41 protein-coding genes and 1 pseudogene (1 of these 42 running past the window's edge) are annotated in these 57,671 nt (G+C 71.7%); 15 read left to right on the top strand and 27 right to left on the bottom strand.

Translation table 11 applies throughout. The features are described from left to right. The 8 genes from ACZ68P_RS28705 to ACZ68P_RS28670 form a co-directional block, all read right to left on the bottom strand. Window positions 1-705, bottom strand: the 5' portion of a protein-coding gene (locus ACZ68P_RS28705) for an aldo/keto reductase (RefSeq protein WP_471011242.1). The gene continues 330 nt to the left of window position 1, outside the view; the window shows 705 of its 1,035 coding nt (coding positions 1-705); it begins with the start codon at window positions 703-705; its stop codon lies beyond the left edge, outside the window. After that, on the bottom strand, window positions 702-4,604 hold the full coding sequence (locus tag ACZ68P_RS28700) for an ABC transporter ATP-binding protein (protein ID WP_471011239.1): 3,903 nt from the start codon (window positions 4,602-4,604) through the stop codon (window positions 702-704). Before ACZ68P_RS28700 ends, ACZ68P_RS28705 begins: the two co-directional genes overlap by 4 nt. Beyond that, entirely contained in the window at window positions 4,601-5,986 is a 1,386-nt protein-coding gene (locus tag ACZ68P_RS28695; protein ID WP_471011237.1) for an LLM class flavin-dependent oxidoreductase, read from the bottom strand. The genes ACZ68P_RS28700 and ACZ68P_RS28695 overlap by 4 nt, the downstream gene beginning before the upstream one ends. Beyond that, complete coding sequence (locus tag ACZ68P_RS28690) at window positions 5,970-6,755, bottom strand: ABC transporter ATP-binding protein (RefSeq protein WP_471011235.1); 786 nt, start codon at window positions 6,753-6,755, stop codon at window positions 5,970-5,972. Before ACZ68P_RS28690 ends, ACZ68P_RS28695 begins: the two co-directional genes overlap by 17 nt. Continuing rightward, window positions 6,731-7,723: an ABC transporter permease gene (locus ACZ68P_RS28685; protein WP_471011234.1), complete on the bottom strand. Its 993-nt coding sequence runs from the start codon at window positions 7,721-7,723 to the stop codon at window positions 6,731-6,733. Before ACZ68P_RS28685 ends, ACZ68P_RS28690 begins: the two co-directional genes overlap by 25 nt. After that, a complete protein-coding gene (locus ACZ68P_RS28680; protein ID WP_471011232.1) occupies window positions 7,720-8,784 on the bottom strand; it encodes an ABC transporter substrate-binding protein in 1,065 nt (354 codons plus the stop codon). The genes ACZ68P_RS28685 and ACZ68P_RS28680 overlap by 4 nt, the downstream gene beginning before the upstream one ends. A gap of 47 nt (window positions 8,785-8,831) precedes the next feature. Continuing rightward, entirely contained in the window at window positions 8,832-9,335 is a 504-nt protein-coding gene (locus ACZ68P_RS28675) for a flavin reductase family protein (protein WP_471011229.1), read from the bottom strand. Window positions 9,336-9,714: 379 nt separating this feature from the next. Then, complete coding sequence (locus ACZ68P_RS28670; RefSeq protein WP_471011226.1) at window positions 9,715-10,980, bottom strand: ROK family protein; 1,266 nt, start codon at window positions 10,978-10,980, stop codon at window positions 9,715-9,717. Window positions 10,981-11,405: 425 nt separating this feature from the next. Here ACZ68P_RS28670 and ACZ68P_RS28665 point away from each other — a divergent pair, with 425 nt between their 5' ends. Further along, on the top strand, window positions 11,406-11,999 hold the full coding sequence (locus ACZ68P_RS28665; RefSeq protein WP_471011223.1) for a QsdR family transcriptional regulator: 594 nt from the start codon (window positions 11,406-11,408) through the stop codon (window positions 11,997-11,999). Window positions 12,000-12,293: 294 nt separating this feature from the next. Continuing rightward, window positions 12,294-13,178 carry an alpha/beta fold hydrolase gene (locus tag ACZ68P_RS28660; RefSeq protein WP_471011220.1) on the top strand — a complete coding sequence of 295 codons (885 nt, stop codon included), beginning with the start codon at window positions 12,294-12,296 and terminating at the stop codon, window positions 13,176-13,178. Between the two features lie 98 nt (window positions 13,179-13,276). Here ACZ68P_RS28660 and ACZ68P_RS28655 read toward each other — a convergent pair whose 3' ends face one another. Beyond that, entirely contained in the window at window positions 13,277-14,389 is a 1,113-nt protein-coding gene (locus ACZ68P_RS28655; protein ID WP_471011218.1) for a lytic polysaccharide monooxygenase, read from the bottom strand. A gap of 174 nt (window positions 14,390-14,563) precedes the next feature. Beyond that, on the bottom strand, window positions 14,564-15,691 hold the full coding sequence (locus ACZ68P_RS28650) for a glycoside hydrolase family 12 protein (RefSeq protein ID WP_471011216.1): 1,128 nt from the start codon (window positions 15,689-15,691) through the stop codon (window positions 14,564-14,566). 334 nt (window positions 15,692-16,025) lie between these two features. Between ACZ68P_RS28650 and ACZ68P_RS28645 the strand changes: the two genes are divergently transcribed. Next, window positions 16,026-18,266, top strand: a complete 2,241-nt coding sequence (locus tag ACZ68P_RS28645) for a glycoside hydrolase family 9 protein (protein WP_471011215.1) — start codon at window positions 16,026-16,028, stop codon at window positions 18,264-18,266. Between the two features lie 105 nt (window positions 18,267-18,371). Here the strand turns inward: ACZ68P_RS28645 and ACZ68P_RS28640 are convergent, their stop codons facing one another. After that, a complete protein-coding gene (locus ACZ68P_RS28640; RefSeq protein ID WP_471011383.1) occupies window positions 18,372-21,671 on the bottom strand; it encodes a S8 family serine peptidase in 3,300 nt (1,099 codons plus the stop codon). A 568-nt stretch (window positions 21,672-22,239) separates the two neighbouring features. On the opposite strand from ACZ68P_RS28640, the gene ACZ68P_RS28635 reads away from it, so the two are divergent. Next, entirely contained in the window at window positions 22,240-25,737 is a 3,498-nt protein-coding gene (locus ACZ68P_RS28635; RefSeq protein WP_471011212.1) for a hypothetical protein, read from the top strand. 105 nt (window positions 25,738-25,842) lie between these two features. Here the strand turns inward: ACZ68P_RS28635 and ACZ68P_RS28630 are convergent, their stop codons facing one another. Then, window positions 25,843-26,205 carry a hypothetical protein gene (locus ACZ68P_RS28630; RefSeq protein ID WP_471011211.1) on the bottom strand — a complete coding sequence of 121 codons (363 nt, stop codon included), beginning with the start codon at window positions 26,203-26,205 and terminating at the stop codon, window positions 25,843-25,845. A gap of 101 nt (window positions 26,206-26,306) precedes the next feature. Here ACZ68P_RS28630 and sigJ point away from each other — a divergent pair, with 101 nt between their 5' ends. Further along, entirely contained in the window at window positions 26,307-27,209 is a 903-nt protein-coding gene (gene sigJ / locus ACZ68P_RS28625) for an RNA polymerase sigma factor SigJ (protein WP_471011209.1), read from the top strand. Window positions 27,210-27,292: 83 nt separating this feature from the next. Here sigJ and ACZ68P_RS28620 read toward each other — a convergent pair whose 3' ends face one another. After that, the gene (locus ACZ68P_RS28620; RefSeq protein WP_471011207.1) at window positions 27,293-30,055 is read right to left on the bottom strand and encodes a S8 family serine peptidase; all 2,763 of its coding nucleotides are present in this window, start codon (window positions 30,053-30,055) and stop codon (window positions 27,293-27,295) included. A gap of 391 nt (window positions 30,056-30,446) precedes the next feature. On the opposite strand from ACZ68P_RS28620, the gene ACZ68P_RS28615 reads away from it, so the two are divergent. Beyond that, window positions 30,447-31,454, top strand: a complete 1,008-nt coding sequence (locus ACZ68P_RS28615; protein ID WP_471011206.1) for a zinc-dependent alcohol dehydrogenase — start codon at window positions 30,447-30,449, stop codon at window positions 31,452-31,454. Window positions 31,455-31,545: 91 nt separating this feature from the next. Then, window positions 31,546-32,019 (top strand): hypothetical protein, encoded by a 474-nt coding sequence (locus ACZ68P_RS28610; RefSeq protein WP_471011204.1) that lies wholly within the window; start codon window positions 31,546-31,548, stop codon window positions 32,017-32,019. A gap of 65 nt (window positions 32,020-32,084) precedes the next feature. Here ACZ68P_RS28610 and ACZ68P_RS28605 read toward each other — a convergent pair whose 3' ends face one another. Further along, complete coding sequence (locus ACZ68P_RS28605) at window positions 32,085-32,753, bottom strand: class I SAM-dependent methyltransferase (RefSeq protein WP_471011201.1); 669 nt, start codon at window positions 32,751-32,753, stop codon at window positions 32,085-32,087. Between ACZ68P_RS28605 and ACZ68P_RS28600 the strand changes: the two genes are divergently transcribed. Further along, the gene (locus tag ACZ68P_RS28600) at window positions 32,742-33,197 is read left to right on the top strand and encodes a hypothetical protein (RefSeq protein WP_471011199.1); all 456 of its coding nucleotides are present in this window, start codon (window positions 32,742-32,744) and stop codon (window positions 33,195-33,197) included. The genes ACZ68P_RS28605 and ACZ68P_RS28600 overlap by 12 nt on opposite strands. 494 nt (window positions 33,198-33,691) lie before the next feature. Here the strand turns inward: ACZ68P_RS28600 and xdhC are convergent, their stop codons facing one another. From xdhC to ACZ68P_RS28585, 3 genes are read right to left on the bottom strand one after another with little or no spacing between them, the layout of a single operon-like run. Further along, window positions 33,692-34,501 (bottom strand): xanthine dehydrogenase accessory protein XdhC, encoded by an 810-nt coding sequence (gene xdhC, locus ACZ68P_RS28595; RefSeq protein ID WP_471011381.1) that lies wholly within the window; start codon window positions 34,499-34,501, stop codon window positions 33,692-33,694. 1 nt (window position 34,502) lies between these two features. Beyond that, entirely contained in the window at window positions 34,503-36,902 is a 2,400-nt protein-coding gene (gene xdhB, locus ACZ68P_RS28590; RefSeq protein WP_471011197.1) for a xanthine dehydrogenase molybdopterin binding subunit, read from the bottom strand. Further along, window positions 36,899-38,386 carry a xanthine dehydrogenase small subunit gene (locus tag ACZ68P_RS28585; protein ID WP_471011194.1) on the bottom strand — a complete coding sequence of 496 codons (1,488 nt, stop codon included), beginning with the start codon at window positions 38,384-38,386 and terminating at the stop codon, window positions 36,899-36,901. Before ACZ68P_RS28585 ends, xdhB begins: the two co-directional genes overlap by 4 nt. 446 nt (window positions 38,387-38,832) lie before the next feature. Between ACZ68P_RS28585 and ACZ68P_RS28580 the strand changes: the two genes are divergently transcribed. After that, on the top strand, window positions 38,833-41,292 hold the full coding sequence (locus ACZ68P_RS28580; RefSeq protein ID WP_471011192.1) for a bifunctional serine/threonine-protein kinase/ABC transporter substrate-binding protein: 2,460 nt from the start codon (window positions 38,833-38,835) through the stop codon (window positions 41,290-41,292). Window positions 41,293-41,582: 290 nt separating this feature from the next. Here ACZ68P_RS28580 and ACZ68P_RS28575 read toward each other — a convergent pair whose 3' ends face one another. Beyond that, on the bottom strand, window positions 41,583-41,822 hold the full coding sequence (locus ACZ68P_RS28575) for a chaplin (RefSeq protein WP_471011189.1): 240 nt from the start codon (window positions 41,820-41,822) through the stop codon (window positions 41,583-41,585). Window positions 41,823-42,136: 314 nt separating this feature from the next. Further along, window positions 42,137-42,907 (bottom strand): isocitrate lyase/PEP mutase family protein, encoded by a 771-nt coding sequence (locus ACZ68P_RS28570; RefSeq protein ID WP_471011187.1) that lies wholly within the window; start codon window positions 42,905-42,907, stop codon window positions 42,137-42,139. A 215-nt stretch (window positions 42,908-43,122) separates the two neighbouring features. Between ACZ68P_RS28570 and ACZ68P_RS28565 the strand changes: the two genes are divergently transcribed. Next, a complete protein-coding gene (locus ACZ68P_RS28565; protein ID WP_471011186.1) occupies window positions 43,123-44,112 on the top strand; it encodes a Gfo/Idh/MocA family protein in 990 nt (329 codons plus the stop codon). A gap of 112 nt (window positions 44,113-44,224) precedes the next feature. Here the strand turns inward: ACZ68P_RS28565 and ACZ68P_RS28560 are convergent, their stop codons facing one another. From ACZ68P_RS28560 to ACZ68P_RS28545, 4 genes are all read right to left on the bottom strand, one after another. Beyond that, window positions 44,225-45,667: a GH1 family beta-glucosidase gene (locus ACZ68P_RS28560; RefSeq protein ID WP_471011185.1), complete on the bottom strand. Its 1,443-nt coding sequence runs from the start codon at window positions 45,665-45,667 to the stop codon at window positions 44,225-44,227. An 81-nt stretch (window positions 45,668-45,748) separates the two neighbouring features. After that, window positions 45,749-46,672, bottom strand: coding sequence for a carbohydrate ABC transporter permease (locus tag ACZ68P_RS28555; RefSeq protein ID WP_471011184.1), 924 nt, complete (start codon window positions 46,670-46,672; stop codon window positions 45,749-45,751). A 12-nt stretch (window positions 46,673-46,684) separates the two neighbouring features. Further along, the gene (locus ACZ68P_RS28550) at window positions 46,685-47,677 is read right to left on the bottom strand and encodes a carbohydrate ABC transporter permease (RefSeq protein WP_471011183.1); all 993 of its coding nucleotides are present in this window, start codon (window positions 47,675-47,677) and stop codon (window positions 46,685-46,687) included. 89 nt (window positions 47,678-47,766) lie between these two features. Further along, on the bottom strand, window positions 47,767-49,077 hold the full coding sequence (locus ACZ68P_RS28545) for an ABC transporter substrate-binding protein (protein ID WP_471011181.1): 1,311 nt from the start codon (window positions 49,075-49,077) through the stop codon (window positions 47,767-47,769). A gap of 289 nt (window positions 49,078-49,366) precedes the next feature. On the opposite strand from ACZ68P_RS28545, the gene ACZ68P_RS28540 reads away from it, so the two are divergent. The 3 genes from ACZ68P_RS28540 (at window position 49,367) to ACZ68P_RS28530 (ending at window position 51,680) form a co-directional block, all read left to right on the top strand. Then, window positions 49,367-50,380, top strand: a complete 1,014-nt coding sequence (locus tag ACZ68P_RS28540) for a LacI family DNA-binding transcriptional regulator (protein ID WP_471011178.1) — start codon at window positions 49,367-49,369, stop codon at window positions 50,378-50,380. A 212-nt stretch (window positions 50,381-50,592) separates the two neighbouring features. Beyond that, on the top strand, window positions 50,593-51,054 hold the full coding sequence (locus ACZ68P_RS28535) for a hypothetical protein (protein WP_471011176.1): 462 nt from the start codon (window positions 50,593-50,595) through the stop codon (window positions 51,052-51,054). Continuing rightward, window positions 51,027-51,680, top strand: a complete 654-nt coding sequence (locus ACZ68P_RS28530; RefSeq protein WP_471011173.1) for a hypothetical protein — start codon at window positions 51,027-51,029, stop codon at window positions 51,678-51,680. Before ACZ68P_RS28535 ends, ACZ68P_RS28530 begins: the two co-directional genes overlap by 28 nt. A gap of 1,081 nt (window positions 51,681-52,761) precedes the next feature. On the opposite strand, the gene ACZ68P_RS28525 is transcribed toward ACZ68P_RS28530, so the two are convergent. Together ACZ68P_RS28525 and ACZ68P_RS28520 are read right to left on the bottom strand one after the other, a co-directional pair. Next, window positions 52,762-53,520 carry a DUF4253 domain-containing protein gene (locus ACZ68P_RS28525; RefSeq protein WP_471011171.1) on the bottom strand — a complete coding sequence of 253 codons (759 nt, stop codon included), beginning with the start codon at window positions 53,518-53,520 and terminating at the stop codon, window positions 52,762-52,764. Between the two features lie 71 nt (window positions 53,521-53,591). Further along, entirely contained in the window at window positions 53,592-54,101 is a 510-nt protein-coding gene (locus tag ACZ68P_RS28520) for a hypothetical protein (RefSeq protein ID WP_471011379.1), read from the bottom strand. Window positions 54,102-54,242: 141 nt separating this feature from the next. Here ACZ68P_RS28520 and ACZ68P_RS28515 point away from each other — a divergent pair. Then, window positions 54,243-54,600: pseudogene (locus ACZ68P_RS28515) on the top strand (DUF6009 family protein). A 63-nt stretch (window positions 54,601-54,663) separates the two neighbouring features. On the opposite strand, the gene ACZ68P_RS28510 reads toward ACZ68P_RS28515, so the two are convergent. Continuing rightward, the gene (locus ACZ68P_RS28510; protein WP_471011376.1) at window positions 54,664-55,398 is read right to left on the bottom strand and encodes a transposase; all 735 of its coding nucleotides are present in this window, start codon (window positions 55,396-55,398) and stop codon (window positions 54,664-54,666) included. A 92-nt stretch (window positions 55,399-55,490) separates the two neighbouring features. Here ACZ68P_RS28510 and ACZ68P_RS28505 point away from each other — a divergent pair, with 92 nt between their 5' ends. Then, window positions 55,491-55,919 (top strand): hypothetical protein, encoded by a 429-nt coding sequence (locus tag ACZ68P_RS28505; protein WP_471011168.1) that lies wholly within the window; start codon window positions 55,491-55,493, stop codon window positions 55,917-55,919. Here ACZ68P_RS28505 and ACZ68P_RS28500 read toward each other — a convergent pair. Then, window positions 55,916-57,148 (bottom strand): IS110 family RNA-guided transposase, encoded by a 1,233-nt coding sequence (locus tag ACZ68P_RS28500; RefSeq protein ID WP_471011166.1) that lies wholly within the window; start codon window positions 57,146-57,148, stop codon window positions 55,916-55,918. The two genes, ACZ68P_RS28505 and ACZ68P_RS28500, sit on opposite strands and share 4 nt — an antisense overlap. Window positions 57,149-57,671 lie beyond the last annotated feature (523 nt).

Raw genomic sequence — 57,671 nt, 5'->3', positions numbered from 1 at the left:
GGCCTGCCGGTCCGAACGGCTGGAGTGGGGCTGCTCCGCGCCCTTGCGGTAGCGCCCGGTCAGCCAGCCCCCCGCCAGCGGACTCCAGGCGAGGACCCCGAGGCCGTACCGCTGGGCCACCGGGAGCACCTCCCGCTCGATGCCGCGGGCGAGCAGCGAGTACGGCGGCTGCTCGGTGACCACGCGCTCGCGCCCTCGGCGCTCGGCGATCCACTGGCCCTCGACGATCGCGGACGCCTCGAAGGTGGAGGTACCGATGTACCGGATCTTGCCCTGGCGCACCAGGTCGGTCAGGGCGCCGAGGGTCTCGTCGAAGTCGGTCTCCGGTTCCGGCCGGTGCACCTGGTAGAGGTCGATCCAGTCGGTGCCCAGGCGGCGCAGACTGTTCTCGACCTCCTGGATGATCCAACGGCGGGAGTTGCCCCGCTCGTTCGGGCCGTCACCGAGGCTTCCGTGGAACTTGGTGGCGAGTACCACGCCGTCCCTGCGGCCACCGGCCAGGGCCTTGCCGACGATGGTCTCGCTCTCGCCCGCGGAGTAGACGTCGGCCGTGTCGACGATGTTGATGCCGGCGTCGAGGGCGCGGCGGATGATCCGTACGCCGTCCTCGTGATCGGTGTTGCCCCGGGCGCCGAACATCATCGTGCCCAGGCACAGCGGGCTGACCTTCACGCCCGTACGGCCCAGATTGCGGTACTGCGTCATCGTGCACTCTCCTGCATGAGGTGATCGGTGGAGTGGAGGCGGGTGGCTCCCGCGTCCGAGGAAGGGGAGCCGTCGCGGAAGGCGTCCCAGAGCCTGCGGTAGGGGCCGTCGGCGGCGAGGAGTTCCTCGTGGGTGCCGCTCTCGGCGATCCGGCCGCCGTCGAGCACCACGACACGGTCGGCGCGCGCGGCGGTGGTGAGCCGGTGCGCCACCACGACCGTGGTACGCCGTCTGGTCAGGGCGGCCGTCGCGGCGGTCACCCGCCGCTCGGTGGCCAGGTCGAGCGAGGCCGTCGCCTCGTCCAGCAGCAGCACGTCGGGGTCGACGAGTTCGGCTCGTGCCAGGGCGATGAGCTGCCGCTGGCCGGCGGACAGGTTGCGCCCCCGTTCCCCGACCTGCTGCAGATAGCCCCGGGGGAGCGCCGCGACCATCTCATGGGCGCCGACGGCCCGCGCCGCAGCCTCCACGTCGGCGTCCGGGGCGTCCGGCCGGCCGTAGGCGATGGCGTCCCGCACGGTCCCGCTGAAGAGGTGGGGTTCTTGCGGGACAAGGCCGAGCCGGCGCCGGTAACCCGCCAGGTCGAGCCCCCGCAGGTCCTCCCCGTCGACCCGGACCCGGCCCGAGGAGGGATCATGGAAACGGGCCAGGAGTTTGACGACGGTGGACTTCCCGGCCCCCGTCGTCCCCACGAGCGCGACGGTCTCGCCCGGCGCGATCCTCAGGCGCAGGTCGCTCAGCACCTCGCGCCCCCCGGGATAGGCGAAGGACACCCCGTCGAACTCCACCTCCCCGCGCAGCCGGCCGACCGGGCGCGGGTCCGCGGCGGGCGGTGTGCCCGTGCGCGTCCGCATGAGGGCCCGCAGCCGCGACAGGCCGATGACCGCCTGCTGGTAGCCGTCGAACACCTGCGACAGCTGCTGGATGGGAGCGAAGAACAGCTCCACGTACAGCAGGAACGCGATCAGCGTGCCCGCGGTCAGCCGGCCGTCCGTCACCCTGCCCGCCCCGACGACCAGCACGGCGGCGGCGGACAGCGTCCCCAGGAACTCCACGAACGGGAAGAAGAGACCCATGTACCGCTGCGCTCGCAGTCTGGAGTCCCGGAACTCGCCCGCCAGCTGGGCGAAGATTCGCGCGTTGTGCTCCTCCCGGCGGAAGATCTGGGTGACCCGGATCATGGCGACGTTCTCCTGCAGCGAGGCGTTCACGACGCTGACCCGCTCGCGGGCCTCCCGGTAGGCAGGGACGGAATGACGGCGGAAGACCGCCGTCGCGACGGCGAGCACCGGCACCACGGCCACCAGCACGAGGGCGAGCGAGGCGTCGATCACCAGGAGGGCGGCGAGCACGCCGACGATCGTCAGCCCGCTCACCACGGCCGTGATGAGACCGGTCTGCACGAAGGTGGACAGGGCGTCCACGTCCGTGGTCATCCGGGTCATGATCCGGCCGCCCGACTCGCGCTCGTAGTAGTCGAGTCCGAGCCGCTGCAGCTGGGCGAAGGTCTTGACCCGCAGGGTGTACAGCAGGCGCTCGCCGGTGCGGCCGGTGGTGCGGACCTGCAGGACGCCGACGACCCAGTTCGCCGCCACGACGACGGCGGCCGCCGCCGCTGCCGCCAGCAGGGAGTCACGGGCGCCCCGGACCACTCCGCCGTCCACCCCGTGGCGTACGAGCACCGGCACGGCGATCTGCGCCAGCGCGTCGAGCGCGACCAGGAGCAGCCCCAGCAGCAGCGGGGCCCGGACGGGCCGCAGCAGGCGGCCCAGCGTCAGGTCCGGCTCGGCGGCCGACGCGGTCTCGACGGACAGTCCCGGATCGGCCCGGGGGAGCGGCAGCCGGGCCAGCCCGGCGAGGACCTCCGGGTCCGGCGGCGCGGAACCGAGCAGTCCGCCACCGCCCGGCGCGCCCCGGCCGGGTCCGGCGGTCGCCGCGGCCTCGGCGAACGCCTGGGCGGCCCGGACCGCCGCGTCGCCTCCCTCGTCGTCCGATGCGCCGTCCTCGTCGCGCCGCCACAGCTCCGCCGTGACGGCGGGGGCCGTGCCGGGGGCGGAGGCGGTGGCCACGGAGTCGTCCGCGATCGGAGCCTGCCGGTCCTCGGCCCCGGCGGACGTCTGCTCCGAAGCCGACAGCAGAGACCGCAAGAGCGGCGAGCGGGAGCGCAGTTCGTCGAGCGTGCCGGTGTCGACGACCCGCCCGCGGTCCAGGACGGCGATCCGGTCCGCCAGCTCCAGCGTGGAGCGCCGGTGCGCCACGATCAGCGTGGTGGGCCGGCGCGCCGCCGTCCGCAGCGCCTCGTGGATCTCCGCCTCCACCCGTGTGTCGACGGCCGACGTGGCGTCGTCGAGGACGAGCACCGCCGGATCGGCGAGGAGCGCCCTGGCGAGCGCGATCCGCTGCCGCTGACCTCCGGAGAGGGTCAGCCCCTGTTCGCCGACGACCGTGTCGTACCCGTCGGGCAGCCGCTCGACGAACTCGTCGGCGCGGGCGAGCCGCGCCGCCGCCCGGATCCGCGCGTCGTCGGCGTCGGGAGAGCCGTAGGCGATGTTGGCCCGCACGGTGTCGGAGACCAGCAGCGACTCCTCGAAGACGAACCCGATCCGCGCACGCAGCGCGTCGAGCGACAGGTCCCGCACATCGTGGCCGCCGACCCGGACCCGGCCGCCGGTCACGTCGTACAGGCGGGGAAGCAGCGCGGCCGCCGTCGACTTCCCGGAGCCGGCGAGCCCGATGAGGGCGACCGTCTCACCCGGCCGGATGTCGAGCGAGAAGCCGCGCAGCAGCGGCTCCGCCGTCCCGTACCCGAAGATGACGTCCTCCCAGGCGACCGCCGGCGCTCCGTCCGGCAGCTGCGCCGGGTCGGCGGCCCCGGTCAGACCGGACGTCTCGTCGATGACCTCCAGGACCCGCACGGCGCCCGCACGGGCCGGCTGCCACACCGTGAGCAGGGTGGCCAACTGCCGTACCGGCGTGACGAACGAGCCGAGGTACGTCGTGAAGGCGAGGAAGGTGCCCAGGGAGATGCGGCCGTCCAGCGCCATCCACCCGCCGAGAGCCAGCACGCCCACCTGCCCCAGGGCCGGGACCGCCTGCAGCGCAGGGTTGTAACGGCTGGTGTAGCGCACCACCCGCAGGCGGGAGGCGAACAGACGGCGGGCACGGCGGTCGAGCCCGGCCAGCTCGCGCTGCTCCTGACCGAACCCCTTCACCACCCGCACCCCGGTGACCGTGGCCTCCACGGCGGAGGCGACCTCGGCCGCCTCCTGCTGGGCGTGCCAGTTCGCCGGGAAGAGGTCCCGGCGGCTGCGGAACGCGATCAGCCAGAGCAGCGGCCCCACGACCAGGGCCACGGCCGTCAGCAGCGGCGACAGGACCGCCATGAGGACCACGGAGGCCAGGAACATCAGGATGTTGCCCGTGAGGTTCGGCAGGAACTGCAGCAGCGTCTGGATCAGGGTGATGTCCGAGATGGACCGGCTCACGGCCTGCCCGGTGCGCAGCTCGTCCTGTTTGGACCCGCCGAGCCGCACGAGCGAGGCGAACGCGTCGTTGCGCAGGTCGTACTGGACCCCGAGCGACACCTTTCCCGAACGGTAGCGGCGGGTGAAGCTCACGACGAGGCGGACGGCTCCGAGGGAGACGAGGAGGGCGCACCAGGCGGCGGGCGAGCCGGCCGTCCCGGCCGCCACGGAGTCGACGACATGGCGCAGCACCAGCGGCAGCGTCGCGGTGGCCACGGCCGCGACGACCGCCGCGCCGTAGGCGAGGACGAGATCACGCCGGTGGCGCAGGCAGTAGCCCAGGAGCCGCCGCGCCCACCCGGCCGGGCGGGGCCGGCCGGGGCCGGCCACCGTCGCGGCGGCCGGCCCGGACGGACCCCGAGGGGGACAACCGGTCACCGGGCGTCCACCAGCACGTCGGCCGGCCGGCCCGCACCGGAAGCGGACGGGTCGAAGTGCCGGTTGTCCGGACGCGCGAGCCCGTAGTGGTCGCGCAGCGTCGTCCCGCTGTACTCGGTACGGAACAGGCCGCGCTCCTGGAGCAGCGGCACCACCCGGTCGACGAACCGCTCCAGGCCCGACGGAAGCACCGCCGGCATGATGTTGAACCCGTCCGCCGCACCGCTCTCGTACCAGTGCTCGATGGTGTCGGCGACCTGCTCGGCCGTGCCCGCGAAGGTCCGGTGGCCACGGCCGCCACCCAGCCGTCCGATCAGTTGGCGCACCGTCAGGCGCTCGCGCCGGGCGAGGTCCACGATCAGGGTGTAGCGGCTCTTGGCCCCCTCGATCTCGTCCTCGGTCGGGATGTCCTCGGGCAGCTCCCGGTCGAGGTGGAGGTCCTCCGGTGCGATCCGCAGCTTCTGCGCGAGCTGACGCTTGGCGTACTCGGGCGAGATGAGCCGGTCGAGTTCGGCGTCCAGCTCCCGCGCCTCGGCCTCGGTGTCGCCGATGACGGGCACGATCCCGGGGAGGATCTTGACGCCGTCGGGGTCGCGGCCGAGGGCCACGGCCCGCTGCTTCACGTCCTTGTAGAACGCGATGCCGTCCTCCAGCGTCTGCTGCGCCGTGAACACCGCCTCGGCGTACCGGGCCGCGAAGTCCTTGCCGTCCTCGCTCGAACCCGCCTGCACGAGGAGGGGGTAGCCCTGGGGCGACCGCTCCACGTTCAGCGGCCCGTCGACGCGGAAGTACGCGCCCCGGTGCTCGACGCGCCGCACCCGCTCCGCCAGGGCGTGCACGCCGCGCTCCTTGTCCGCGACGACCGCGTCGTCGGCCCAGCTGTCCCACAGCTTGGTGGCCACGTCCACGAACTCGGCCGCCCGCTCGTACCGCTCGTGGTGCAGCGGGGTGTCGTCGAGGCCGAAGTTCCGGGCGGCCTCGGCCCCGGCGGTGGTGACGATGTTCCAGCCGGCCCGCCCGCCGGAGACGTGGTCCAGCGAGGCGAACCGCCGGGCCAGGTTGTACGGCTCGTTGTAGCTGGTCGAGGCGGTGGCGATCAGGCCGATCCGGCTGGTGACCCCGGCCAGTGCCGTCAGCAGCACCGTCGGCTCCAGCTTGCTCGACGGCCGGCGGCCCGGGTCGCCGAAGAGCACGGGGCTGTCGGCGAGGAACACGGAGTCCAGCTTGCCCCGTTCCGCGATCCGGGCCAGGTTCTGGTAGTGCGCGAGGTCGGTCCCGCCCTGCGCCGGGCTCTCGGGCAGGCGCCAGGCGGCCTCGTGGTGACCCACCGACATCAGGAACGCGTTGAGGTGGAGGTGCTTGCGGTCAGGCGTGCGCGGCATGGGACTTCTCCTTCTGGAGGTCGTACGGGGGAGCGGCCGGCGTCGTCACGCCGAGCGCGGTGAGCAGGGCGTCGCGGTACTCCTGGAACCGGGGGTCCCGACGGGTCCGGGGGGTCGGCAGGTCGACGGCGAGGTCCAGGGAGATCCGGCCGTCCTCCAGGACCAGGACCCGGTCGGCCAGCTCGACCGCCTCGTCGACGTCGTGGGTGACCAGCAGCACGGCCGGCCGGTGGCGCTCGTACAGCTCGCGCAGCAGACCGTGCATCTTGATCCGGGTCAGCGCGTCGAGCGCGCCGAACGGCTCGTCGGCCAGCAGGAGTTCGGGGTCGTGCACCAGAGCGCGGGCCAGCGCGGCGCGCTGTTGCTCCCCTCCGGAGAGTTCGTGCGGCCAGGACCGCTCCCGCCCCGCGAGCCCGACCTCCTCCAGCGCCGTCAGCCCGCGCTCCCGCGCGCCGGGGCCGCGCAGCCCCAGCACCACGTTCTCCAGCACGCGCAGCCAGGGCAACAGGCGCGAGTCCTGGAACGACAGCGACACCCGGTCGGGTACGACGAGTTCACCGGAGCCGTCGACGCCGTGGTCCAGACCGGCGACCGCGCGCAACAGCGTGGACTTGCCCGAACCGCTGCGCCCGAGGAGCGCGGTGAACTCGCCCGGAGCGAGGTCCAGGTCGACGTCCTCCAGGACCACCCGCTCGCCGAACCGGCGGACGAGCCGCCGGGTCCGGACGGCCGGTGGTGCCTCGGTCAGCCCGCCAGCGTGCGTCGCCATGACAGGGCCCTCCTCTCGATCGCACGGACGAGGGCGTCGGAGGCGAACCCGAAGACGCCGTACGCCACCAGACCCACGATGATCACGTCGGACTGGGCGTACTGCTGGGCCTGGAACATCATGTAGCCGATGCCGCTGGTCGCGTTGATCTGCTCCACGACGATCAGACCCAGCCAGGACGAGGTGACGCCCAGGCGCAGCCCGACGAAGAACCCCGGCAGGGACCCCGGGATCACGACCTTCCGTACGAACCGCCCACGGCTCAGCCTCAGGACCTCGGCGAGCTCCACGTGACGGCTGTCGATGCTCGTGAGCGAGGCGTAGGTGTTGATGTACATGTTCACGGCCACGCCGAGCGCGATGACCGTGACCTTCATGTCCTCGCCGATGCCGAGCCAGAGGATCAGCAGCGGAAGCATGGCCAGGGACGGGATCGCCCGTTTGATCTGCAGGGGCCCGTCGACGAGGTACTCACCCGTGCGGCTGAGGCCCGCCACCACGGCCAGGGCGACACCGGCGAGCACGCCGAAGAAGAGGCCCAGGCCCGCGCGTTGCAGGGAGACCAGCACGTTGCCCTGCAGGCGTCCGTCGGCGACCAGGTCGGCGGCGGTGGTGACCACGCTCGCGGGGCCGGAGAGGATGCGCGGATCGAGCACCCCGGCGGCGGAGGCGGCCCACCACGCGGCGAGGATCAGCGCCGGCCCGAGCAGCCTTCCCAGCGGCACCGGACGTCCGGGACCGAGCCGCCGTCGCCGGCCGGCTCGGCGGGGCCGCGTCGTGCCGCCGTGGCCCGTCGGGGAGGTGCCGGTGGCGCGTCCGGTGGGCGCGGGCGCCTCACCGGTCCCGCCGGACGCCGCCCCGGGGGCGACACCCCCGTGCGTCCGGCTGTCGTCGACGACGGCCGTGGCGCGGTCCTCGGCGACCGCCACGCCCCGCGAGGTCCCCGTGGGGGACAGCGCCTCACTCATGTCGCCTCCCGGTACCGAGCCGGAACGGCCTGGGCCGCGAGGCCCTCGAACCGGCGGTCGAAGAGCCTGGACACGTCGAAGCGGGGGACGAAGCCGCCCTCGGCCAGCAGGTCGGCGGTCTCCTGCTCCCAGGCGATCGCCTCGTCCCAGCGTGCCGGGAAGTGCGGCTCGTTGAGGGAGGCGACGATCCGCTTGCCGTCCGCGCGGGAGACGCCCTGGTCCTTGACGTAGTAGGCGTCGATCCAGCGGTCGGAGTGCTCCCACGCCCACACCGAGCCGCGCGCCCACAGCGGCACGAAGCTGCGGACGGCCGCGGCCTTCGCCGGGTCGTCCAGCACCTCGGCCGGGGCCCACAGGACCGTCAGCAGGTCGACGACGTCGGTCCGCACGTCGCGAGCGCCGTCCTTGCGGTACTGGTCCAGGTACTTGGTCAGGGTCGGCTCGCCGAGCGGAGCGACGTCCACCTGCTTCGACTGGAGGGCGGTGAGGAACTGGGTGCTGGGCAGGGCCACCAGCGTGACGTCCTTGTGCGGGATCCCGGCCTTCTTCAGCGCGCGCAGCACCACGACACCCTGTGCCTGCCCCTGGGAGAACGCGATCTTCTTCCCCCGGAAGTCCTCCGTCCGCGCGATCGACGATCCGGGGGCGGTGGCGAACACGTAGGTCGGCTTCCTGCGCAGCTGAACCGCCACGATCCGCGCCCGCACCCCGATCGCGTCGGCCTGGATCGGGGGAATTCCCGCGTTGCTCGCCAGGTCGATCGAGCGCGCCCGGAATCCCTGGATGATGTCCGGCCCCGCCGACAGATTCGGCCACTCGGACACCTTGAACGGCAATTCCTTCAGCAGGCCGGCTTCGGCAAGCTGAATGCGCGACGTGCGTACGGCGACGGAAAGAGCGGTACCGGGCGGCGGGGGCGCGGTGGAAAGGGCCTTGACGGAGGCGGCGCCGGGCGCGGCGGAAGGTGGCGGCGCGCACCCGGCGGCGGCGAGAGCCGCACCGCCCGAGAGGGCGAGGAATCCTCTGCGACCGAGGAGGGGAGGAGCGGGAACGGGTGACATGGAGGTCCTGTTCTGGGAAGAGCCGAGGGCGGGGAGGAGGAGGTGCGTCAGACGGCGAGGTAGCCGCCGTCGTGGAAGAGCAGAGGCCGGCGCCCCGGTTCCTGCCACGACTCCACGACCCGGGCGATGACGATGCGGTGGTCCCCCGCGGGGACGAGGTCCTCGACGGCGACCAGCAGTCGGCCGGCGACGCCGGCGAGCGCGGGCTCGCCCTCCGGCAGCCGGTGCCACGCCGTCGGCGCGGCGAACCGGTCGATGCCGCTCGTCGCGAACCGCCTGGCCAGCGGCTCCTGGTCGGACCCGAGGAAGTTGACCACCGCGGTGCGGGCCCGCTCGACGTGCGGCCAGGACGACGACCCGGAGGCGATGGCGAAGGAGACGAGCGGCGGGCTGAGGGAGAGGGAGGTGAGCGAGGTCGCGGTGAAACCGACGGGCCCCTGGCCGGCGTCGGTGGTGACCACGACGACGCCCGCCGGGTACGCGCGGAAGGCCTGCTTGAAGCGGTCGGGGGAGAGGTCGGCCGCGGGGGGCGAGGACACGGAGACGGACACATTTCCTCCTGGTCGATGAAGGCGCGGGACGGCCGAAGGCGGCCGGAACGAGGGAAGGCGGCGCGAGACGGCGTCGCCATGACACGGACATCAGGGCACGACGGATCGCCCTGGGCGGACGGCGCGAAGAAATCGGTGGGAAGGCGCGGCGACGTCGGCCGGCGGGAAAGCCCGGGGAATTCCGCCGGAGTCGGCGGATCAGACCTCGGTCAACGAGAGGCGCGGGATGGGATCAACAACAACGTGCCGTCGTGGGCACGGGCCGGAAAGTCCATCGCGGGCTGCTCATGAATCCATTTTCCGATCCCCGCTCCGACCCGGTCAACAATGCAACTCCCTGAATTAAGTCGGTGCGGGTCCGCAGGGGTGTCGCACCGGCTCAGGAGACGGCCGGCAGCGCCGGCCAGGGGCCGAGCGGATCGTCGTAGAGCGCCCCCAGCGCCACGGCCGGACCGGCTGTCGCCAGGACCGAGCCGGTGAAGGAACTGGGAAACACCCGCCGTTCGGGGTCGTCGCACACCCACGACCGTTCGGCCACCTCGGCCCGCAGCGCCGCGAGGCACTCCGGCAGCCTGCCCGCGCCCGGCTCGACCACGACCAGCACCTCGGGGTCGAACATGTCCACGAGCACGGCGGCCGCCCGGCCGACGAGCCGGGCGCGGTGCAGGAACACCTCCCGCGCCCTCGGCTCACCCTCCAGGGCCCACTCCAGCAGGGTGGGAAAGGACGGCGCCCGAAGGCCGGCCGCCGCGGCCAGTCGCACCATCTCCGGCTCGGACACCGCCGACTGGAGGCACCCCGGAACACCGCACACGCAGGGCGAGGCGCCGCCCCCGTCACCCGGCCCGCCGACCGGCAGGTGCGCGACGTTCCCCGCCCCGGAGCGAGGCCCCTGGTGGACGGCCCCCGCCGTCACGAACGCCGCGTCCACCACCGCGCCCACGAAGAGCAGGACCGCGCTCGCCCGTGTCGCCGCCTGCCCCACGAGCTGCTCCGCGCGCGCCAACGCCCGCGCGTGGCTGTCGACATGGACCGGCAGCCCGGTCGCGTCGGCGAGGATGTCGCGCACCGCCACACCGCGCCAGCCGAGCTGGGGGTGGCGTACGACCACACCCGCCCCCGGGTCGACCCAGTGGCCGGTCGCCGCCCCCAGCGCGAGCACGGTCCTGCCGGCCCCGTGCGCCGCCACGAATCCGGGCAGCCGCGCCGCCAGACCTTCCAGGACGGCACCGGCCCGTGTCGACCCGTGCGGGCGCCGCTCCTCGGCGACGACCCGGCCGCGCAGGTCCATCAGCGACAACGTCGTGTGCGTGACGGCGACATGGGCACCGGCCACGAGGTAGCGGTCGGCGTCCACCTCGACGGGAACGTGCGGGCGGCCGAGTCCCCGAGGGCCGGCGGTCTCCTGCCCCTCACGGATCAGCCCCCGGCTCAGCAGGACCGCGCAGTGTCCGCTCACCGCGGCGGGGGAGAGACCGGTCAACCGGGCCACGGTGCTGCGGGCCACCGGTCCGTGGTCGAGGATGGCGCCCAGCACGGCCCCGGCTCCCGACGCCCGGCGCGTGGCGGACAGCGGCGGCGGGATGTCCGCGCGCCGCAGTGGCGCGGAACGGCGAGGGGCGGTGAGGGGTGAGGAACTCTCCACGGGGGCCTTCCCGGTCCTGTGCGACGGCGCGGACGGTCGTCACCGGGGGAGGGGGCGCGGGGCCGGTGACGTCGGGGCGCCCCGGCACGGATCGGCCTTGGTGGAGCGTCCCTTCGGAGGTGCGCGGCGGCGCTGCGCGGAAGAGGGCCGGCCCGGATCAGGATCCGGTCGGAAGGGGGAAAGCCCGCTCCGCTCACACGCCGCTGTTCAGGACCACTGACACGCGGCGGAGCACACACGCTTCAGGTCGACATGACCTCGAGTCGTCAGAAGCGCGGATCGGTGCATGGCGCGCAACATAACCGTGAGCGCACAATCAGGTCAAACGCCTGCCCGCATCATGGACGTCGGGGGACGCGACCGCGAATCCCTCGTACGCGGGCGCTCCGCACGAGGGGGCGCCGGATCCGCTTACGGTGTCCGTCATGCTTGCACCTGCCGAGGACGTCATCCGTAGAGCCGCCCGCCTGATCGACCAGGGCGTACGTCTGGACATGAACGAGATGGCCGCCCGGTTCGGCGTCTCACGGGCCACCCTCTTCCGACGGGTGGGGAACCGCGAGGAACTGACGGGTGAAGCGCTCTGGTGGCTGGCCGAGCGGACCCTTGCGGCGGCCTCCGCCCGTTGGGAGAAGAGCAACGGGCCGGCCGTACGCAGTGGCGAGGGCAAGCTGCGGACTCTGCGGATCATGGACGAGTACGCGGCGGCGATCGTGGCCCACGCCGGGTTTCAGCGCCTGCTCGACGAGGAGCCGGTCACCACCCTGCGGATCCTCACCGACCCCTTCGGCAAGGTGCAGCCCCGGATGGTCACCGCTTACGTACGGATGCTCGAACGCGACGTCGCGGACGGCGGGTTCACCCCGCTCGTGGACCTCGACACACTGGCCTACGGCGCGGTGCGCCTGGGCGAGGCGGTCATCTACGCCGACATCGTGGCGGCGCGGGAGCCGGACCTCGCGGCCGCGACCGCGCTCGTCGACGCCCTGGTGGAGGGTGTCCTGCGTCCCAGGTCCTGACAGCCGGGCCGCGCGGGGCCGCGCGGCAGGGGATTGCGAAACAAATACGCGATGTGTTTCATTGGCCTTCGCTGAAACGATCTGCTCACGTGTTGCAGCCCTCGCCTCCGCCCTTCCCTCCACCCCGCAGGGAGCGCCCCATGCCCGGAAGGTCCGCTCCCTCGGGCGGCCTGGTCGCGGCGGCCACCGCCGCCGGACCGCACGGGCCCGCGGCACACGCCGGTCCCGGTGCCCGGCCGGGGCCGGCAGGTTGTCGCACGGACACCACGACAACTCCCTTGACAGGAGCGACACATGCCCCGGACCAGCGCCAACGGTATCGAGCTCGAGTACGACACCATCGGCTCGCCCCGTGACCCGGCACTCTTGCTGGTCATGGGGCTGTACGGGCAACTCATCCATTGGGACACCGGGTTCTGCCGGATGATCGCCGACCACGGCTTTCACGTCATCCGCTACGACAACCGGGACTCGGGCCTGTCCACCAGCCTGGACGACCTGGCGGCACCGAGCGCGGCCGCCCCCTTCTCCCGCGCTGACGACGGCGCCGCCCCCTACGTGATCTCGGACATGGCCGACGACGCGGTCGGTCTTCTGGACGCGCTGGGCATCGACCGCGCGCACGTGGTCGGCATCTCGATGGGAGGCATGATCGCCCAGGAGCTTGCCATCGATCACGGAGACCGGCTGCTCAGCCTCTGCTCGATCATGTCGACCACGGGTGAACGCTCCGTAGGACGTCCCCGGCCGGGGATCCTCGCCCTGCTCGCCCCGACGCCCGCCGGAACCCGGGACGCGGTGATAGAGGCCGCGGTCGCGACCCGGCGTGCGATCAGCTCACCGGGCTTTCCCCCCGACGAGGCCGAACTGCGGGTGAGGGCCGCCGTTTCGTACGACCGGGCCCATCGTCCCGCGGGGGGCCTCCGGCAGGTCGCCGCCATCGGCGCCTCACCGTCCCGCGCGGACCGGCTGCGTCACACGTCGGTCCCCGCCCTGGTGATCCACGGCGAGGACGACCCCCTGATCGACGTGAGCGGTGGCCACGCGACGGCCGCCGCGATTCCCGGAGCGACGCTGCTGACGATTCCCGGCATGGGGCACGACCTGCCGTCCGCACTGTGGCCGACGATCGTCGGCGCGATCGTGGAGAACACCCGGCGCACGGTGCCGGAGGCGTGACACCGGCCTGACCCTCCACGCGTCGGCCGGCGCCCCGTGCCCCGTCGGACAGACGGCGCCCGCCCCCGCACGAGGGGGCGGGCGCCGCATCCCGGGTCTTACGGGTTGACGCAGGTGATCGAGCCGGCCGGCAGGTTGATGCCGGCCGATGTCGCCGTGAACCCGAAGGTGACGCTGCCGTCCGGTGGGATGGTCCGGTTGTGGTCGACGTTCCTGACCGTGACCGTGCCGTCGGCCCCGGTGCTCAGCGCACCGTTCCACAGGCTGCTGACCCGGGTTCCCGCGCCGGGTGTCCACTTCACTGCCCAGCCGTCACGTGCGGTGGTGCCGTGGTTCATGACCTCCACGGAACCCTGGAAACCGCCGTTCCAGGCGTTCGTCACGCTGTAGACGGCCATGCATCCGGTGTGCGGGTCGGTGGGTGTGGGTGTCGGAGTGGGCGTGGGATCCGGTGTCGGGGTGGGCGTCGGGGTCGGTGTCGGTGTGCCGCCCGAGCCGCGGATGCCCGTCACCTCGCCGTTGCCGCCGTCGAAGACGACGTCGGAGCAGGAGAAGAAGTTCTCCTGGCTGTCCGAGCGCACCCACTGGATGAACAGCACCGCGTCACCCGAGCGGCCCGCGGGCAGGTTCAGATCCCAGTGGTAGTTGCCGCCGTCCGTGCCCGGCGAGCCGGTCTGCGGCGGGTCGGTGACGGTCTGGATCAGCTCCAGGTCGTTCCAGCCCAGTGCGGCGGCGGGGGAGTAGCCGGGTTTGGACAGGTACACCCGGAAGGAGCCCGGGTGCGCGGCCCAGTTGCTGTGCCTGACGTGGATCGTCTTCCCGGACGTCAGGTGCGTGCGGGGCCAGTCGGTGCGGGCGGCGTTGTATCCGGTGAAGTTGTACGGCGACCGGTCACCGGCGCTGCACAGCTTTCCGTCCGGGACGTAACCGGGCCCGCGCCCGCCCGCGTTGGAGTCGAGTACGGCGAACCAATTGTACAGGGCGGTCGCGCCGCTCTCGTCGAGCGCCGCCCTGCACGCGGGGTTGGTCGGGTCCAGGGCGCCGGTGCTGGTCTTGGCGTCCAGCCAGCAGAGGTAGGTGCGCGATCCGGGCATCATCGTGACGCCGTGGGCCTGTGCGCTGCCCTGGCCCAGCAAGGTCAGGCCGATCCCGGCGAGCAGTGTCGCGAGCACCGCCGCCAGGGAGGCGAGTCGTTTCCTGTGTCCAGCCATGGTGTCTCCTTGTGTGGGAGTTGTCGTCCGGTCGGTGTTCTCCTCTTGCGGTGACGGTCCGGTCCGGTGCGGAAGGCCCGCCCCTGGTTCGCGGGGAAGTGGCGGGGCGGGCCCTGGACGAGCGGTTCGGTGGTGGATCGGTTCAGGCGTGAGCCGGTCCAGTAGCGGGTCGGATCACGCGCAGGCGGCGCCGTTGAGGCTGAATCCGGACGGCTGGGCGAACGCGCCGCTGTAGGAGCCCTGGAACCCGAACGTCTGGCTGGCCCCGGCCGCGATCCGCGCGTTGTGCGCGAGGCCGGTCGCCGTGACGGTCCCGGAGGTCCCCGTCACACTGGCGTTCCAGGCGTTGGTGAGGCGCTGCCCGGAGGGCAGGGTGAAGGACAGCGTCCAGGAGTCCACGGGGGCCGAACCGGTGTTGGCGATGGTGACGTCGGCGGTGAAACCGCCGGTCCAGACGTTGGGCGCGTACGTCACCTTGCAGGCCTTGGACGGGCCGGGTTCGCCGGGGCCGGGTCCGGGGGTCCCGAGGTTCACGGCCGAAGAGAAGGAGTTCACCGTGAGGCCGGCGCCGTTCTGCCACGGCTCGAAGCCGGCCTGGATGCTGGTCAGATACCAGTCGTTCCCGGCCATGCCGCGGGAGACGGTCTCCCGGACGAAGTCCATGACGTCGAAGCTCCAGCTGGGGATGGCCGACGGAGCGACGAACGAGATGACGTCGTTGGAGCCGTTGCTGCCCGTCCACACCTGCCAGCCGCGCCCGCCCACGGTGGCGGTGCCGACCTGCGAGCCGATCGGCTGGATCGGACCGACCTTGTTGAACCAGATCATGATCTCGGTCCGGCTCACCCCGTCGGTCTTGGGCGTGGGGTCCAGCCAGATGTCGTACGAGGCGTTGTACACGGCGTCGCCGACGTAACCGTACGAGATGCTGCTCGGGGCATCGGCGATGCCGCTGAGCCGTGCGGGGAGGTTGGTCCCGGGCGAACAGTTGGTGTAGTGACAGCCGTTGAAGACCGACGGGTACGACTTGGGGGCGCCGTTGGTGGGCACGCCGCCGTCGGCCTGGGTCACCCGGAAGCCGGTGTCGGTGGCCGTGACGCACTGGGCCGCACTGGTGCCCCAGCGGTTGTTCTGGACGACGTAGCGGCCCTGGATCGTGGTCGAGCCGTACTGCTCGCAGATCGGGGTGTCGGCCTGGGCCGCCGGCGCGGAGGTCAGGACGGCCACGACGGTGGCGAGGGCGAGGAGCAGCGCGCCGAGCATGCCGCGTGCGGTCGCGGGGCGTTGCGGTGACGCTCGCATGGGGGGCCTCTCTAGGGACGGGGGATCGACCGGGGGATCGGGGCGGTCACGCGTCCGTTGACCCTGGGAGCGCTCCCACACCGGTTTCGGGGGCACTGTAGGAGCTCGCGGTGGTCATGACAACCCTTCCGGTTCGGGTGCTCGCGACAGGCGCCCCCGGGCGGGGCGCGGCGCCCGCGTGCCGCTCCCGCCGTTCCCTCCCTCTCGTCGATCCAGTCCTGTCCGGGCCGTTGACGTTCCCGTGCCCCGACCGCGACGATGTCCTTCGCCAGGTGTGGGAGCGCTCCCATAATGCTCCCGTGAAACGTCCCGTCCCCCCACGAGGAGCCCCGACGTGAAAAGACGCAGAACCGCCCTGCTCTCCCTGACGGCCCTCCTGGCCACGGGCCTCATCGCGGTGCCCGCCGACCCGGCAGGGGCGGACGAGGTCGAGCAGGTCAGGAACGGCACCTTCGACACGTCGACCGATGCCTGGTGGACGAACAACGTCACCGCCGGACTGTCCGACGGGAGGCTCTGCGCCGATGTGCCGGGCGGCACGGCGAACCGCTGGGACGCCGCCGTCGGCCAGAACGACATGACGCTCGTCAAGGGCGAGTCCTACCGGTTCAGCTTCAGCGCGACGGGGGCCCCCGAGGGCAATTCCGTCCGCGCGGTCGTGGGCCTCCAGGCAGCGCCGTACGACACGTACTACGAGGTCGTTCCGCAGCTGAGCGTCTCCGGCAACACCTACACGTACACCTTCGCCTCACCCGTCGACACCGCCCAGGGCCAGGTCGCCTTCCAGCTCGGCGGCGGGGCCGACCCCTGGCGGTTCTGCCTCGACGACGTGTCCCTGCTGGGCGGGGTGCCGCCGGAGCGGTACGAGCCCGACACCGGCCCTCGCGTCCGCGTCAACCAGGTCGCCTACCTGCCCCGCGGGCCGAAGAACGCCACCCTGGTCACCGACGCGACCGAGCGGCTGCCCTGGAAACTGGCGAACGCCTCCGGCGCCGTCGTCGCGCGCGGCTGGACCGTGCCGCGCGGCGTGGACGCCTCCTCGGGGCAGAACGTCCACTCGGTCGACTTCGGCGAGCACCGCGGCGCCGGGGCCGGCTTCACCCTGATCGCCGACGGCGAGACCAGCCGGCCCTTCGACATCGGGACCGCCGCCTACGAGAAACTCCGCCTGGACGCCGCGAAGTTCTACTACACCCAGCGCAGCGGGGCCGCGATCCGGGGCGACCTGCGGCCCGGCTACGCCCGCGAGGCCGGGCACGTCGACATCGCCCCGAACCAGGGGGACGGGAACGTCCCGTGCCGGCCCGGCGAGTGCGACTACGCGCTCGACGTGACCGGCGGCTGGTACGACGCCGGCGACCACGGCAAGTACGTCGTCAACGGCGGAATCTCCGTCTGGCAGCTGCTCAACACCTACGAGCGCGCCCGGCTCGCCCGCACGGGACAGGCCGAGCGACTGGGCGACGGCACGCTGAACATCCCCGAGAGCGGCAACAAGGTCCCCGACATTCTCGACGAGGCCCGCTGGGAACTGGAGTTCCTGCTCAAGATGCAGGTGCCGGACGGCGAGCCGCTCGCCGGCATGGTCCACCACAAGATCCACGACGAGCAGTGGACCGGGCTTCCGCTGATGCCCTCCGACGACCCGCAGAAGCGGGAACTGCATCCCCCGACCACCGCGGCCACCCTCAACCTAGCGGCGACCGCCGCCCAGGCGGCCCGCCTGTACAAGCCGTACGACCCGGTGTTCGCCGCCGGAGCGCTCGCGGCGGCCCGCGAGGCCTGGACCGCGGCCCTCGCCCACCCCGACGTCCTGGCCTCCGAGAGCGACGGCATCGGCGGCGGCACCTACGCCGACCGTGACGTCACCGACGAGTTCTACTGGGCGGCCACCGAGCTGTACCTGACCACGGGGGGCAAGGAGTTCCAGGACCACATCCTGAGCTCCCCGGTCCACAGCGCCGACATCTTCGGACCGATCAGCTTCGACTGGGCGCGTACCGCCGTCCCCGCCCGGCTCGCCCTGGCCACCGTTCCGAACCGGCTGCCCGGCCGCGACCGGGTCCGCCAGTCCGTCCGCCAGGGGGCCGACCGCTACCTCGCCACGCTGGAAGCCCATCCCTACGGCATGCCGTACGCCCCGGAGGGTCACCTGTACGACTGGGGCTCCACCCACCAGATCCTCAACAACGCCGTCGTCCTGGCCACCGCCTACGACATCACCGGCGGCGCGAAGTACCGCGACGGGGCCGTCGAGAGCATGGATTACATCCTGGGCCGCAACGCGCTGAACATCTCGTACGTCACGGGCTTCGGCGAGGTCAGCGCACAGAACCAGCACAGCCGGTGGTACGCCCGCCAGCTCGACCCGAAGCTGCCCCACCCGCCGGTGGGATCGCTGTCCGGCGGTCCCAACTCGAGCATCCAGGACCCGCTCGCCCAGAGCAGACTGCAAGGGTGCACCGGACAGTTCTGCTACATCGACGACATCCAGTCCTGGTCGACCAACGAGCTCACGATCAACTGGAACTCCGCCCTGACCTGGATGGCCTCCTTCGTGGCCGACCAGGACTGACGCCGCCCGCCCCCGTCCGAGCGGGCCCTGCCGCTCGGACGGGGGCGGGCACCACACCGCCGGGGTGTGACCCCCTGTCAGGTGCCGCGGATCACGGAGGGGGCGTCACCTGCCGTACCACGCGTTGTGGATCGTCAGCGTCGAGGTGTTCCCCTGCTTGTCCGTGACCTTGGCGAGGAGCGAGATGCCGCGGTCCTTCGCCGGATTGCGCACGGAGATCCTGCCGTCGGCGACCTTCACGACCTGCCAGGTCTTCCCGTCGTCGTAGCTCACGGACACGGCGAGCGTCCTGAGGTTCGTGCCGGCCGCCGCGCCCTGCACGGTCGCCGGGACAAGGACCGACGCGCCCGCCGTGGCGCGCGAGGCCAGGTCGACGGGGGGCGCGAAGCGGACCGTGGACACCGGGAGCGCGGTGGTGGCGGTGACCTGCTTCGAACGGAACGTGAAGTCGGCGTCGACACGGGTGGAGGCCGCGGCCACCTTCACCGAGCGCTCCACGGACGTCGTCAGCCGGTACGCGGCGTCGGCGGCGTCGACCGTGAAGGGCTTCTCGCCGGTCAGCGGGTCGTCGTTCCCGGCGATCTTGACGCCGTCGCGGTACAGCGCCGTCGTGGCCGACGTGTGCGGCGTGCGGCCCGCGTGACCCGCGCCGTCGGCGAAGAGCGGAAGGGAGCCGACGATCGTCTGCTCGCCCGTGGCCGGGTCGGGCGCGGTGCGGAAGACGCCCATGTCCTCGCCCAGGAGCGGGCCGAAGACACCCGTGTTGAACGTCTCCCGGTACGTCCGGCCGGCGACGTAACTCTTCGGCCGGACCATCTCGTAGGCGCCCTCGAAGGCGGGGTAGCCCCACGCGTCGGGCTCGCCGAACTGGTGGAACCGGGTCAGCCACGAGACGCCGTCAGCGGTGGAGACGAGGAAGGTGCGGGTCCCCGGCGCCGCCTGGTACGCGGAGAAGGCGTTGCCCTCCGGGGCACCCGGCAGGCGGGGATAGGGGGAGACGAGCGTGCTCTTACCGGGCGCGGACGCGCCGAGACGGACCGTGAGCGTGGCCAGCTCGTTCGCCTTCACGTGCTTGCTGTAGCCCGTCGCGACCGTGCCGGTCCTGCCGCCGAAGGCCACCGCGTACTGGGTGGTGGCGTCCTTGACGAAGTGCGCGTCCCAGGTCTGCAGGAGCGAGCCGTCGGTGACGGCCGGGCCCAGATGGGCGGTGCGGAAGCCGGTGAAGCCCCTGAGGACCCAGCCGTTGCCGACACGGCCCGCGTCGGTCGCGACCTCGTAGTACGTGCCCGCGTAGTCCGCCGTGTCGAGACCGGGCACGGTCAGGTCCACCGGCTTGGTGAGGCGCGCGTCGGCGGTGAGCGTGGTGTCCCGGGAGATTTCCAGCTTGGGCTGGGCGATCCAGTCGGTGCCCTTGGTGTAGTCCGACGGGTCCTCGTAGACGGCCGTGTTGAAGGTGTACGAGCCCTTGGGCACACGGATCGTGTGGGTGCCCGGCTCGTTGTCGACGCGGGTCTCGAACCCCTCGGCGGGGCCGCCGACCCCGGTCAGGGTGCTGGAGAAGTCCGTGGCGTCGGTGCCGTCGCGGCCGAGGGTGCGGAGCGTGACGTCGTAGGACTCCACCTCCCGGACGGCGACCGCGGCCGTGCGTACGGACTGGCCCGCGCCGGTGGCGGTGACGTACCCCGAGTAGGTGCCGTCGGCGTCACCGACGCCGGTGTGCGCGGTCAGGTCGACCTCGGTCCTGCCGCCGGCGGGCACGGTCACCCGGGTGGCGCCCAGCGTGAAGAACCCCGCCGGAGCCGGCTTGCCCGTCGGGTCCAGCGTGGACACCGACAAGTCGAGGGTGACGTCCTCGGCCCCGAGGTTGCGGTATCCGACCTTCCTGGTGACGGGCTGGTCGTCGGTGTGAGGCCACTGCGCCATGCCGAAGGTCAGGGACACCGGTTCGGCGATCACACTCTGGGCCAGCGCCCTGTCGACCTGGACACGGCCCGAGCCCTGCTGGAACGCGCTGTGGTTCCCGCCCTTGGTGGACGCGATCAGCGCGCCCTTGAGCTCCGTGGACCTCCACCCCGGGTGCCGCTGCTTCAGGATCGCCGCCGCGCCCGCCACGTGCGGAGTGGCCATCGAGGTGCCGTCGATCCGCAGATAACCAGGGGCCGGGTGCGGTGTGCCCGGTCGCGTGTCGATCGCGCTGCCGGGGGCGGCGGCCGCGGTGATGGCGACGCCGGGCGCGGTCACGTCCGGCTTGACGGCGCCGTCGCCGACGCGCGGGCCGATGCTGGAGAACGCGGCCGGCTTGTCGTCCTTGTCGACCGCGCCGACGGTCAGCGCCGCGTCCGCGCTTCCCGGCGAGCCCACCGTCGCGTCGCCGTACTCGCCGTCGTTGCCCGCCGCGACGGCGAACAGGACCCCCTTCTCGGCGGTCAGCCGGTCGACCGTCGCCTCCAACGGGTCGACGCCGGGGCTGTCGGCGCCGCCCAGGCTGAGGTTGACCACGTCCGCGCCTTCGGCGACGGCCCACTCCATGCCCGCGATGACGGCGGAGTCGTCCCCGAAGCCCTCGTCGTCGAGGACCTTCCCGCTGATCACCTTGGCGCCGGGGGCGACGCCCTTGTAGAGGCCGCCGGACTTCGCGCCGGTGCCGGCGGCGATCGACGCGACGTGCGTGCCGTGGCCGACGCGGTCCACGGCGTCGGGGGAGGCGGAGAAGTTCTTCTCGCCGACGACCCGGGTCCTGAGGTCGTCGTGGGTCTTGTCGACACCGGTGTCGAGGACGGCGATGGTGACGCCCGCGCCGTCGTAGCCCGCCTCCCATGCCTTGTGGGCGCCGATCTGCTGGGCGCTGCGGTCCAGGCTCGCCCGGCGCACCCCGTCCAGCCACACCTTGCCGATGCCGGAGGCGGTGGAGCGCGCGCCGGTCCTCTGCGGGTCGGTCAGCGCCTCCCACACCTCGGCCACGCTGTCGCGCGAGGTACGGATGGCGTCGGCGTCGAGGGTGCGGAAGGTGCGCCGCAACCGGGTGTCGCCGGCCGAGCGCACCTCGGCCCGTGCGGCGCCGGCGCCCGGCTCGTACTGCACGATCAGCTTGAGCCCGTCGCGGTGGCTCCTGCGCAGGCTCGGCTCGGTGAGCTCGTCGACGTCGAAGAGCCGCTGGTCCAGCTTGCCCGCGGCGATCAGCCGCTGGGCGTCGCTGGGCACCACCAGGGTGTGGTCCTTGGTGCGCCGCACCTGTACGGGTATGTGCTCACGGCCCTTGGCGGACTCGAAGCCCACCATCCGGCCGTGGGCGTCCACCACCAGGTGGTCGCCCGTGATGAGCGGGATCCGCTCGCCGCCTGCGACGCGCGTGGTGTCCGGTGCGGCCGCCGCGTGCGCGGCGATCGCCGCCGTGGGGCCGGTCATGCCTGCCGCCAGGGCCACCGATGTGGCCGCTGCGAGGGTGAAGGTGAGTGCTCTCTTCACATGTGCGCGCAAGTCTCCCCCAGGAGCTTGGAATGAGGTCGAGTGGTCGATTCCGGCCAGGGGCGCAGAGGGCGCCCGCCGCCGGTCAGCGCAGTATGTGAGGTGGCAAGGGTGTGATCAACGCCGGTACGGGAGTGAGGGGTTGAGTCGCATGCATTCAGGCCAACCTGCGTTCGCCCAGTTCGACGGGACGGCGATGGCGGTGTGACGGCTCTGTGACACCGCGACGATGCTTGTGCGACACCGGCGCCACCGATCCCTCCGGAGGGCGGCCCGCGACCGGCCCCCGCCCCGTTTTCGGACACCGCCTCCCCTCTGCACGGAGCGTCCCCCTCCAGTTGGCTGTATCCGCACCTGGGGGACGTGCTCTCCATCCGGCCGAGGGCCGGCGCGCGGCACCCCTGCGGAGCCGACGCGCCGGGACGGGATGGCGGTGCGCGAGCGTCCCCCGAGCGGCCGGTGCGATATTCGATGGGACGCGGTCACGCCGTCAGGCACAATGCCCGCGATGATCTCCACTGCCGACGAGCTGCTCGCCGTTCTCGATCCCCTGCCCCACGCCGCCCGACTGCGGTACACCGCCGTCACCGCACACCGGCTCGCCGCCCGAGGCGGACTACGGCCCCTCCTCACGGCCCTGGACGCGCGCGGCCCGTACGAACGACGCCTCGCCGCACTGGCGGCCCTGGCCGGCGGAGAGCCGGAGCACCTCGCGGCCCGGCTCGGCGACCCCGACCCGGTGGTGCGCCGCTACGCACTGCGCTGCGCCCGGCGATTCCCCGTCCCGGACGCCGCCATCGAGGCCGCGTACGACGACGCGCCCGCCGTCGTCCGCGCCGACCTCGCACGGCTGTTGCGCGACGGGCGGCGGTCCGCACTCGCCGAACGGCTGGTGCTCCGGGTGCGCGCGGAGTACGGCGACCGGGACGCGGCCCGTCTGCTGCCGGGCTGTTCCCCCGAGTTCACCGCGCGGCTGCTGCCCGAACTCGCCAGGGCGCCGGAGTACGAGGACTGGAGCACCCTGGCCGTCCGGCATCCCGGCGCCGTTCTCGATCACGCGGCACGCGAGCTCGGCGGCCTTCCCGAGCGCCTCCGCGACCGCTGGTGGAAGCAGCACGCCACCGGAATCGCCGCCGCCCTCCCTGCCGCGCCGGAACGCGTGCTGGACCTGCTGGAGCGTTGCGGCCCCGCCGAGTTGCCCGGTCCGGTGTGCGACCGGCTGGGCCGCCTCGTCGCGGTGGACGCCGAGCGCGTCGTGCGCTGGCTCGCCGACTCCGGCCGGACGGCCGCGCGGTGGGAACGGACTCCCGGCCGGGCGGTCATACGGCAGCTGGTGGCGGCGGATCCGCCATCCTTGCCGAGGCTCGGGGCCCGGTGGTTCCACCGGGGGGCCTTCGACACCATGCTGCGGTCGGTCCCCCCGGCGCGCCGCCCCGTCTTCGTGGACGCCGTCGCCGCCGCCGGTGATCCCCGCCGGCACGTCCGCGCGCACGCGCAGGTGCTCGCCCTCTTGCCGCCCACCGAGCGTCACACCCGGGCCCGCGCCGAGGCCGAGGCGTGTCGCGCCGGACGCGCCTCGTGCTGGGAACTCTGGGGCGCGCTCGCCCTGCTGCCGCCCGCCGAGGCCCGCCCCGAACTCCTGGCCGCTCTCGGTACGGGTGACCCCGAGGAACGCGGGGCGATCTGGGACGCGCTGACGGTCAACGCCGGCCACACCCGTGACCCGGAGCAGGTCGCGGAGGTCCTGGCACTGGCCGCCGGCCGGCTGACCAACGAGCGCGATCCGGTACGCGAGGATGCCCTGTCCGCCTTCGCCGCCCTGCCGGCACCGCTGATCACGGCAGCCCTCGAAGTCGGCGACGCCGCGTCGGGCCGCACCGGGGCCGACTCCCTGGAACGGTTGTGCCTGGACGCCCTGCGGGCCCGGGACTGCTCGTCCACGACCCGCGACACGATCCGAACCCTGGCGGTGACCCTGCTCTCCACCGCCGCGGAAGGGGCCGCGACCGGCCGCGGGGACACCACGGTCGCACCCGCCGGCGCACACCCGGCGGCCGACGGCGATGCCGCGGCCCTGCGGACCGCCGCCCTGCGGACCGCCGTCCGCATCGTGGAGGCGCTGACCGCGCACACCGGCACGGTGGATCTCGGCCCCCTCAAGGCCATGCCGGGCGGCGGCGGAGTGCGCGTCGTGCTCGACGCGCTCGGCCCGTGGCTGGACCGGGCCGCCGCCCGCGGGGACGTCACGCCCCTGCTCGCGCTGGTCGGATCCTGCGGACACCGGGCACACCGCGTCCCGGAACTCCAGGACCGTCTCGCCCAGGCCCTGCGCATCTGCCAGGACCGGGACTTCGGGGAGATCGCCAAGGCCTGGCTCGCTGACCCCGCGACCCGTGGCGACCGCGTGGCCGAGCTGCTGACGAGGGAGCCCTCAGCGGCCTTCGTGCCTCAGGTGCTCGCCGTACTCGCCGCGGAGCGCACCGACCTGCTGGACCGCGCGCTGCCCGAGCGCCCGCCCTCGCGCGGAAGGTTCCCGGCGGCCGGCACATCCCGGCCGCTGCCCCCCTTCCGCCACGCCGACCGGTGGCTGCCCCGGCAGCAGCGAGCCGCGGTCCGGCTGGCCGCCGCCGTCATCGCCGATCCCGGCAGAGGTCTCGACGAACGCGCCGCGCTGCTGCGTGCAGTGGCGCCGGTGCCGGAGCACGGGCGGGCGGTGCTCCGGCGGTACACCGCCTCGACCGGCCGGGCCGAGCCCGTACTGACGGCAGCGGCTCTGGACGCGGCCGCTCACACGGACGACCCGGCCTCGGCCCTCGGTGCCCTGCTCGACCACGCCGGCGACGACGGGGCCGTGGCGGCCTGGTCCGCGGCCGGCCGTGCCGCCGCCCATGCCCGGCCCACCCGGGTCGCGGCCCTCCTCCGAGACGTCCTGACCCGCGAGAGCGGGGTGAAGGTCACCGTCCGCAAGGCGGCCGCCCGACTCGCCGCCACTCATCTGCCACCGGGCGCCGCCACCGCGCTCCTGTCCACCGTGGGCCGCGCCCCGGGCATCCACCCCGACGTGCACACCACCCTCGTCGGCCTGGCCGTGACGCTTCTGCCGGCCGAGGAGATGTGGGCGTTGCTGGAGTCCGCGGCCGCCGACGGACCGGAGGCGGCCCGGCGGACGCTCCTGGACGTGAACCCGGCCGACCTCTCCCCGGACCACCGGTCGCGGTACGGCGGGATCATCGCCCGGCTGCCCTTCCTCGCCGAGGAACAGACGGCGCTCCAAGCCCTGTTCGACCTCCGGGACTGGGTGCGGTGCACGCCCGAGGCCGGCGCCGCCCTTGTCGACGTCTACACCGATCTCACCTCGCCGCTGGGCCCCCGGCGGGCGGGCTACGGGCTGGCGGAACTGGCCCAGTCGAAACTGCCCCATCCCCTCGGGGGCCTGAAGCCCGGCAGCCTTCTGCACGACGTCGTGGACCGGCTTCTGGCACTCATGGCGGCCGGCGAACCGGAGGGCGGCGGACGCGAGGGGGACCTGCCGGCCCGCCGTCGCCTGGAGGCCCTCCTCGGCACGTTGATCCATGACCGCCGCATGTGCGCGGAGCTGGCCCGACGGCTGGCGGCCGAACCGGCACTCACGGCCACCCGCACCAGCCTTCTCGTGCGGGCGATCGACCTGGAGGCGGCCGAGCCCGAACTGCTTTCCCTGCTGAGCGAGTTGATCGCCGCGATCGAGGGACGCCCCGTCCTCGCGGTCCGGGTGGCGGAAAACCTGGAGGAAGCGCACCGGTACGGCGCACCGCTCGCCGACCCCACCCCCGTCCTCGCCGCGATCCGCGCCCTGGGCGGCGACCACGGCCTTGTTGAGGGTCTCCTCGCCACCGGACTCGCCACGGCCCTCGGGTCCCGCCAGGGCTGGCCGGACCCCTGCCGCGCGGCCGTCGTCGAACTGCGCCGCCACCCCGAGCGGGAGGTCAGGGAGGCGGCGTACGCCACCGACCTGGGCGGAGCCTGAGCCCGGGGGCGATCGCGGCGAGCCCTCGGGCAATGGTGCGTGGACCGGTGGGCGGCCTGATCCGCCGGGCGTGCCGGCGGATACCGGCACGCCCGGGGCCGGAGGTCAGCGCCGAGCCAGCGCCAGCACGCTGAGGCCGAACATCAGGACGCCCAGCGGGAGATGGAGCGACGACATGTGGGCGATGCCGGTCACGACCTGGATCGAGGCGAGGACGAGGAAGCCGGTCGCGTGCAGGACGGGGCGGGGCGAGCCGCCGCCCGGCTTCCAGGCCAGCACCGCCGCGACCACGTAGAGCATCGAGGCCCCGTACATCACGCGGGCTCCGACGCTGTGCAGCGTCTCGCCGTACGACGAGGACAACAGCAGTCCAGCGGAGATCGCCTGGAGGAAGATGGTCAGGGTCTGCACGGCGATCGCGATGTGCAGAAACGAGAGTCGGTGCTGTGCCGTTGCCTGGGTCGCCATGTCACGGTCCCCTTGTCCGCCCGGGGGCAGTAGATCGATAAGGTCTCACCAGCCCGACGACGCGGGCCCGCGAAAGGTAAGGCGAGGAGGCGGTCGGGAGCATGGGAGGGACGGGGACGCGTATCGACGCGATAGCCGGTGAGCGGCGTCAGCTGGTCAATGTCGCCTACCGGTTGCTCGGTTCACTGGCCGAGGCCGAGGACGCCGTCCAGGAGGCCTACGCCCGCTGGTACGCGCTGCCACGAGGCCGACAGGACGAGATCGTGTCCCCCGGGGCCTGGCTGACCACGGTGACCGGCCGCGTCTGCCTGGACGTGCTCGGCTCGGCGCGGGCACGCCGTGAGCGCTATGTCGGCGCCTGGCTGCCCGATCCCCTGCCCGACCACGCCGAGTGGGGCCACGGCGCCGATCTCGCCGACCCCGCCGACCAGATGGTCCTGGACGAATCGGTGACCATGGCCTTCCTCGTGGTCCTGGACTCGATGACACCCGCCGAGCGGGTGGCGTTCGTCCTGCACGACGTCTTCCGCTACCCGTTCGCCGAGATCGCCGGCATCGTCGGCCGGACCCCCGCGGCGTGCAAGCAGCTCGCCGCGTCCGCGCGCCGGCGGGTGCGCCCGGAGCGGGCCCCGGCGTCGGCGGCCGGCCAGGCCGACACGGTGCGGCACGTCAAGGAAGCGTGGGAGTCCAGGAACATCGCGGCCCTCGTCGACCTTCTCGACCCGGCCGCCGTGATGACCGCCGACGGCGGGGGCATGGTCGGCACCGTCCTGCGCCCGATCGAAGGCGGTGCGCACATCGCCCGGTACATGGTCGCCATCGCCGACAAGGCTCCGGGGCTCGAACTCCTGGTGCGGTCGGTGAACGGTGTGCCGGGGCTGGTCGCCTGCCAGGGCGGTGTCGTCATGACCGTCGCCTCGCTCGACGTCGCCGACGGCCGGGTCACCCGGATCTGGGCGGTCCGCAACCCCGAGAAGCTCCGCCCGTGGGTGCGGGACCGCTGACACGAGGGTGAGGCCCTGGAGGGGATCCCCCCCAGGGCCTCATCGTTCAGGTGCCTTCGGTCAGCTCCGGACCGGCCTCGCGGTCAGCCGATCGCCCAGCCGAAGCCGCCTCCCGCGGCCGGAAGGCCGTTCTGGCCCGGCTGGTGCACGGTCGCCGTGCCGGCCGCGCCGGTGCGGCCGCCGGTGGCGTTGCCCCAGGGGAGGGCCTGGGCGGCGCCGTACGGCGCGGTGTTCGGAACCCCGACGTAGAGCCGCGAGGCGGTGGCGCCCAGGTGGTTGCCGATGGCGTGGCCGGCCGTCGGGGTGCCGACCAGGCCGGAGGCGTTGCCCGCCTCCAGCCAGAAGTCGGTGTCGCCCGGAGCACCGAACGGGTAGAAGGTCTGAACCGCACCCGCGTCCGCGGTGGTGCCGACGTCCTCGCCCGGGATGCCGACCACGAGGACGAGGGTGCCGGCGCTGCCGGGCTCGTGCGGGGTGAGGTTGGCGAGGGCCACGCTCTGGCCGAACGTGTCGCCGGCCTCGGCCGAGCCCTGCACGTTCTCGACCTCGGCGTTGAAGTTGGCGGCCTGGGTGACCGCGCCCGCCCCGGTGACGCGGAAGCTCTGGACCGCGCCCGCCTGGTTCACCGTGCTGGTGCCGACCGCCAGGGCCTCACCGGGGGAGCCCGCCGCGAAGACGGTGTCGGTCGCGGCGGAGGTGGCGGACGGGACGTACGCGACGGCCGCCAGCGAGGCGCCGAACTGGTCGCCCGCCTCGGACGAGCCGGACACGAAGTCGTCGTCCTGGCTGATGCCCTGGACCGGGGCAGGGATGCCGTCGGCGCTCAGGGTGTGCTTGAGGATCTGCACTCCGCCCGCGTTGGCCAGGGTGCCGACGGCCTCACCGGGGGAACCGATGACGAGGTGGTTCGCGGAGGCCGCGACGGAGGCGCCGAACTTGTCACCGGCCTCCGCCGTGCCGTCCACGCCCGGCTTGTCCTGGTGGACGGCGACGTTGACGCTGCCGCGCAGGTAGTGGGCGCTACCGGCGTCGGCGACGGCGCCCAGGTCCTCGCCGGGCACGCCGATCACCAGGTACGGCTCGCCGGCCGTGGTGTGACCGGCGGCCAGGGCGGCGCCGAAGCGGTCGCCGGCCTCGGGGGCCGAGGACAGGATCGAGCCGGCTCCCGTGCCCTGGACGAGGTTGAGGGGAGCCTTGGCGGTGGACAGGCCGCCCGCGGCGCCGTAGAACACCTGGGCGGAACCGGCGTCCGTGTTCGTGCCGACGTCCTCGGCCGGGACACCCGCCACGAGGTCGGTGTAGCCGTCCCTGTCGTGGTCGAAGGTGGCGAGGTTCTCCCCGAACAGGTCGCCCGGCTCGGCGCCTTCCGACACGGCGGCGAGGTCCTGGCTGATCTCCGCGGTGCCCTTGCCCCCGCCGTACACGACGCGTACGACACCGGCGTTGGCGTCGCCGCCCACGGCCGCCTTCGGGTCGCCGACGACCGTGTCCTCCACGCCGTCGCCGTTGAAGTCCGTGATCCGCGGCGCCAGGTCGAGCTGGATGCGCGGCGTGCCGGCGCCCGCGTAGGTGATGGTCTTCCCGCCGGTCTCCAGGACCGACTCCAGCTCCGAGACGCTCGCCCGCGGGTACGCCTGCCGGAGCACCGCGAAGGCCCCCGTCACGTGCGGGGCGGCCATGGAGGTGCCGTTGTAGGCGGCGTAGCCGTTGCCGGGGATCGAGGAGACGACGTTGCTGCCGGGGGCGAAGACGTCCAGCAGCGGCCCGCGGTTGGTGAAGGACGACAGCTGGTCGCCGTCGGTGGTGCTGCCCACCGTGATGGCCGAGGAGATGCAGCCGGGGGCGCCCACCGCGTCGGTGTACGCGTTGTTGCCGGCGGCGATCACCGTGGCGACGCCCGCGGCGCGCAGGTTGTCGATGGCCACCTTGCGGGAGTCCGTGTCGCAGGCCGTCGTGTACTGGCCGCCGCCCAGGCTCATGTTGGCCGCCACGACCGGCGTCCCTGACTGACGCAGCTGCAGGACCTTCTCCAGGCCCGCGAGCTGGTCGCTGGTGTAGGCCAGCACGCACGGCGCCTTCCCGACGCCGCAGGACGCCTCGGTGGCGAACCTGCTGAAGACCTGGATGGCGATGATCTTCGCACCGGGGGCGACGCCGGTGCGGGGAGCTCCCGTCACACCCTGCCCGTTGCCGGCGGCGATACCGGCGACGTGGGTTCCGTGGTCGCACAGGCCGGACGCGGCGCAAGGCCCGCTCTCCGCGTCGGCCGCCCCCGGGCCCTCCTGCTGCTCGGTGCCGTCGGGGCACAGGCTGGTGACCCCGGAGTCCGGGCTGTTGGTCGAGAAGCACGCCTCGGCGATCACCCGGTTGCCGAGGAAGGGGTGCTTGCGGGCGACGCCGGTGTCGAGGACGGCCACGACGTTGCCGGCGCCTGTCTGGCCCGCGGCGGCGGTCTTGTCCGCGCCGATGAGCGGAATGGTCGAATCCAAGGTGGGGGGCACGGCCACGTCCTCGGTGACGCTCACGACGCCGGCCTGGGCGGTCAGCTTCTCAAGGCCGGCCTCGTCGACGTTCAGCGTGGTCACCGGCAGGATCGAGAGGGTCTTGAGGGCCTTGCCCGTCCTGCCGGCCCGGGCGGCGGCGGGCAGGTCGGCCCGGCTCCTGGTGACGACGTTCACCCTCACCGTGCCGCCGTCGGCGACCTGTTCCCGGAGGGCCGGGTCGACGGGATCGGCGGTCGGGGACGTCGCCGTCGTGGCGCTCACCGGCGCGGCGTGAGCCGGGAGGGCGCCGAGCGTCACGGCCGTCACCGCCGTGACGACCGTGGACCATATAGGTCGTTTCATGTCGCTCCATCGTGAAGCGGGCAGTGGGGGATGCCCGCGTGATCATGAGTGGGAAGGCGACACGGTATCGAACAGCCTGGCGAAGGTGGGCGGTCCCCCCTCCGGCGGTCAGGGGCCCGTGCTCGCTCCGCCGATCGGCACGGACACCGCCGTGTCGGCGTCGGTGCACAGGGCGTGGTCCGCGTGCCGGATGTGCCGGGGAGGACGTGGGCCCGCCCATTGACTTCGCTTCGGAGCGCCCTCTAACGTACCGTCAACATGCCGAACATCATTCGATATTTCGAACAGATCGGGTCACGGTGATGGTCGTCGCACGACGGAGACTCCGGCGCGCCGCTCGTCTGCGTCACCCCGAAAGGGCTCTGCGCGCTCGCCCCGCCGCGGGTGACCGATGAGCGTCGCGCTCCTGGTGACCCGGCCAGGAGTACACCGGCTCGTATCGCGCAGCGTCGGGCCGCCCGGGCCGGGCGAAGCGCTGGTCCGTGTCCACAGCAACGGGATATGCCGGAGCGACATGGAGGTCCTGCGGGGTGACCGCCCCGCAGGACGGGTGCGGTATCCCCTCACGCCGGGCCACGAGTGGTCCGGCACCGTGGAGCGTGTCGGCGAGGGCGTGTCCGAGGGGCTGATCGCCAGGAAGGTCGTCGGCGAGAGCGTCCGAGGATGCCAGGTCTGCGCACGGTGCCGACAGGGCGAGAACACCCTGTGCGAGGCGGGGTACGAGGAGACGGGCTTCACCCAGCCCGGCGGTATGGCCGAGACCCTCGTGATCCCCGCGCGGCTCCTGCACGTCCTCCCGGACGACGCCGACCTCGCGGCCGCTGCCCTGCTCGAACCGGCCGCCTGCGCGGTGGCCGCCGTGCTCAAGGCGAACGTCCTCCCTCTGGAGAGCACGGTCGTGCTCGGCGACGGGGTGTTCGGCCTGCTGGTCGTCCAGTACCTCGTGGCGACCGGTGTGAAGCGGGTGACGGTGGTGGGATCCGGCGCGGGCCGTGCCGAGCCGGCCCTGGCTCTCGGTGCGACGGCCTACGTCGGGCCCGGCGAGCCCCTGCCCCAGGAGTGCGACGTCGCCATCCACACCTCCGACGCGTCCACCACGTCGCGGCAGGCGGTCGGAACCCTTCGCAGGGGAGGCCGCCTCATCGGTACGGGAGCCGGTCTGGGCCCGGGCCCGCTCGATCCCGTGGAGCTCACGACGCGGCGACTGCAGGTGCGGTGCGTCCTCGGAGCGACATCCGCGGCCTGGGTGCGTGCCGTCCAGGCCTTCAACCTCGGGCTGTTCTCCCCGCGCCCGCTGATCACCCACACGTTCGGCCTGGAGTCCTATCGGCGGGCCGTTCACCTCGCCGGGTCGGACGACCCGGCTGTCGGCAAGGTGCTGATCAGACCGGGGGCGTGAGCCCCTCCCGCACCGGAGGTCCAGCCCGGTACGGATAACGCCCCGTCGTCCGGGCAGACGAGAAGTCATGCACGGACAACACGCGCGTCCTATGAGCACTTGGTACCGTCCGGCCCTCACCGCCCCGCCCCGGCCTCCCGGCCACGCCAGGACCAGGCGCACACGGCGAGGATGGATCACCGGCCGCCTGCGCCGCCGCCTCCTCGCCTACCGGGCCGTCGAGTTCCTGACCACACACATCCCCGGCACTCGCGGCCCCGGTGAGGAGTGCCTGCTCCTCGTCCACGCACGACAGGTCGTCGGCCAGGTCCACTACCGCCTGTGCGCGGACTGCGCCCGAGGAGTCATCACCGGCGTGACCCTCGACGAACGCTTCCTCAGTACCGGTCTGGGCACCCGGGCGCTGTCGCACCTGCGGACCCGGCACCCGGGAGTCGCCTGGCAGAGCACGCTGCGCATGCGCACGACGCGCGACCTCCTGCGCCGGATGCAGATCCCCGCCACCTCCTCCGACACCCCCTGCCCCCACGCGGACCGGCCCTCGCCGCCGCACGCCGCCACCTGACGACGGCCCGCCCGGGGCCCGCTCGGTCCGCGGGCCGAGACCGGACGCCGTCGGCTGCCGCGGCTTCAGCCGGGCCGCTTGGCCATGACGACCACGCCCGGTCCGCTGTGCTCGTCCGCGGGCAGCCGGAGCTCGGCCACCGGGAGCAGTCCGGCCCGCTCGATCAGGTCCGTCAGCTGCTCCGGCCGCCACTGGTGCGTGGTCCAGCTGACGGGCACCCCTCCGTATGCCTCGGTCCGCACCACGTCCTCGTCCCCGACGTGCGTCCCGGTGATGAAGTGCCCCCCTGGCTTCAACGCCCGCGCGAACAGGGCGAGAACCTCGGGAAGGACGTCCCGGGGGAGGTTGAACAGCGACCACCATCCGAGCACTCCGCCGAGGGACGCTTCCGCGAGATCGAGGTCCGTGGCGGAGGCGACGGCGAAGCGGCAGTGCGGGTGGCGACGGCGCGCGTTCTCGATCATGCGAGGGGAGAGATCCACCCCGGAGACGTCGAGACCGCGTTCGGCGAGGTAGGCGGTCACCGTTCCGGGTCCGCAGCCGACGTCGAGGACAGGTCCGAGCCCGCTCACCGTGTCCGCGAAGGCGTCGATCGAGGCCTTGAGCCAGGGGTGGCGACGGATGTCGCCCATTCCCGTCGTGGTCACCAGATGGGCGTAGGTGTCGGCCACCCGGTCGTAGGACTCGCGGACCATGTCGAGGTCGGCCGGGCGGCCGATGGGATGAGTACGCATCGGCCAACGATAGGACGTGCCGACGAACTCCACTCCGCCTTCAGCTTCGACTTCCTCGGATGCGGCTGGGACGCCACCGCGCTGCGCGCCTGGATCGACCAGACGCTCGCCGCGCACGCCGGCGTCGGCGCGCCCAGCACCCGGGTGCTGTCCGACCACGACCTCACCCGGCACGTCACCCGCTACGGCCGGCCCGACACCAGCACAGCGGCCGGGATCCGCCAGTACAACCCGGTCGTCGACGAGGAGTTCGGCCGCCGGCGCGCCCGCGCGGCCGCCCTGCTGACCATGGCCCTGGCGGGCGCGGTCGACATCTACCAGGGAGAGGAACTCGGACTCCCCGAGGTCGAGGACATCCCCGCCGACCGCCGCGGCGACCCCAATTTCCACCGCACCGACGGGGCGGACCAGGGCCGGGACGGCTGCCGGGTCCCGCTGCCGTGAAACGACGAGACCGAATCGTACGGCTTCAGCCCCGCCGGCGCCGCGCGCCCCTGGCTCCCGCGGCCCGCCGCCTGGGCGCGGCTGAGCTCGGCCGTCCAGGACACGGACCCGACTCCATGCTCGACCTCTACCGCGAGGCGCCGGCCCTGCGCGCGGCCGAACCCGCGTTGGGGGACGGACCGATGCGGTGGCTCGACTTCCCGGAGAAGCGTCCTCGCCTTCGCCCGCGGTGACCGCTTCACCCGCGTCGCCAACCTCTCCGACGCCCCGGTCCCGCTTCGGCAGCACATCCGGGTCCTCGTCTCCTCCCGACCGCCTAGCGGAGGGCTGCTGCCGCCCGACAGCGGCGTCTGGCTCCGCACCGCCTGATCCCCGCACCGGCCGGCGGCACGCCCTTCGCGCACTCCGCCGGCCGGTGGTCTCGGGAACCGCAGCCGCCGGCCGGCGGGGACGGCCCTCGGGACCCCCTGCGTCAGAACCGTCCTCGGCGCAGCTCACCCCCGTTCCCGCTCGAACGTCCGGAGCAGGTCCGCCGCGATGCTCACCGCGATGGTGGCCGGCTCCTTGCCGCCGATCTCGGCGATCCCGACCGGGGTCTTGATCCGGTCGATCGTGGCGGGGTCGTGCCCTCCCTCCGTGGCGAGGCGCTGCCGGAACCGCGCCCACTTGGCGGCCGAGCCGATCAGGCCGATCGAGCCGAGCGTGGCGGTGCGCAGCGCGGTGTCGCACAGCGCGGCGTCCTCGGCGTGGTCATGGGTCATGATCAGGACGTGGGTGCCGGCCGGCAGCTCCGTGAGGACCTCCTCCGGCAGCAGCGGTGTGTGGTGCACGTGGACCTGCGCCACCGCGTCCGCGAGCACGCCGAGCCGTTCCTCGGTCAGTACGTCGGGGCGGGTGTCGATCAGGTGCAGATCGAGGTCGTGGCGCGCGAGAACGCGTGCCAGCTCCAGGCCGACGTGCCCGACCCCGAAGACCGCCACGGACTGGACCACCGGCAGCGGTTCGAGCAGCACGGTGACCACTCCGCCGCAGCACTGCACCCCGTGCCGGCTGGTGACCTTGTCGTTGAGGGCGAACTCCATCAGCTCCGGCTCGGGATCGGCCGTGACGCTCAGCTCGTGCGCCCTGTCGATGGCGACGGCCTCGATGTTCCCGCCGCCGATCGAGCCCCACGTCTCGCTGCGACCCACGACGAGCTTGGCACCGGCCCGGCGGGGCGCGTGGCCGCGCACGGTCGCGACGGTCACGAGCGTGCCGGGCTCCCGGCGGGCCCGCAACCGCGCGACCGCGGCCACCCAGGTCATGTCAGACATCGCTCACAGCGCTCGCGTCGGCCGGGATCCGGCTGCCCCCGTGAGCCCGACCGTCGCGCCGGACGGCCTGGCCGCGGGCCGCTTCGATCGCCCAGTACACCGCTTCCGGTGTCGCGGGGGAGGCGAGCTCGACGCTGACACCGGCGGGTCCGAACGCCGCGGCGGCCTGTCGCAGCGCCTCCCGCACCGAGAACGCCAGCATCAGCGGAGGTTCCCCCACCGCCTTGGAGCCGTAGACCGCGCCCTCCTCGGTGGCGTTCTCCATCAGCCTGACGTGGAACTCCTCGGGCATCTCCGAGAAGCTCGGCAGCTTGTACGTACTCGCGGCCTGGGTCAGCAGCCGGCCCCGGTCCGGCCCGTCACCGGTGTCCCAGCGCAGGTCCTCGAGCGTCAGCCAGCCGGCGCCCTGGACGAAGCCGCCCTCGACCTGACCGACGTCGATCATGGGGGAGAGGCTGTCGCCGACGTCGTGCACGATGTCCACCCGCCGGATCCGGTACGCGCCGGTGAAGCCGTCGACCTCCACCTCGGTGGCGGCGGCGCCGTAGGAGAAGTACTTGAACGGCGAGCCCCGGAAGCTCTTCGCATCCCAATGCAGGCCCTCGGTGCGGTAGAAGCCGGCCGCCGACAACTGAACCCGCTGGAAGTACGCGGTGCGCACCAGGTCGTCCCAGGCCAGCTCCCGGTCGCCGCCGACGACGCGGGCGACGCCCTCGACGATGCGTACGTCCGAGGCGTTCGCCCCCAGCTGGGTCCCGGCCACCTGCAGCAGCCGCTCGCGCAGCTGCTCGCAGGCGTTCTTCACCGCCGCGCCGTTCAGGTCCGCCCCGGAACTGGCCGCGGTGGCCGAGGTGTTGGGAACCTTGTCGGTACGCGTCGGGGCCAGCCGCACCTTGTGCAGCGGGATGCCCAGCGTCGTCGCGGCCACCTGCAGCATCTTGGTGTGGAGGCCCTGCCCCATCTCGGTGCCGCCGTGGTTGATCAGGACCGAACCGTCCTTGTAGATCAGCACCAGCGCGCCGGCCTGGTTGAAGGCGGTGAGGTTGAAGGAGATCCCGAACTTGATCCCGGTGATCGCGAGCGCCCGTTTGATGTGCGGATGCGCGGCGTTGAAGGCCGCGATCTCCCGCTGACGGTCGACGACGCCGGCATCCTCCTTGACCTGCCGCCAGACGGACGAGATCCGCTCGGGGTGGGAGACCGGCTGCCCGTACGGCGTCGACTGCCCCTGCCGGTAGAAGTTGCGCTCCCGCAGCTCCATGGGGTCAAGGCCGAGCAGGGGCGCGCACCGGCCCATGATGTCCTCGATGACCAGCATGCCCTGCGGGCCGCCGAAGCCGCGGAAGGCGGTGTTGGAGACCTTGTTGGTCTTGGCGATGCGACCGGCGATGCGTGCGTGGGGGATCCAGTAGGTGTTGTCGATGTGGCACAGGGCGCGGGCCACCACCGGCTCGGACAGGTCCAGACTCCAGCCGCCGTCCGCGGTCAAGGTGGCGTCCAGGGCGCGGATGCGGCCGTCGGCGTCGAACCCGATCCGCCACGAGGCGTGGAAGCCGTGCCGCTTGCCGGACATGGTCAGGTCCTGCGTCCGGTTGAGCCGGACCCGGACCGGCCGGCCGGTCAGCCTGGCGCCGAGTGCGGCGACGGCCGCGAAGCCGTGCGGCTGCATCTCCTTGCCGCCGAACCCGCCACCCATGCGCAGGCACTGCACGGTCACCTCGTGGCTGTGCAGACCGAGTACGTGCGCGACGATCTCCTGCGTCTCCGAGGGGTGCTGGGTGCTGCTCTGGACGAACATCTGCCCGTTCTCGTCGACGTGGGCCAGCGCCGCGTGCGTCTCGAGGTAGAAGTGCTCCTGATCGGAGAACTGGAACTCGCCGCTGAAGACATGCGCGGAGTCCTCGAAGCCCGCGTCGACGTCCCCGGTCAGCATCACGGGCCGCGCACCGTGGAAACTGCCGGCCGCGATCGCCTCCCGCAGTGTGATCAGTGAAGGTTGTTCGTCGAGCTCCACCTCGACGGCGGCGGCACCGAGCCTGGCCGCCTCCAGGGTCTCGGCGAGGACCCAGGCGACCGCGTGACCGTGGAACATGACCTCGTCGGGGAAGAGCGGTTCGTCGTGCTTCATGCCGGCGTCGTTGACGCCGGGCACGTCGGCGACGGTCAGCACCCGGACCACACCGGGCACGGCGAGCGCGGGCGCGGTGCGCAGCGCGGTGATCCTGCCGCGCGCCTTCATGACCTGGACCGGGTAGGCGTGCAGCACGTCCTTCGTACGTTGCACCAGGTCGTCGGTGTAGAGCGCGGCGCCGGTGACGTGCAGCGTGGCACTCTCGTGCGGCATCGAGACGCCGACGACGGGCTTTTCGGGGAGCTCGGACAGATGGCTCATGACGAGACCGCCTCGGTGGTGTGCGCGTACAGCTTGAGCAGGCTCTGGCCGAGCATCGCGGAGCGGTAGCCGGCGCTGGCCCGGTGGTCGTTCATCGGCGTGCCCTGGGCCCGCAGCACCTGCGCCGCGGCCTCGACGGTCTCCGTCGCCCACGGCTTGCCTTCCAGGGCCGCCTCGGTGGCGAGGGCGCGGATCGGGGTGGCGGCCACGCCGCCCAGGCCGATCCGCGCCGTGCGGACGATCCCGTCCTCGATGTCGAGGGCGAAGGCGACCGCCACGCTGGAGATGTCGTCGAAGCGCCGCTTGGCGATCTTGTGGAAGGCCGTGACCGGCGACAGCGGCAGCGGGACGCGCACCGCGCGGATCAACTCGCCGGGACGGCGCACGCTCTGCCGGTAGCCGGTGAAGTAGTCCGCCAGCGGGACCTCACGTTCACCGTCGGCGTCGGCGAGCACCACCGACGCCTCCAGCGCGAGCAGCACCGGCGGACTGTCGGCGATGGGGGAGCCGGTACCCAGATTGCCCCCGAGCGTCGCGCTGTTGCGGATGAGCCGGGAGGCGAACTGCGGGAACAGCTCCGCCAACAGGGGTACGTCGCCGTCGAGGCGGCGCTCGATCTCGGTGAGCGTCAGCGCCGCCCCGATCTCGATGTGGTCCGACGCGGTGCGCAGCTCCCGCAGTTCGGGCAGCCGGTCGACGGCCACCACGCACTCCGCGCGCCGCGCACGGATGTTCACCTCCACACCCCAGTCGGTGCTTCCGGCGACCACCACCGCGTCGGGCCGCTCTCGCAGCAGCCGCACCGCCCCGGCCAGGGTGCTCGGCCGAAGGAACGTGCTGCCGTCCTGGCCGTATGCGGTGGCGACCGGTTCGGGCGGAGCCTGCCGGCGACGCCGCGCCAGGGGGTCGTCGTCCGTGGGCGTGCCGACCGCGAACGCGGCGTCCCTGATCGGTCGGTAGCCGGTGCAACGACACAGGTTTCCGCTCAGCGCGTGCAGGTCGAAACCGTTCGGACCGTGCTCCGGGTCGGCGCCGCCGCCCGAATCCGGTTCCGAACCCGGCTCCGAGCACGCGTGCGCGGGGCGGTCGGGCCGGTAGTACTCGGCGGCCATGCTGCAGACGAACCCCGGTGTGCAGTAACCGCATTGGGAGCCGCCGCGTACCGCCACCTCCTGCTGCACGGGGTGCAGCGTGGGCGGCATGCCGGCCTCGCCGGCGGTGGCGAGACCTTCGGAGGTGACGACCTCCTGACCGTCGAGCGCGGCGACCGGAACCAGGCAGGCGTTCACCGCCACCCAGTCGGTGGGCGTACCGACCCCCGGACGGGCCACCAGGACCGAGCACGCGCCGCATTCACCCTCGGCACAACCCTCCTTGGTGCCGGTGAGCCCACGCTCGCGCAGGAAATCCAGCACGGTGGTGTGGGGTGCGGCGGGCGAGATGGGTACGTCTTCTCCGTTGACCGTGAGCCGCGCCGCTACCATGACACGTCCTCGTTTCGAGGCGCGGCCGATGTGACTTTCCTCGTCGCCATTTCAGAAGCTTTCTCTCTTCGGAGGCGCCGCTCGGGAACCCGGAGCGCACGCCACACTGCGGCACGCAGGAGGTGCCGAAGGCGGTGACAGTGATGGGGAAGGTGCCGGGGCCGCACGAGGGCACGCCGGAGGAGGGCTGGTCAGCAGCCGTGTGCTACGAGACCCGGAACCCAGGCGGTCTGGTGGGAGAGGCGGCAGGGTACGGAGAGCGTCGACATCCGAATCCGCCTCCTTCCAGCAGCTCGCGAATCGGTGCGCCCGAAGCTACGTCGCCGCGGGTTCGTCGGTCAAGCCTGTGTGGACGGATCCCGCGTCTTGACGTGCTCGACGCCGTACGGCCGTAGACGGGGGTGGTTCTGTCACCTGACCGGCCTACCGGGACCTATGGTGTGCGCGTGACGGAGTACAACGCAGAACTCATCGCGGGCCGGTACCGGCTGGTCGAACGTATCGGCCAGGGCGGTATGGGCCGGGTGTGGCGGGGCGTCGACCAGCAGCTCTTCGGACGCGAGGTCGCCATCAAGGAGATCGTCTTCCCCGTGGGGCTGGACGACGACAACCGCGCCACCCTGCTCCGCCGCTTCACCGGCGAGGCCCGTGCGGCGGTCACTCTCAGCCATCCGGGGATCATCACGATCCACGATGTCGTGGAGCACCAGGGCGCCCCCGTGATCGTCATGGAGTTGATCCGGGGGGAGTCCCTCGCCGCGGCCGTCCGCCGGCAGGGCCGGCTGCCCGCGCTGCGGGTCGCGGAGATCGGCTCCGCCATGCTCGACGCGCTCGCCGAGGCGCACGCCGCGCGGATCGTCCACCGCGACATCAAGCCGGACAACGTGCTCCTGACCAAGGACCGTGTCGTCCTCACCGACTTCGGCATCGCCCACCTCGCGGACGCCACGACCAAGCTCAGCCACAGCGGCATCGTCATCGGCACCCCGCAGTACATGCCGCCGGAGCAGTTGGAAGGCAAGCGACCGACCCCCGCCAACGACCTGTGGGCGCTCGGCGCCACCCTCTACCACGCCGTCGAGGGTCAGCCTCCCTTCGACGCCGAGGGGCTCCACGCCCTCGCGGTGGCCGTCTTCACCCGCCCACACCGTCCGCCGACCCACGCCGGCCCGTTGGCCGCGGTGCTCGACGCGCTCCTCACCAAGGACCCGGCGCACCGGCCCGGAGCGGACGAGGCCGCCGCGCTGCTGGCGTCGGCACTGCGCTCGCTGCGGTCCCGGGCGGAGGTGACGGGGGAGGCCGTGCCCGATCCGCGGCCCGGGGGCCTTCCCGATCCCGACGCCGAGCCCGTACGCGATTCCGCACTCGTACCCGATCCCGTACCGGCACCGCGGTCCGTACCGGCGTCATCCGTCCCGGACACCGCGACGGAGCACGCCCCCACTCCCGCGGAGCGGGAGGTGCCGCCACCAACCCCGCCGAGCCTGCCCACACCCACGGTTCGGGACTCGGCGAACGGCCCCGACGACGGGACCGGTGGGCCCGTACCGGACCGGCCGACCACGCCGCCCGTGCCACCGGCCGAGGCCACGGTGCGGCTCGGGGGAGGGGACCAGGACGGGCGGGCCGGGGAGAAGGCCGCCCGGCGACGGCTCCTCACGCGGCGCTCCGCCGTCCTCGGAGTGGCGGTGTCCACGCTCGCCGCCGCCTCCGTGCTGACCTGGACCCTCAACCACGACGAGCAGCCCGGCGACGGCGACAAGACCGGCGGCGGTTCGACCGCTGCCCCCGTCACCGTGGTGATCGGAGTGGACGCACCGCTGAGCGGCAGCCTGTCCCCCCTGGGCGTCGGCATCAAGAACTCGGCCGACCTGGCGGCCAAGACCGCCAACCGGACCCGGCACGTACCCGGCGTGAACTTCACGATCCAGGCACTGGACGACGAGGCCCTTCCCGCCAACGGTTCGCTGAATGCCACGAAGTTCGTGGCCGACAAGAAGGTGCTGGGCGTCGTCGGACCACTCAACTCCGCCGTCGCCCAGACCATGATGGAACCGCTCGCTCAGGCGAACCTGGTCACCGTGTCACCTGCCAACACCAACCCGGCGCTGACGCTGGGCCCCCGCTGGGCCGAGGGCGTCACGTCCCGGCCGCACAGGAACTACTTCCGTACCGTCGCGCCGGAGACCGACCAGGGCCCGTTCGCCGCCCGCCACCTCCACCGAGACGCCAAGAAGACGAAGCTCTACGTCATCGACGACGGCACCGCCTACGGCGCCAGCCTCACCTCCGGGTTCACCACCGAGTTCACCGAACTCGGCGGAACCGTCGTGGGCACGGACCGGGTCGAGTCCGGGGAGAGCGACTTCTCCACACTGGCCGGGAAGGTCAGGGCCTCCGGTGCGGAAGCCGTGTACTTCGGCGGCGACTACACCATCGGGGGACCGCTCTCCCGGCAGCTCAAGCAGGCGGGCGCGCGCATCCCCCTCATGGGCGCCGACGGCATCTTCGACCAGCAGTACCTCACGGACAACCCGGAGGGCGAGGGCGACCTCGCCACCAACGTCGGTGCGCCCGCCGAGAGCCTGGCGGGAGGAGAGGCGTTCCTCGCCCAGTACCGGGACGCGGGCTACCCCGACGAGGCCGGGCCGTACGGGCCCTACGCGTACGACGCGGCCTGGGCCGTCATCGAGGCGGTGAAGACCGTCGTGAGGGCCAACGGAGGCACGCTTCCCCAGGACGCCCGGGCGAAGCTGCCGCAGGCGGTGGCCGGCCTGCAGTTCGACGGCGTCACGGGCCGCGTGGCCTTCGACGACCACGGCGACGCGGTCCACCGCCGACTGACGGTCTACGCGGTACGGGACGGCAACTGGTCCACCGTCACGAGCGGCCCCAGCGTGTCCTGACGTGCCCCGACGGAGGAGCGCTCGCGCTAGGGGACACGCGCGGACACAGCCGCTTCTGCGGGCCGTCCCCTACCCGGGCGTGCGATCGGCGTCGAACCCGCTCCCACGCGGCAGCCTGCGTCCGACGCATCTGCAGGCGGGGCGGGAGGCCGCTGTCGCCTCCCGCCCCGCTCCGGCCCGCGGACACACCCTCGGCTCGCCCGTCGCTGCCAGGACAGGACTCGTCATGCGGGCCGGCCGGCTGCCTTCCGCTCCCGCATATCAGCGGAGGCAGCCGATGTCCTTCACCTTCAACGGTTCACGCAGACGTTGCCGAACGCGGGGTTCAGCAGTCCGATGACCGACACCGTGTTGCCACAGGCGTTGACCGGAACGTGCACGGGAACCTGAATCACATTCCCCGAGCCCAGTCCCGGGGAGTAGGCCGCCGCGCCCTCGGACCAGCTGTCCGCCGAGGCGGCCGATGCTCCACCCACCACCGCCGCTCCCGCCGCCACGGCCAGACCGGCGCTCATCCACACACGAGACATCACTGACTGCTCCTCGTTCACTTGGTCACCGGCGCATTGAACGCCGACACCGGCCTCGTCGAGGCCTGCGCACGTGATTCGGCGGTATCGGTGGCGCGGCTTGGAGGAGGGGCCCCGTTCACTCGAAGGAGCGATCCCCGGCGGACCCTGCAGCGTGGCCATATGCCCTCACCGCAGTCAGACGACCGAGACCCTTGAGTCATCGCCGTACCCGGCCGAGAGCATCCAGGTGGTGAGTGCCACCGCGGCGAAGGCGACACCCTCCGGGCTGCCGGATGCTCCACACGAAGGGCGACCAGCGCCTCTGGCCGCCTCTATCGGGCTGAGGGCAGCCACTGCCCGAGCACGCCCTTCATCGCATCGGCCATTGCGAGTTGCAGCAGCGGGCCGTAGGTGACCCGGCCGACGCCGAGGCGGCGGAAACGCTCGAGATCGTGTTTGACGGGATGGGCTGTGGTGTTCACGGGGATGGAGACGGCGCCGGTCACCGCCGTCAGCAGATGGTCGTCGTCCTGAATGCGCACCGGATAGACACTGTCCGCGCCGGCCTGCTCCATGGCCCGCAGTCGCTCGACGGCCTCGTCGAGGACGTCGGAGGGGTCCGCAGCGTGCAGGAAGAGGTCGGTGCGCCCATTGACCCAGACCGGGATCCCCGCGTCGTCAGCCGCCGCGCGCAGGCCGGCGATGTATCCCGCATGCTCCTGCGTACCGCGCACGCGTCCGCCGTCCGAGTGGACGGTGTCCTCGATGTTGAGTCCGACGCCGCCGACCTCGGTGAGTCCGGCCACGAGATCCGCGGGCTCCTGACCGTACCCGGCCTCCAGGTCCACGGACACGGGGACGTCGACCGCCGCGATGATCGGCCTGACGGCGGCGAGTACCTCCTCGAAGGTCTGCCCCTCTTGGTCGGCTGCCCCACGCGAGCCGGCAAGCGGATGACTGCCGACCGTCAGCGCGGGGAATCCGGCGTCGGCGGCCGTCCGCGCGGACCAGACGTCCCACACGGTCGGCAGTACGAGCGGCTTGTACTCGGTGTGCAACTGCTTGAGGCGTTGAGCGCGCTCAACGGTGGTGCGAAAGTCCATGGCGAGGACGTTACCCCCGGATCGCCACAGACCCAACGGGCCGGCGGGGCGCCGCCTGTTGAAGGGAAGTTGTGCGCGGCTGCGCGAGCCGCTCCCCGCTCCGCCGCGACGGGGCCGCGGCCGACGGCGCCGTCTTCAAGACACCGTGGCCACGGGTGGGAACGTACCCATAGAGTGCGACCGAGACCTTCGTCGTGTCCCGAACAGGAGTTGTCATGAGCGAGCGGACCATCCGCTGGGGAATTCTGGCCACCGGCGGCATGGCGGCCGCCTTCACCGAGGACCTGCTGCGTGAGCCGGACGCCCACGTGGCCGCCGTCGGGTCGCGTTCGGAGGCAGGCGCGCAGCGGTTCGCGCAGCGGTTCGGCATACCTCGGGCGTACGGAAGTTGGCACGAGCTGGCGGCCGACCCCGAGGTCGACGTGGTCTACGTCGCCACGCCGCACGCACACCATGTGGCGGCCGCGACGGCCTGCCTGGAGGCGGGCAAGCCGGTGCTGTGCGAGAAGCCGTTCGCGCTGAGCGGCCACCAGGCCCGTCTCGTCACCGAACTCGCCGCCAAGCAGGAGCTGTTCCTGATGGAGGCGATGTGGACGTACGTGAACCCGCTGGTGCGCCGGGTCGCGGAACTGGCCTCCGACGGCGCCATCGGTGAGATCCGCGCGGTGCACGCCCACTTCGGGGCGCGGGTGTCGGCACCGCCGGAGCACCGGCTCTGGGACCCCGCCGCCGGTGGCGGCGCACTGCTGGATCTGGGCACCTATCCGGTGTCCTTCGCGCATCTGCTTCTGGGCGCCCCGGAGTCGGTCACGGCCCACGCGCGGCTGTCGCCGCAGGGCGTCGACGAGCAGACCGGCATCCTGCTCGGATACGCCGGCGGGGCCATGGCCGTGCTGTCGTGTTCCCTGCTCGCCGACGACGAGCGCAGGGCGGTGGTGTACGGCACGCGCGGACGTGTCGAGATTCCGGCCGACTTCTACAACCCGTCCGCCTTCGTGCTGCACCGTGACGGACACGAGCCGCAGACGTACGCCGCGACGCCGCAGCAGGGCAACGGTTACGGCCACCAGGCACGGGAGGTGATGCGGTGCCTGAGATCGGGACTGACCGAGTCGCCGCTGGTGCCGCAGGCCGGCACCCTCGCGGTCATGGGCACCCTGGACGCGGTGCGTGCTCGGATCGGCGTGCGCTACCCGGGGGAGTGAGCGGCGAAACAGGCGAGCCTGCCCCCGCGCCCCGGGTGAGGGGGCGGCGGGGGCAGGCTCGTGTGGCGCGGCACCGGCGCGGGGAGGTGCGCAGGCGCCCCACCAGGTCCGGTCAGGCGCCGGGCAGGACGCCGGTGCGGGCCACCTGGGAGTACCAGCGGGCGCTGGCCTTGGGGATGCGGGCGCCGGTCGGATAGTCGACGTAGACCGCGCCGAAACGCTTGCTGTATCCGTGTGCCCACTCGAAGTTGTCCAGGAGTGACCAGAGGAAGTAGCCCCGTACGTCCGCGCCGTCCGCGATGGCCTGGTGGACGGCGGCCAGGTGGCCGTGCAGGTAGGCGATGCGGGCGGGGTCGTTGACCTGGCCCGAGGGGTCGGCGTAGTCGTCGAAGGCGGCGCCGTTCTCGGTGATGACGAGCGGCAGGCCGGGGAAGTTGGAGTCCAGTCGGCGCAGGAGGTCGTACAGGCCGCTGGGGTCGATGGCCCAGCCCATGGCCGTCGTGTCGCCGGGGGGCTGGTGGAAGGCGACCTGATCGGCGCCGGGCCACGGGCTGTGGGCGCTCCTGCCGTGGCCGTCCGAGGTGTGGGTGCCGCTGCCGTCGGCCCGGGAGACGAGAGTGGGTGTGTAGTAGTTGACCCCGAGGAAGTCCAGGGGCTGGTGGATCTGCCGGAGGTCGGTGTCGTGGACGAAGGACCAGTCGGTCAGCGCCGCGGTGTCCTTGAGGAGGTCCTCCGGGTAGGCGCCTTGCAGCATCGGTCCGGTGAAGACCCGGTTCGCCAGCGCGTCGATACGGCGGACCGCGTCGGCGTCGGCGTCCTCGCCGGTCAGCGGGCGGACGTGGTGGATGTTGAGCGTGACCGAGCACCGGGTGCCGGCGGGGGTCCGGTCCCGCACCGCCTGGACGGCCAGGCCGTGGGCCAGGTTGAGGTGATGGGCGGCGCGCAGCGCGGCGACCGGGTCGGTCCGGCCGGGGGCGTGCACGCCGGAGCCGTAGCCGAGGAAGGCGCTGCACCAGGGCTCGTTGAGGGTGGTCCAGGTGCTCACCCGGTCCCCCAGCGCGTCGGCGGCCAGGGCGGCGTAGTCGGCGAACCGCTCGGCGGTGGCGCGTTCCGGCCAGCCGCCGGCGTCCTCCAGCTCCTGTGGCAGGTCCCAGTGGTAGAGGGTGGCGACCGGCTGGATGCCCTTGCCCAGGAGTTCGTCGACGAGACGCCGGTAGAAGTCGAGGCCCTTCTGCACGGCCGGGCCGCGCCCGGTGGGCTGGATCCGTGGCCAGGCGAGGGAGAAGCGGTAGGCCCCGATGCCGAGGTCGGCCATGAGAGCGACGTCCTCGCGCCAGCGGTGGTAGTGATCGGTGGCCGTGTCACCGGTGTCGCCGTTGCGGACACGGCCCGGCGTGCGGGCGTAGGTGTCCCAGATGGACGGCGTGCGACCGTCCTCCGCGGCGGCCCCCTCGATCTGGTACGAGGCCGTCGCGGAGCCCCAGAGGAAGCCGTCGGGGAAGGTGCGGGAATGGTCAGGGGTGGAAACGGTCGGCTGGTGGGCTGCGGTGACCACGTAGGTCCTTTCACGGTGGGGTGTTCGGGATGAGGGGCGGCCGGGCGCCGGCGAGCGGGGCCGGCCGGTCGATGCGGCGGGTCAGCCCTTGACGGCGCCGGCCATGATGCCGCTGACGATCTGCCGTCCGAAGACGATGAACATCGCCAGCAGCGGAAGCGTGCCGAGCAGAGCGCCCGCCATGATCAGGGACTGGTCGCGGACGTATCCGGCGCTGAGCTGGGTGAGGGCGACAGGGACGGTCGGATTGGTCATGTCGAGCACCACGAAGGGCCAGAAGAAGTCGTTCCAGGCGTGCACGAACGTGATCATGAAGAGGACCGCCATCGCGGGCCGCGCCACGGGCAGCACGATGCTCCAGAAGATGCGCAGGGAGTGTGCGCCGTCCACGCGGGCGGCCTCGACCAGTTCGTCCGGCAGTGCTTCCGACAGGTATTGCCGCATGAAGAAGACGCCGACCGCGCTCACCAGGGTCGGGAAGATGACGGCGGGTAGTTCCTGCGACCAGCCGAGCTCGGACATCATCATGAACAGCGGGACGACACCGAGCTGGGGCGGCACCATCATGGTGCCGATCACGAGCATGAGCAGGACGTTGCGGCCCTTGAAGCGCAGCTTGGCGAAGGCGAACCCGGCCAGCGTCGCGAACATGACCGTGGACAGAGCGATGACACCGGCCACGATCAGGCTGTTGACCATGGCCTTCCCCATCGCCGCCTCGTCCCAGGCGCGGGCGAGGTTGCCGAAGAGGTTCGGGCCGGGCAGGAGCGGTGGCGGCGTCTGGCTGACACGGGTGTTGTCGGTCGAGGCGGCCACCAACGTCCAGTACAGCGGGAAGATCGACACGACGGCCGTGATCGAGAGCAGGACGTAGGCGAGGGGGCCCGCGTGGTGCTGGCGGCCGGCCCGCGGGCCGAGCATCCGGCGGCGGGCGCGGGCGGCGGGCTTTTTCGGGGTGGTCCGGGCCGGGGGGTCCGTCCGGACCGGGAGGCTCTGTGTGGTCATGGGGACTCCTGGTCAGGACGCGCGGGAACGCAGGCGCTGGATGAGGCGCTGTGCCACGAAGACGAGGACGAGCAGCAGGAACATCGCCCAGGCGACGGTCGCCGAGCGGCCCATCTGGTAGTTCTTCCAGCCCTCCTCATAGAGCAGCAGACCGAGGGTCTGGTACTGGTTGTCCGCGCCGCCCGTGACTCCGTTGGGGCCCTGTCCGAAGATCAGCGGTTCGCCGAACAGCTGCGTGGCGCCGATGGTGGAGAGGACGATGGTGAAGACGATGGTGGAGCGGATTCCGGGCACGGTGACGTGGGTGAACTGCTTCCAGCGGGACGCCCCGTCGATGGCGGCGGCCTCGTAGCGCTCGGCGGGGATGGCCTGCATGGCGGCGAGGTAGAGCAGCGCGTTGTATCCGGTCCACCGCCAGATGACGATGGTGGAGATCGCGACCTGGGCGGGCCACTTGTCCGCCTCCCAGTCCACCGGGTCCAGGCCGACGAGTCCGAGCGCCCAGTTGATCATGCCGAAGTCGCGTTCGAAGAGCATGGTGAACACGAGGGCGGCGGCACCGACCGAGGTGGCGTAGGGGACGAGCGAGGCGATGCGGAAGAAGAGCGAGCCGCGCATCTTGTAGTTGAGCAGGTGGGCCAGACCGAGCGCCATCAGCAGCTGCGGCACCGTGGAGATGACGCCGATGGTGACGGTGTTGGCCAGGGCGTTCCAGAACCGGGGGTCGCTCCAGAGTTCGACGTAGTTGTCGAACCGCACCCACTCCATGACGTCGAGAGTGGCCAGCTCCACCCGGTGCAGGGAGATCCAGGAGGTGTAGACGAGGGGGTAGAAGCTGAACGCGGCGAACACGACGAAGAACGGGGCGACGAACGCGTACGGTGCGCCCTTGACGTCCAGCCGGTGGAGCAGCGCGCCCCGCCGCCGGCCCGCGTCGCCGCCCGGCGTGCGGGACGGTCCTCGACGCTCCTGGCCGGCCTGGGCCTTGGTGGTGGAGGTGGCCACCGGAGTTCCTTCCTGAGAGCAGAGATGTGAGCCGCTGCCCGGGCCCGCCGGTGTGGTGCGGGCGGGTCCGGGCGGCCGGAGGGCGACGGTCAGCCGACGGCCTTCTCGATGCGCTGCGCGGTGGTCTGCCAGGCCTTGTCCCGCGAGGTGCCCTGCTCGACCAGGGTCAGCCCCTGGGAGAAGGTGTCCTTGATCGTGCCGTCCTTGCGGCCCAGGACCTGCCTGTCCGGGATCTCCCGCGCGGCGGCACCGAAGATCTGGCCGATCGGGGCGTTGTCGAAGTACTCGGAGGTGCCGTTCCGCACCTCGGCGGACTCCAGCGCCTTCTGCGAGGACGGGACGCTGCCCTGCTTCTGGAAGATGTGCGCCTGCTGTTCGGGGGCGGTCAGCCAGGCGACGAGCTTCTTGGCCTCTTCCTGCACCGGGCTCTGCTTCACCACGCCGAGGAAGGACCCGCCCCAGTTGGCGCCCTTGGGTGCCTTGGCGACATCCCACTTGCCCTTGTTGGCAGGGCCCGCCTTCTCACCGATGTGGCCGAGCATCCAGGCCGGGCAGACGGTCGTGGCGAAGGTGCCGTTGGCCAGACCCGGGTCCCAACCAGGCTGGAACTGCCGCAGCTTCGCGGTCAGTTGTGCCTCGGCGGCGTCGGCGGCCAGGTTCCAGGCTTCCTTGACGACGGGGTTCTTGTCGTAGATCAGGTCACCCTTGGCGTCGTAGTACTGCTCGGAGTGGCCGTAGACCATGGCGTTGAACAGGCCGCTGGCCGCGTCCATGAAGGCCACGCCGTCACCCTTGAAGCCCTTCTTGAAGGTACGGCCGACCTCCACGTACTTCTTCCAGTCGCCCTGCCACAGCTTGGCGACCTCCTCGCGGTCGGTGGGCAGACCGGCCTTCTCGAAGTGGTCCTTGCGGTAGCAGACGGCCATCGGGCCGATGTCGGTGCCGAGACCGAGCACCTTGCCGTCGGCGGTGGTGATCTGGGACTGCTTCCAGGGAAGGAAGTGGTCGGTGCCGCTGAGGCCGGCGAAGTCCGCGAACTTGTCGGCCTGGGTGTCGACGATCTCCTTGGCCCGGCCGATCTCGATGCCCTGGATGTCCTTCAGACCCTTGCCTCCGGCCAGCCGCGTCTGCAGGGCGGTGTAGTAGGTCTGCTCGTCACCGGCTATCTCGGCCTTGATGTCGACGTTCGGGTTCTCCTTCTCGTACTGCTCCAGAAGCCCCGTCTCCTTGAAGCCCATCACCCCGTACATCCCCATGGTGATGGTGACCTTGCCGTCCTTCTTGCCGCCGCCCGTCGCCGACTCGTCACCGGCTCCACAGCCGACGACGAGCGCGAGCGCGCCGACGGCGGCGGTGACCGCGACCGCCCTGGTGCGCGGTGTCCTGCGAGCAGTGCTCATGACTTTCCTCCTCGTGACGGCGCTGGCGCGCCGGGGTGGCGGTGTGGCGTGGGGACGGCGTCTCTCTGGTGGGAACGTGCCCATCGCGGGTGGGAACGTGCCCACCGATGGATCGAAGACTCGTGGTGCCGAGCCCCTCGTGTCAATGGCTTGTAAACAATTCGCGACGGAACCGGGCGTCCGGTGTTCGTTTCATGGCAGCGGAGGGTGATGGCGGCGCCGGTCCGTCTGCCACAATTGCCGCTGGTCACGTCCGCCGCGTTGCGGCGGTAGCCGCTCGGAGGAGCACATGACAGGGAACCGCCGGCCCACGATCAAAACCGTCGCCGCTCGTGCCGGGGTCGGGCGGACCACGGTGTCCCGCGTGGTCAACGGCTCGGATCTCGTGAGCCCGGAGGCCCGGGAGCGCGTCCTCGCGGCGATCAAGGAACTGAACTACGTCCCGAACTCCGTGGCCCGAGGGCTGGTGACCAGTCGCACCGACTCGGTGGCCCTCGTGATCCCGGAGTCCGAGAGCCGGCTCGGCTCGGAGCCTTTCTTCGCCGCCTTGATCCGCGGCGTGAGCGCGGCGCTCGCCGACACCCGGACCCAACTGCAGCTGACACTGGTCCGCGACCGGTCCGAGCGGGACCAGATGCTCGCTTCGGTGACCACCCGCCGGGTCGACGGTGTGCTGCTGGTCTCGGTCCACGCGGACGACCCTCTGCCCGGCATGCTGGAGGAGACGGGGTTGCCCACCGTGCTGGCCGGCCGCCGGGGCGAGGGCGAAGAGCTGAGCTACGTCGACTCCGACAACGCGGGAGGCGCCGCCGCGGCCGTCCGACACCTGCTGGACACCGGCCGCCGCCGCATCGCCACGATCACCGGGACGCTCGACATGGACGTCGGCCGCAGCCGCCTGGCCGGCTGGCGCGACGCCCACCGCCGGGCGGGCGTGCCGGCCGACGAACTCCTCGTGGAGGGCGGCGACTTCACCGAGGAGGGAGGCCGTCGCGCGATGCGTTCGCTTCTTGAACGCGCACCGGACCTCGACGCCGTCTTCGCCGCGTCGGACCTCATGGCCGTCGGCGCCTTGGCCGAACTCCGCCTCCAGGGCCGGCGGGTGCCGCGCGATGTCGCCGTCGTCGGTTTCGAGGACTCCATCCTCGCCCGCCACGCGCACCCGCCGCTGACCACGGTGCGTCAGCCGGTCGAGGAGGTGGGGCGGACGATGGCCCGGATCCTGACCGACATCACCCGGCACGGCGCGGAACGGCAGCAGGTGACGCTGCCGACGGAGCTGATCGTGCGCGAGTCGTCGTGACGCCTACTGTGGCGGGAGGGTGCTGGAAGGGGGGCGTCGAGACCTTCCCGGGTCGTGCCGAAAGTGCGATGAATGATCACGGGTCATGATTCGGTGAGTACCACGGAGGAGCGGTAGGCGATGCTGGCCCCCTTCGGCAACTGGTCGACAGCGTACGGTTCCGGCTCCGGACCGGTGCTCCGTTGGCGTGACGTTTCCGCCGAGTACGGACCGTGGAACCGGGCCTGGCCGCGCTCGGCGCACCCACCCTCCGCACGGCCCGCCTGCAGGAAGGCGTCGGCGGCTCCTGGACGCCCCACATCCTCCTCGCCGCCGACCTGCCGCAAGGCACCGAGACCCAGGCGCTGTTCGGCCTGATCACGGCCGAGCCGCGGGTCGTCGGCGCGGTGGTGACCTCGAGCGCGACCGGCTACCTCGCCTTGGAAGAGGTCTGGACCCTGCACCGTGGGGGACCGGATGACAGCATCGTCCTGCCCGGCTCCGGCCTGCCCATCCAGCTCCAGGGCTTGTCAGACCCGCACTTCGCCGACGCGATCGAGCTGCTCACCCTGTCCGCCGAAGACGAGGCTGAGCTAGTGCCCTTCCGTGCGAAGGCCAGCCGCCACCGGTTCGGTGCCTTTCGACGTGGCCAGTCCAGAATGCTGTCGTGGCCGAAGATGAGCAGAGCAGCATAGAACCGCGTTCATTCCTGACGTGTGTGACCGAGGTGGCTCGGCTGTTGGGCGTCGAAGCCGTCACCATGGAGCCGAACGACCGGCCTGCCCGCCACCTCGCTCATGTGGTGCGCAAGCCCCTGCTCGAACGCGCGAGTCTGCCCGAGGAGCTGTTCGCCCCGCTGATGGCTGCAGCCGTTTACGACCCGGATCCCAGCTTCTGCCGCTGGTTCGTCGAGCCGGCGGTCTACGCGTTCGGACGCCGCCGCGTGATGGCAGCACTGGTCGAATACCTACGGGTCGGCACGGAAGCCGAGCGGGCGGGTGCCGTGCGGGCCTGGTACTGCGCCCATGTCCCCTTGCACGCAGACCGTTCCCCCGCGTACGGGCCCGACGGGGTACGTGATCTCGCTCTGGACGAAGCACAGGACATCAAGGTCGCCTGGCTGGAGGCCTCCATGGAGGTGTTCGCCGAAGCCACCGACCTGCAGATGCGCCACCGGGTCCTGCTGGGCCTGCCTACCTCCCGCGAGGCATACCCGCCATCGCTGTACAAACTGCTTGAAAACATGCTCGCATTCGCCCGAGCCCACCCTGACCCACACATCCGGCGCTGGGCCGCAGCGGCAGACCACGATGGGGCCTGAGCACGACTTCGTTAGCGCATGATTCGATGAGTGGCGGTCCACAGGACCTGAGCAAAAATCCAGCGGAGAGCGACGTGACAGTGGTCGAACAGCGACGCCTCAACTGGCGAGCCTACGGATGGTGGCTGTTCGTAGCCCTGTGGTGCACAGGGGAAGCCGCCTTCTCTGACGGCTCAGGCTGGCGGCGGGTTCTCTACGCCACTGCTCTGCTCTTCGTACTGATTGCTGCCTCCGGGAACGCGGTTCGCCTTCTTCGGGAGCGGAGGGCGACCCCAGCACCAGTTGACGCGATGTTGAGCGTGGCTCTCGCGATCATGGAGATCACCACCGTCGAGCGGGTCTTCAGCAGGCTGAAGAACTCCCGGAGGCGTCGCTACCCGCTACGACGAGCGTGGCTGCCTCTTCCTTGAATGGTCACCGCCGACGCGGCCGGCTCGGTGCCGAGCTGGCCAGCGATAGCCGGCGTCGTGCAGGTTGCTCAACGCCGAGTGATCATTGGACACCAGCACCTGGGCTAACCGGTTTGCCGCAGCGACTACGGCAGACCAGCCTGGTGAGGCCAGATACACCTCGTCGCGGGCAGCGGCACCGACCGAGTCCTGTAGCGGCGTAGGCCCCTCCAAGGTGCGCCAGCAACTCGACTTCCTCCTCGCTGCGAGGGGTACCGCCCCAGCCAAGGCAGAGGGCGCGGCAGGTACCCCGGCATGAGGACCTGGCCGACGACGTCCGCGGCCGGGCGGAGTGGGAGCGCCTCGCCCAGTTACTCGCCGTCGCGGCCTCGGGCACCTTCTATGAGGGGCATTCGAAATGACCGCCCTGCGCAGCATCGAGGGCGGCGAGCCTCCGGCCGACGATCCCAGGAGCGCCAGCGGGAAAGCGGAGCCCAGACGCGCTCCTGCTGCCAGTCGACGGCTATCACTTCGAAGGTGAGTCGCTGCCCGATGCTCACAGCTTCGGATCGATGCCCATAGCCTCACGGGTCAGATCACCATGGGGAAGACACCGCTGTGCAGCAAGGACCGGAGTGCAGGGCCTTGAGGGACGCTTCACCCGGGATCGGTGAGGGTTCCTGGGAAACGGATCAGTCCCACCAGAAATCCCAGTGATGGGCACCGGTGATCCGCTCGGCGTACGCGGCGAGTGAGTCCGGCCTGTTGCACTGCCAGATGTTGTCCGGGCAGAAAGCGAAGTGCTCGGCCGCGACCAGGAGAGCCTCGTGCTCGCCCGCAGGTGGCGCGGCGACGCTGAGGTGCAGTGTGGAGAAGCCGACCGCGACGACACGGACGCCGAAGCGGTGTTCCCAGTCGCGGACGACCGCGGAGAACTTCGCGGTGTCGTTGTCGTAGTTGCAGGGCCCGGCCCAGCCCGCGGCCGTCAGCGCCTCGGCACCGGTTAGCGCGGCGACGAGCCCCAGACGCGTCTGAGGGAGGTCGACGAGGAACGTCTGCGCGAACTGGGCAGCCAGTTGATCGGGGTTGGTTGTCGTCGCCCGTCTGGGCGCGAGACCGGGCCAGGTCTGTCCGAAGGGGGCCGTGGCGGCGAGGCGCCTGTCTGCGTCGAGCATGTCGTCTTCGTCGCCCGCTGCGTAGGTATCCCACCATCGAGCGAGGAGGCCAGCGGAGTCGTGGCTCGCCGGGGAGGACATCAGCTCGGGAAAGACCTCTCCGGATCCCCAGGGGCGAAATTCGCCGTTGCTCGGATCCAGCGAGTCGAGCAGCAGCGGCCACAGGCCGGAACTTGTGTGTTCGGCGTGCATCCGCGTCCACAGTTCGGCCGTGGCCGGCCCATCACTGAGCCAGAGGGGTTGTACTTCTCCGTCGCCCTCATCGGACGTGACCATCCGACCAGGCGGAAGGCCCCATCGGGTTTCGGGGCGCATGGGGTGCATGTCGGCGCTATGACCGGGAGGTATCACTGAGATCCCATCACTCGATCGCGGAACTGCTGGAAAGCGTGCCAGCCGGAGGTCTCGCCCGGAGTGATCAGGCCCCCCTCGGCGCAGTCGAGCGCCTTGCACCGCAGGGCCTCGGCAAGACGGAGGATGGGCGTCAGCACGTCGTCGCCGGAGCCCCGGATGTGAAGCATGACGGAGTCCACCGGATCTTCTGAGCCGATGTTGAGCTCGATGGACCACGTGAGGCCGGACACTTCACCCCACGCGGGGTCCGATAGATCGACATCGGGAACGGCCTGGGTGACAGTTGCAAGTACGTCGTGTCGCCGGCCGAGCGGGTCCGGGATGTAGTCGGCGGGGATCTCCCGAACCGAGGTGACATTGTCGGGCAGGCGAAGGAGGAGCACGTCCCAGCTCATGGTGGCCTTCCGGATAGGACTCGGGTAGCGGTTGCGGGCGGTTGCGGTGAAGCCCGACTCCTGCCGGAAGTCCGGGGGCTGCGCTTGGTGCGGCCCGCCGAACAGCATCGTCAGCAACCTGCCTCCCCGTCTCCGCGAAGAGGCTAAGCCCAGTGTGAAGCAGCGGCGGCGGGCTCCGACGTGTTCGAACAGTCACACATGGGAGAACTCAACGCCTCGCCCCCCCCGGATCGACAAGGGACCCAAGCCATGAGTTCGCTACGGACGGCGAGCGATCTCCCCACGAGGACAAAGTGGTGTGGCTGGAAGACCTTGAGGAACTCGACTACGTCCGCCAGGCCCTTGACAAGACTTTGCGTCGCCGAGGTAAGCCCCGCTACCACCGTGACGGACGCATGATCGGCTTCGCTGAACTCAGCGAAGAGGCCGAGGCCGACCCCGACACCGGTATGCAGAAGAGACGTGTCTTCTATCTGCTTCCTCACGACCGCGACGCCGAGCCCGACGGTCTGGACAGGGCAGGAGCGCCTGGGGAAGCGGTCGATCCGGCAGCGTAGGCAGCAAGACCACCCGATCGCAGCGCGGATCCGTCATGCCAGTTGCCTAAGGGCTGTCCCGTGAATGATCTCTGACGCCTCGGGCGTGGTGGGCCGCCGTGCGGCCCGTTGGCTTATCCGGCGAGGGCGAGGTTGTGCATTTGTGCGATGCCGAGCATGGCGTGGCGGACACCGTCTCCTTTGAGGCGGCAGTCGCGGAGGATCTTCCAGGTCTTCATCCGGGCGAAGACGTGCTCGACACGGGCCCGGACCTGCTGATGGGACTTGTTGTGTTCCTCCTTCCAGGCTGGAAGTTCGGTCTGGCCGCGCTCTCTGCGGTGAGGGATGACGAGCCCGGTGCTTGGATAGCCGCCGTCGGCGATCGTGAGGGTCTTGCCGACGGCGGCCTTGGCGCCGGACTCCTCCCACGCCCTGCAGTCGTTGCGGTTCCCGGCGAGTGGCCGGCCGACCACGACGACCAGGCGGGTGTCGGCGTCGATGACGACTTGGTGGTCGGTGGAGTATCGATAGTTCTTCGACCGCTCGGCGATCGTGTGGTCGCGGGTGGGCACAAGGGTGCTGTCCACGATGAGCACGGTGTCCTTGGCGAACCGCTTGCGGGGCTGGAGGGCGAGCATCGGCCCGAGGTGGTCGATGATGCGGTCCGCTGCCGACTTCGAGATTCCGAACAGCGGGGCGAGCTGGCGCATGGTCAGGTTCGTGCGCCAGTACGCCGCGACGAGCAGGGCCCGGTCCTCCAGCGGAAGGCTCCACGGCCGGCCCCTGCGGACCGCGTCCGCACCCTGGCGCCGCAGCACCGTCACCAACTTGCCGAAGGCGCGAGGGCTCAGCCCGGAGAACGGGGCTATCCAGACACCTCAGGCGTGTAAGAAGTCAAGTTCGCAGCGCTGAGTCCGTGTGTAGCCTGTTGATCTATTCGAACGGATGAGGTGAGGTGAGGGTGGACGCGGAACGGCGGCACGTGGGCCTCCATCTTCCTGAGGGGTCCTGGTGGGACTGGGATGTCATCGCTTGGGACGCTGCTGAGCTACGGCTGGCGGCCGGGCATGATCTCACCTACTACCACGGCTTGGAGCTGGTCTTCGGCGATCCGACTCTCGTCAGCTGCCCGGCGAAGTTTCTCGATCCGGTGTTCCGCGCGCCGACGATCGAGGAGCTCGCGAGAGTCACCCGCCAGATCGGTGAAGAACCGCCTGTCCTTGTAGCCTTTGAGGCGGACGCGGGCGGGCTGGAGCCAGTCTCTTGTCTCATCGCGGCGGAACGAACCAAGGTTGTGCAGGAAACCGTTCTGAGGTACTGGCGCGACGACGTAGCCCCTGGTCAGCGCTTCGCTCCGTGGGTGCGGCCGCCGACGCCGCAGGCGGGCTAGGCGGCCACCACCAAGGCAGGCGCAGCTGGGAAGGCTACGGCCTCATCGTAGCGGCGGCCGTGCTGGAGGCAGTGGTAGAGCTGTCCGATCATGCGGTTGAAGAGGTTCCGCTGGGCGGCTGCGTGCCAGTCGCCCTGGTCCCGGCGGTGTCGGTAGTGGGTCTTGGCGCCGGGTGAGGCTGTGATCGCTGAGAAGGCCCAGAGGTAGCCGGCGTGGTTGAGACGGTCGTTCTTAACCCAGCGTCGGGTGATGCTGGACCTCTTGCCGGAGGCTCTCGTGACGGGCGAAGAGCCAGCGTAGGCCTTCAGGCCGCGGGCGTCGGCGAATCGGTTGCGGTCGTCGCCGATCTCGGCGAGCACCCGGGCGCCGAGCTGGAGGCCGAGGCCGGGGAAGCTGAGGATGATCTCAGCGTCCGGGTGCTGTGGGAAAGCCGCTTCCACCGCTTCGGCGAGCTGGTCGGCAGCAGAGCAGGCGGCATCCAGCTGGACGAGGAGGGCGAGCATCTGCTTGCCGAGCGCCTCCTCGACCAGCGGCGGCTGGTGCGCCCATTCGGCCCGGAAGACGTCACGAAGGCGTTCTACTTCTTCCTCGATTCCGCGCTGGCGGCCGGCCCGCTTGAGTGCGGCTTGGAGTTGAGTGCGGGTGAGTTGGGCTGTGCGGGTCGGTGTCGGGGCGGCCCGGAGGAGTTCGCGGACCTCGGGCCGGCACAGACCGTTCTTCCAGCCATCGGCCGCCGCTATGGCGGAGGGGTAGTACTCGCGCAGCAGCGATCGAAGCTGGTTGGCACTCTGCTGCCGGTTCCAAGTGGCATCTTGTTGTGCGCGGGCGAGGACGGCGACGGCCCGGGCCAGGTCGCTGTCCTGCGGCAGGGGCCGGTGGGCGTGCATGTCGGTGCGAAGGATGTTCGCCAGGACGAGGGCGTCGCCAGGGTCGGACTTCTTTCGGGAGACAGAGTGCCGGTCGCGGTAGCGGGTGGCGGCCATCGGGTTGATCGCGAACACCTGCCGCTTGCCGGTCCGCAGCACGGTGACGAGCAGGCCGCGGGAGGTCTCGATCGCGACTGGGATCGGATCCTCAGCGCTGTCGCCGTACTCGGTGAGCAAATTCAGCAGGATCTTGTAGCCAGTGGCGTCGTCGGTGATGTGGCGCTTGGCGACGAGCTGGCCGGTGTCGTCGATGAGGGCGACATCGTGTGTCTTCTCCGCCCAGTCGATGCCGCAGTAGATCAAGACCCCTCCCGGTGCTGTTGTGCGTTTGTACTGGTCACGAGCTCATGCGGAACCACGCAGCGACCTAATCCCAGGACTCGACGCGAGGGCCGGTCCGCCACCTCAGTAGCTGTTCGTGGCACCAGCTCACCCCACGGGCCCCGGTCTGCGTTGGAGCTCAAGCGGCTCGGGCATATCGAGAGGTCACCGTGCGGCGGGCTCGCACCACCAACACCAACGAGTGATCAAGCAGGCGGTGTTGACGATGATGGCGATCGCGAGGGAGCCGGACACCGCCGCTCTGGATAGAGGAATCAAGTGCCCGGACGGCTCAAGGCGTCAGTCCGGCGCCCACGTGACCGCCACCGCGACCATCGGACAGTGCTCGAACAGCCCGTTGGGGGGCTACCCCCTCGCGGCTGTCGCTATCACCGGATGAGGACGGCTCCGACGTCGTGATCACACCAGCCACAGCAAGATCATTCCAGTTGCCGGGCCTGCCGGCCGGGCCCTGCCCACAGCATGGAAATCAGGCGACCGGGCC

Source organism: Streptomyces sp. NPDC036822, assembly GCF_055609145.1.
Note: the sequence above shows the minus strand (reverse complement) of the source record. Positions and strands in the feature narration are given on the sequence as shown.

Coding starts and splice junctions, on each gene's coding strand:
- xdhC (WP_471011381.1), bottom strand. CDS start 34,501: ATGACCTGGGTGGCCGCGGTCGCGCGGTTGCGGGCCCGCCGGGAGCCC.
- ACZ68P_RS28665 (WP_471011223.1), top strand. CDS start 11,406: ATGCTTGCACCTGCCGAGGACGTCATCCGTAGAGCCGCCCGCCTGATC.
- ACZ68P_RS28525 (WP_471011171.1), bottom strand. CDS start 53,520: ATGGTCACGTCCGATGAGGGCGACGGAGAAGTACAACCCCTCTGGCTC.
- ACZ68P_RS28650 (WP_471011216.1), bottom strand. CDS start 15,691: ATGCGAGCGTCACCGCAACGCCCCGCGACCGCACGCGGCATGCTCGGC.
- xdhB (WP_471011197.1), bottom strand. CDS start 36,902: ATGAGCCATCTGTCCGAGCTCCCCGAAAAGCCCGTCGTCGGCGTCTCG.
- ACZ68P_RS28605 (WP_471011201.1), bottom strand. CDS start 32,753: ATGCGTACTCATCCCATCGGCCGCCCGGCCGACCTCGACATGGTCCGC.
- ACZ68P_RS28685 (WP_471011234.1), bottom strand. CDS start 7,723: ATGAGTGAGGCGCTGTCCCCCACGGGGACCTCGCGGGGCGTGGCGGTC.
- ACZ68P_RS28565 (WP_471011186.1), top strand. CDS start 43,123: ATGAGCGAGCGGACCATCCGCTGGGGAATTCTGGCCACCGGCGGCATG.
- ACZ68P_RS28640 (WP_471011383.1), bottom strand. CDS start 21,671: ATGACCGGCCCCACGGCGGCGATCGCCGCGCACGCGGCGGCCGCACCG.
- ACZ68P_RS28610 (WP_471011204.1), top strand. CDS start 31,546: ATGAGCACTTGGTACCGTCCGGCCCTCACCGCCCCGCCCCGGCCTCCC.
- ACZ68P_RS28620 (WP_471011207.1), bottom strand. CDS start 30,055: ATGAAACGACCTATATGGTCCACGGTCGTCACGGCGGTGACGGCCGTG.
- ACZ68P_RS28545 (WP_471011181.1), bottom strand. CDS start 49,077: ATGAGCACTGCTCGCAGGACACCGCGCACCAGGGCGGTCGCGGTCACC.
- ACZ68P_RS28660 (WP_471011220.1), top strand. CDS start 12,294: ATGCCCCGGACCAGCGCCAACGGTATCGAGCTCGAGTACGACACCATC.
- ACZ68P_RS28680 (WP_471011232.1), bottom strand. CDS start 8,784: ATGTCACCCGTTCCCGCTCCTCCCCTCCTCGGTCGCAGAGGATTCCTC.
- sigJ (WP_471011209.1), top strand. CDS start 26,307: ATGGGAGGGACGGGGACGCGTATCGACGCGATAGCCGGTGAGCGGCGT.
- ACZ68P_RS28600 (WP_471011199.1), top strand. CDS start 32,742: ATGAGTACGCATCGGCCAACGATAGGACGTGCCGACGAACTCCACTCC.
- ACZ68P_RS28570 (WP_471011187.1), bottom strand. CDS start 42,907: ATGGACTTTCGCACCACCGTTGAGCGCGCTCAACGCCTCAAGCAGTTG.
- ACZ68P_RS28615 (WP_471011206.1), top strand. CDS start 30,447: ATGAGCGTCGCGCTCCTGGTGACCCGGCCAGGAGTACACCGGCTCGTA.
- ACZ68P_RS28635 (WP_471011212.1), top strand. CDS start 22,240: ATGATCTCCACTGCCGACGAGCTGCTCGCCGTTCTCGATCCCCTGCCC.
- ACZ68P_RS28540 (WP_471011178.1), top strand. CDS start 49,367: ATGACAGGGAACCGCCGGCCCACGATCAAAACCGTCGCCGCTCGTGCC.
- ACZ68P_RS28575 (WP_471011189.1), bottom strand. CDS start 41,822: ATGTCTCGTGTGTGGATGAGCGCCGGTCTGGCCGTGGCGGCGGGAGCG.
- ACZ68P_RS28630 (WP_471011211.1), bottom strand. CDS start 26,205: ATGGCGACCCAGGCAACGGCACAGCACCGACTCTCGTTTCTGCACATC.
- ACZ68P_RS28655 (WP_471011218.1), bottom strand. CDS start 14,389: ATGGCTGGACACAGGAAACGACTCGCCTCCCTGGCGGCGGTGCTCGCG.
- ACZ68P_RS28585 (WP_471011194.1), bottom strand. CDS start 38,386: ATGGTAGCGGCGCGGCTCACGGTCAACGGAGAAGACGTACCCATCTCG.
- ACZ68P_RS28695 (WP_471011237.1), bottom strand. CDS start 5,986: ATGCCGCGCACGCCTGACCGCAAGCACCTCCACCTCAACGCGTTCCTG.
- ACZ68P_RS28690 (WP_471011235.1), bottom strand. CDS start 6,755: ATGGCGACGCACGCTGGCGGGCTGACCGAGGCACCACCGGCCGTCCGG.
- ACZ68P_RS28520 (WP_471011379.1), bottom strand. CDS start 54,101: ATGCTGTTCGGCGGGCCGCACCAAGCGCAGCCCCCGGACTTCCGGCAG.
- ACZ68P_RS28555 (WP_471011184.1), bottom strand. CDS start 46,672: ATGACCACACAGAGCCTCCCGGTCCGGACGGACCCCCCGGCCCGGACC.